We start from the raw sequence: 57,671 nt of genomic DNA on the forward strand, positions 1-57,671 counted from the left end.
GTACACGTCGCTCGACCGTGTCGGCGAGAGCACCGAAAACCCGTTCGAGGGCAGCGCGAACGACGTGCCGATCACGCAGATGAGCCGCGACATCGAAGCCGACCTGCGCCAGATTCTCGGAGAGTCGAGCCTGCCCCCGGCGCCGCGCGCGGCGAACGATATCGCGTTGTGAGATGGAGCCCTCTCCCCCAGGCTTGCCTGGGGGAGAGGGTTGGGTGAGGGGGCGACGCCAGACTCTGCGTTGCTGCAAAGAGAAGTTATATACGTTTCACCCGCGCGCCGTGAACGCTCTCAGCCGCGCGCCGACAGCCGGTGCACGGCGTCGACGAGCGCCGCGACGCGTTCGGGTCTGACGTCCGGCGTGATGCCGTGGCCGAGGTTGAAAACGTGGCCCGGTCCGTCGCCGTAGCTCGCGAGCGCCGCGCCGACTTCGGCTTCGATCGCTTCGGGCGACGCGTGCAGCGCGGCCGGGTCGAGATTGCCCTGCAGCGCCACCTTGCCGCCGACGCGCGCGCGCGCGTCGCCGAGCGAGATCGTCCAGTCGACGCCGAGCGCGTCGCAGCCGGTGGCGGCCAGCGCTTCGAGATGGCCGTTCGCGCCCTTCGAGAACAGGATCAGCGGCACGTCGCGCGTCGCGGCGTCGGCCTTGAGCGTCGCGGCGATCTGCGCGAGATAGCGCAGCGAAAATTCGCGGAACTGCGCCGGCGCGAGCAGGCCGCCCCAGGTGTCGAACACCATCAGCGCCTGCGCCCCCGCCGCGGCTTGCGCGGCGAGGTACGTCGATACCGACCGCGCGACGGTGTCGAGCAGGCGGTGCATCAGGGCCGGCTCGTTCCACAGCATCGACTTGGGCCGCGCGAAGTTCGACGAGCCTTCGCCTTCGACCATGTAGCACGCGAGCGTCCACGGGCTGCCGGAAAAGCCGATCAGCGGCACGCGACCGCCGAGCGCGGCGCGGATCGTGCGCACAGCATCCATGACGTAGCGCAGCTCGCCTTCGGGATCGGGCACGCCGAGCCTCGCGACGTCGGCCTCGCTGCGCACCGGGTTGCGAAACTTCGGACCTTCGCCGTCGGCGAAATGCAGGCCGAGGCCCATCGCGTCGGGTATCGTGAGAATGTCGGAAAACAGGATCGCCGCGTCGAGCGCAAATCGTTCCAAAGGCTGCAAAGTGACTTCGCACGCCAATTCGGGATTGGTACAAAGCGCCATGAAGCTGCCGGCCTTGGCGCGCGTCGCGCGGTATTCGGGCAGGTAGCGGCCGGCCTGGCGCATCAGCCATACCGGTGTGGCGTCGACGGGTTCGCGCCGGAGCGCGCGGAGAAAGCGATCGTTCTGCATGAGGGTTTCCGATGGGCGCGCCGGCGCGAGCCGGCGCGTGACACGGCCGGTCAGCGGACCAGCTTCAATTCCTGTTTGAGCGGTCCGACGCGGCGCGGCCAGCCGACATCGGCGATGCCGGATGCGAGCGCTTCGCCGCGCGCGGCGCGCGCCGAGTCGATCGAGTCGAAGTCGCCCCACAGCGCGACGTACCAGCTCGCGCCGTCGCGCGTAAGCGCCAGCAGATAGACCTCGCCGCGCGGCAGCGTCGCCTGCGCCGCGGCCGCTTCGACCGCGGAGCGGTCGGCGCCGCGTGCGAGTTCGAGCACGTAGCGCGAATCGGCGAGCGTGCGGAACGCGTCGGCGTGGCGCAGCGACGGCGCTGCCGTGCGCACCGGTTCGCTCGGCGGCGCGGCTTGCGGCGTCGCCTCGGCGGCTTTCGGTGCGACGACCGGCTCGGACGACACCTCGGTGGCGACCGGTGCGGCGATCGCTGCCGGCGGTTCGGTCGGCGCTGCGACGGCGGCCGGCGGCTCCGGCGTGCGCGGCTTCGGTGCGGTCGTGGGCGGTTCGGGCGCCGCGGGTTTCGCCTGCGTCACGACGCGCTCGGGTTCGGGTTCCGGTGCCGGCGGCTTCGCCTCGGTGACGACCGGGGCCGCCGTTTCGAGCGGCGGCGGCGCGGCCGGCTTCGTGTCGACCGGCGGCGGTTCGGCGGCCTTGACCTCGACGGGCGCCGCGGCGACGGGTTTTGCCTCGACCGGTGCGGCCGGCGGCGGCTCGGATTTCGGCGCGGGCGGCGGCGCGCTCGACGCCACCGGCGCCGACGCGGCCTCGGGCGCGAGCAGGTAGCTCGGCACGGTGCGGCCCGAAGCGCTGCCGGACGACGACGGCGATGCGATCGCCGCCGGCGGTTCGCTCGGCGCGGCGGCCGGTTCCATCGCCGCCGCGGCGGCGGCGCGTTCGCTGTCGGACAGGTCGGTCGCGCGCGCGCTGCGCAGCGCCGGACCGTCCGCCTTCGGCGTCGCGGCCGGCGGGTTGTCGGCGCTGCCGCAGTTCCAGCTCTTGCGGTCGGCCGCCGGCACGCAGACGTGCTTCTTGCCGGGCTCGAAGATGTGTTCGTCCTGCTGGGCGCAGGCCACGTACGGCATCAGCGCTAGCGCGAAGCCGATGCCGGCGGCGCGCAGGGAATGTCGGACGTCAACGGACATGCGGCGCCTCCAGGCCCTGGCTGAATACGACCAGAAAACCGCGTTTCACCTGCGCGTCGCGCGCCTGCGTGAACGCGGCGATCGCATCGTCGCGCTCGAGGTAGATCTCGCGCTTGCTGCTCGTGCGACCGCCCTGCTGGCCCCATTCGCGGTACAGCGTCCAGCCGCCGAGCAGGTCCTGCTGGAGCACGATTTCGTAGTAGCGCGGCGACTCGGCGGCCACCGGCTTGGTTTGCATGTAGATGCGCATGAAACGGGATTGTAGCCGCGAACGCCCGCGGTTCGGTCAGCGCAGCACGTTGCCGATCGCGCCTTCGTCGACGTCCGGCACGATCTGCGCGTCGCCGATGCCGCGCCACAGGATCAGGCGCAGGCGTCCGCTGACGTTCTTCTTGTCGAGCCGCATCAGTGCGAGAAGGTGCTGCGCATCGTGCCCGGGCGGCAGCGCCGTCGGCAGGCCGAGCGCGGCGAGCAGGCGCTCCAGGCGCTGCGTATCGGCCGCCGGCGCGCGGCCGAGTTCGGCCGACAGCCGTGCCGCCAGCACCATGCCGATCGCCACCGCCTCGCCGTGCAGCAGCGTGCCGTAGCCGGCCGACGTTTCGAGCGCATGGCCGAACGTGTGGCCGAAATTAAGCAGCGCGCGTTCGCCGTCTTCGCGCTCGTCGCGCGCGACGACGCCGGCCTTGTGCGCGCAGCTCCTCGCGATGGCCTCGCCGACGGCCGCGTCGTCGCGCGCGGCGAGCGCGGCGGCGTTCTCTTCGAGCCAGGCGAAGAATTCCGCGTTGCCGATCGCGCCGTACTTGACGACTTCGGCGAGGCCCGAGCGGTACTCGCGCGGCGGCAGCGTCGCCAGCGTGCCCGTGTCGATCACGACCGCGCGCGGCTGGTGGAACGCGCCGACGAGGTTTTTGCCGGCCGCGAGATTCACGCCGGTCTTGCCGCCGACCGACGAGTCGACCTGGGCGAGCAGCGTCGTGGGAATCTGGATGAAGTCGACGCCGCGCATCCACGTCGCGGCGGCGAAGCCGGCGAGGTCGCCGATCACGCCGCCGCCGAGTGCGACGAGGCAGGCGTCGCGGTTCGCCTTGAGCGCGGCGAGCGCGTCGAACACCTGCGCGCAATGGTCGAGGGTCTTGTACGCCTCGCCGTCGGGCAGCACGAGCGACGCGACCGCGAGGCCGTCGAGCGCGGCCAGCGTGCGATCGAGATACAGCGGTGCGACGGTCGCGTTCGTCACCACGAGCGCGTGGCGTCCCCGGATCGCTGCGCGCCAGCGCGCGTGGTCGTCGAGAATGCCGGGGCCGATCCAGATCGGGTACGCGCGCTCGCCGAGCGCGACGTTCAACGTATGCCGCACGCTCATGCCGCCGCCGTCGTGTCGGTGCGGCGCCAGATGCGTTCGAGCTCGTGCAGCAGTTCGACCGTCACCTGCGGTACGTGTTCGCTCGACGCGACGAGGCGCAGGTCGGCGATTTCGCGGTACAGCGGATTGCGCACGAGCGCCATCGCTTCGAGCCGCTCGCGCCGGTCCGGCGCCGCGAGCAGCGGTCGCTTGCGGTCGCGCGCGAGGCGCGCCAGCTGCTGTTCGACCGTGGTTTCGAGGTAGACGACGAAGCCGCGCGCGGCGAGCAGCGCGCGGTTGCCGGCGTCGAGCACGGCGCCGCCGCCGGTCGCCAGCACGATGCCGTCGAGCGCGACCATGTCGGCGAGGCAGGCGCGTTCGCGCCGGCGAAAGCCCGCTTCGCCCTCGACTTCGAAGATCAGCGGGATCGTCGCGCCGGTGTGTTCCTCGATCACATGGTCGAGATCGTGGAACGGCAGCGACAGATGTTCGGCGACGCGGCGACCGATCGTGGTCTTGCCGGCGCCCATCGGTCCGATGAGAAAAAGGTTCGGCGCGGGATTCATGGACCGATGCTAGCACGCAGGCGCGGCGCGGCTTCCGGCGTTTTCGTCATTTGCCGGCGAGGGCGCCGGCGCGCCGAAAGCGCTACCATGGCGGCCTGTATCGCAGGTTCGCCGTCATGTTTCGATTTCTCGCCATCTTCATCGTCTGCCTGCTCGTCCTGTTCACGCTCGACGTGCTGCAACCGGTCAACGACCTCGTGATCGATCCGTTCAACGGCGTGCTCGCGTGGATCTCGGCGCACGTGATCGATCTCTTCGGCGGCGACGCGATCTCGCAGGGCAAGGCGCTGATCAGCCCGACCACGGGCATGGCCGTGACGATCGAGCGCGTCTGCAACGGCATCGAGGCGGTGATCGTGCTGGTATCGGCGATGCTCGCGTTCCCGGCACCGTGGAAATACAAGCTCCTCGGCGTGCTCGCCGGCACGCTCGCGATCCAGGCGCTCAACGTCGTGCGCATCATCAGCCTGTACTACCTGCACCAGTGGGATCGCACCGCGTTCGACTGGTTTCACGAATACATCTGGCAGGCGCTGATCGTGCTCGACGCGCTCGCCGCGTATCTGATCTGGCTGCGGCTGCTGCCGCGTCCGGTCGCGCCGGCCACCGACGCGGACGACGCGCCGCCGCAGGCGCAGGCGCCGGCATGACGCGCGACGGCGCCTGCCTGATCGCCGGCTGCGGCGACGTGGGCACGCGCCTGGGCGTTCTGCTCGCCGCGCGGGGCGAAAAAGTGTACGGACTGCGGCGCAGCGACGCGCCGCTGCCGGCCGGCATGACGCCGCTCGTCGCCGACCTGACCGACCCCGCGACGTTGCGCGAACTGCCCGACGACGTGACGCGCGTCGTCTTCCTGCCCGCGCCCGGCGCGCGCGACGCCGCGGCGTACCGCGGCCTTTTCGTCGACGGCATCGGGCATCTGCTCGACGCGCTCGTCGCACGCATGCGCGTCGCGCGGTTCGTGTTCGTCTCGTCGAGCGCCGTCTACGGCGAACACGACGGCGCCTGGGTCGACGAGTCGACGCCTTGCGCGCCGCTCGCGTTCAACGGCGAATTGCTGCTCGACGCCGAAGCGCGCCTGCGTTCGAGCGGCCTGTCCGCGATCGTCGCGCGCTGCTCGGGCCTGTACGGACCGGGACGTACGCGCCTGATCGATCAGATCGCGAACGGTACGGCACGCCTGCCTGCCGGCGCCGGGGACTACACGAACCGCATCCATGTCGACGACGCGGCGGCCGCGCTCGCGCATCTGCTCGCGCGCGAAAACGCCGACGACTGCTACCTCCTGACCGACGATCATCCGGCGACGCTGGCCGAAGTCTACGGCTTCATCGCCGACCGGCTCGGCCTGCCCGGGCCGCCGCCGGAACCGGCGCCGGCCGCGCGCGCCGTCGGCAACAAGCGGTTGTCGAATCGCCGCCTGCGCGCCACCGGTTTCGATTTTCGCTACCCGGATTTCCGTGCCGGCTACGCGAGCGTCTTGACGCCGCCGACACATGCCGCGCGGCCATAGTGGAACCGCAACAAAAAGAAAGATCCGGTAACGAATTGTGCACTGCGGTAGAGAAAGGCGCTTCCCGGGCTAGCGGCCCGGCTATGCCTTGCTGCTACACTGCCTGTGAAAAAACGTTGCAATGCGAGGGCGCGGATCTGGCGCGCGTGCCGAAAAAGCAGGTCCGGCGCGGCATTCCAGGGAAGATTGCAACGCGACCGCCGTTGAAAGTCGGGCGGTCACCGGAAAGCGTGCGTCGCCGTACCCGCGGTGACATGCGTTGAGGTTTGGAGGCCGGAGGCCGCAACGCAGGGGTATCCCTCAAGGAGACGCCATGACGATTGCCAAGGTCATCGAAATCAGTTCGTCCTCGACCAAGGGTATCGAGGATGCCGTGCAGCACGGCCTGTCGAAGGTCGCGACGACGGTGAAGAACATCAAGGGAGCCTGGGTCAACGACATCAAGGTCGTGACTTCGGATGACGGTACAATCGAGGAATGGCGCGTCAATCTGCGCGTTAATTTCATCGTCGAATGAGGAACCTGCCGGATGCGTCCGAGGCTTGTGCAGGAAGGAGTCGCATGAGCAAACACGAAGTGGTCATCGGTTTTCTGGAAGACGATGCCGACCAGGCCGAACTGATTTCCCTTTGGCTCGAACGGGCCGGCTACTCGCCTCGCGTATTTCGCAGCGCCAGCGAGTTTCGCCGCCGTCTTGGCAATGAGGCCGTCGATCTTCTGTTGCTCGACTGGATGCTGCCCGACTCGACCGGGCTCGACGTGATCGCGTGGATACGCTCATCGGCCAACTCCGAGTTGCCGGTGATCTTCCTGACCGCGCGTTCGCTCGACGAAGACATCGTGCGCGGCCTGGAAAGCGGCGGCGACGACTACGTCATCAAGCCGCCGAAACAGGCCGAACTGCTCGCGCGCGTCGCCGCGGTACTGCGCCGCCGCGGCGTCGACACCGAAGGGTCGACCGAAATTTCGCTGCCGCCGTACATGGTCGACCTGCAGCGCCGCCGCATCTCGATCGACAGCCGCGAAATCGAACTGACGCAGCGCGAGTTCGACCTTGCGACGTATCTGTTCCGGCGCCAGGGCCGCATCGTCAGCCGCGACGCGCTGCTCGAAAACGTCTGGAACATGAGCTCGCAGGTGTCGACGCGCACGGTCGACACGCATGTCAGCCGCCTGCGCAAGAAGCTCGAACTCTCGGGCGAGCACGGCTGGCGCCTGACGGCCGTCTATCAGCACGGGTATCGCCTCGAGCAGACCTGAGACGTACCCGCGCGCTGAACGATTCGCCGCGGACGCGCATTGCGCGTCGGCGGCGTTCGCGTATAACGCTTGCAAGGGCTTCGACGAGGTTCCGCCATGCCGGTCGGGCGCAAATCGAACACCAGGGACAAGCGCGGCAAGCCGGCCGTCGCGCGCGGCAAGGCGGGCGCGAAGAAGCGTAGCCATGTGGAAAAGACTATGAGCGACAAAAAGAACTCCGCGCCGCCGGACGCCGGCGCCGACCGCAACGTCGACCAGATTCGCGACATCCTGTTCGGCGGCCAGATGCGCGACTACGAGCGCCGCTTCCTCGAACTCAACGAGCGCCTCGAAGCCGACTTCAAGGCGTTGCGGCTGGACCTCGACAAGCGCGTCGCCGCGCTCGACAAGCGCCTGGACGAAGCGCTCGACAAGCTCGCCAAGGGCCTGCGCCAGGAAGTGGCCGACCGCAACAAGGCGGTCGAAGACCTCGAATCGCGTCTGCTGCAGAGCGCGCGCACGCAGCGCGGCGAGCTCACCAACGCGATCGAAGCCGTGAGCCACGAGTTGTCGACGACCGACGAGCGCCTGCGCCGCGCGATCGCCGAACTCGAAGCCGCGCTGCAGGAAGAAGCCTCGCGCGCGAGCGCGGCGCTGAACCGCTCGCAGGATTCGGTGCGCGCCGAGAAGGTCGGCCGCGAAGATCTCGCCGCGCTCCTGACCGAGGTTGCGCTGCGGCTCAAAGGCGATTTCGACCTGCCCGGCGGCAACTGAGCGTCGCCCCGAGCCTCGTGGGCGACTACCAGCGCTTAAAGGAACTCCTGCTCGGCGACGAACGCGCCGAACTCGACCGGCAGCGCGAACGGCTCGCCGAACTCGCGCGCGACGTCGAGCACGACCGCGCGGGACTGCCGCGAGAACTGCCGCGGCTCTTGCGCGAAGCCCAGCGCGGCGACGGCCGCGACAAACTGGTCGACGCGCTGAGCGCGCCGGTCGCCAGCGCGCTCGGCACGGCCGTGCGCGAGCAGCGCCAGACGATCGTCGACGCGCTGTTTCCGATCATCGGTCCCGCGATTCGCAAGGCGATCGTCGAGGCGCTGCGCGACTTTTCCGACGGTTTCAACCGCGCGCTCGAATCGAGCCTCACGCCGCGCGGGCTCAAGTGGCGTTTCGAAGCGTGGCGCACCGGCGTGCCGTACGCGCAGGTCGTATTGAAGAACACGCTGAGTTTTCGACTGGATCATCTCTTTCTGATCGAGCGCGACAGCGGCCTCGTGATCGCGCGCGAGTCGGCGCCGGAAGTCGCCGACCTCGACGCCGACGCGATCTCCGGCATGCTCACCGCGATCGGCGACTTCGTACGCGATTCGGTCGGCGGCGACGCGCCGGGCTCGCTCGCGTCGGCGACGGTCGGCGAACACCTCTTGTGGGTGGTCGAAGGCCCGCGCGCGAATCTCGCCGTGTTTCTGCGCGGCGTGCCGCCGGCGCAGCTGCGGCTCGTGCTGCAGGAACGGCTCGAACAGATCCACGCCTTGTTGCCCGAGGCGCCGGCGGACGGCGCCGTGACGCTGCCGGGGCTGCGCGAAGCGCTCGATCTGGATCGCCTGCGCCACGCCGCGGCGCTCGATCCGCACGCGCCGCCGAAGAAGACGCGGCCCTGGCCGCTCGTGCTCGTCGCGCTCGCGATCGGCGGCGCGCTCGCGTGGTGGCTCGTCAACGACTGGCTCTGGGCGAGGCATCTGCACGACGCGGAAAAAGCGTTGCGCGCGTGGCCCGGCGTACACGTCGACGGCATCGACGGTTCGCGGCGCGGCGCCGTCGTCGTGCGCGGTCTGATCGATCCGCTCGCCGAATCGCCGCGTGCGGCGCTCGCGCAGCTGCTGCCGCCCGATACGTCGCTCGCGTTCGAGTGGCGCGGCTACGTGTCGACCGATCCCGCGCTGGTCGCGCGCCGCGCGCGGCAGCTGCTCGCGCCGCCCGAGGGCGTGCGCGTCGCGTTCGCCGACGGGCGCCTCGCGCTGCGCGGCGTCGCGCCCGCCGCGTGGGTCGCCGCGGCGCGCGAACGCGCGGCATGGATACCGGGCGTCGCCGTGCTCGACCTCGACGCGCTGCATGCCGCCGAAGATCCGTCGGCCGCGCAGGAGGCCGAACTCGACGCCGTCGGCGAGGCGCTGCGCGAGCTGAAGGTCGAATTCGTGCGCGAAACCGAAGCGGCCGATCCGGCACCGCTCGAAGCGATGCGGGCGCAGGCGCTGCGCGCGCTCGAACTCGCGGCAATGCTCGGGTACGACGTGCGCTTCACGTGCCACGGCTACAACGACGCCCCGGGCGGCGACGTGCTCAATCGCGCCCTGCGCGAACGCCGCGCCGAATGGCTGTGCGCGGAGCTCGCGCGCCGCGGCGTGCCGGCCGACCGGCTCTCGCGCGGCGATTCCGTCGCGGATGCCGCCGAAGCCCCTACAATCGCGCTTCGGGCCGCGTCGCTGCGGCTGGAGCGCGCAAGGAGCGCCGACGGAAAATGACCGAACTCGCTCGCAAGGTGTGCATGCTCGGCGACTTCGGCGTCGGCAAGACCAGCCTCGTGTCGCGCTTCGTGCGCAACACGTTTTCGGACAAGTACCTCACCACGGTCGGCGTCAAGGTCGACAGCAAGCACGTGGCGCTGCCCGACGCGCGCACCGTCAAGCTCGTCGTGTGGGACATCGCCGGCAAGAGCGCGCTCGATGCGCTCAATCTCAACTACCTGCGCGGCGCGACGGGCCTGATGCTCGTCGCCGACGGCACGCGCGAGGCCAGCCTGCGCGCGACGCTGAATCTCCTGATGCAGGCGCGCGACGTGCTCGACGATCCTGCCGTCGTGCTCGTGGTCAACAAGCTCGACCTGGTCGAGCGCTGGCAGGTGGCGCCCGCCACGATCGCCGAATTGCGCCGCACGCTGCCGGTCGTCGAAACGAGCGCGCAGAGCGGCGACGGCGTCGAAGCCGCGTTCGCCGAACTCGCACGGAAACTCGCGGCATGAACGGTTTTCCCGCCTCGGTCGAGCGCTATCTCGAACGCGTGCTGATCGAGCGGGCGCGCCCGCTGCTGCTGACCTTCGACGGGCCGTGGCAGCTGCGCGCAATGGTCGGCGACGCCGCGCGCTTCGGCTTCGACGCGGCGGCGCCCGACGTCGTCGTCGAGCGTCTGCAGGATCTTTTCCTCGGCCTGCCGACCGGGCAGATGCAGGATTTTCCGTTCGTCGAACTCGCCGGCGGCGGGAATGCGCACGTACACCTCGTGCCCGACGGCGAACTGTTTCACGTGCTGCTGCTCGACGCCGGCGAAGAGCACGAGCGCACGCGCGCGCAGCAGCAGCTCGGCAACGAGGCCGAGCTTGCGAGCCTCGAAAAATCGCGCGCGCTCGCGCGGCTCAAGGAGATCAGGAGCGAACTCGAACGCCAGCGCGCGGGGCTGGAAGAAGCGCACGCGCTCAAGAACGCGCTGATCGCGACGCTGAGCCACGACTTCCGCACGCCGCTGACGTCGATCTTCGGCTATCTGCATCTGCTCGAGCGCCGTGCCGGCGGCGACGCGGCCGAGATCGACGCGCTGCACGCGATCCGGCGCAATGCGACGTACCTGTTCGCACTCGCCGAAAACCTGCTCGAATACGGCCGCAGCGAAGCCGGCGCGCCGAACGAGCGCGCCGCGTCGCTGATCAACGCCGAGCGCCTCGATGCGCCGCGCCTCGGCGCCGATCTCGACGCGATGTTCCGGCCGCTGGCCCAGGACAAAGGGATCGAATTCCATCTCGAGCCGATCGTCGCGCCGCCGGCGGAGGCGCTGTTCGACGAAGTGAAACTGCGTCAGGTGCTGATCAACCTGCTGTCGAACGCGGTGCGCTACACCCACCACGGCGAGGTGCGCGCGCGCATCGCGTGGCGCGAGCAGCATCTCGAACTCGAGGTGCGCGACACCGGCATCGGCATCTCGCCCGAATATCGCGAGCGCGTGTTCAAGGCGTTCAACCGCGGCGCGCAGAGCGGCAGCCGCGGCGCCGGGCTCGGTCTGTCGATCGTCAAGCGCCTCGTCGAGCAGATGCACGGCACGCTTGATCTCGAATCGACGCCCGGCGCCGGCTCGTGCTTCCGCGTGCGCGTGCCGGCGCTCGAACGGCCCGGCGCGAACCTGCCCGCGGCGCCGGCGGGCGACTACGAAAACGTGCGCCGCGCGGCGCCGAGCGCTGTCGTCGTCGACGACGATCCCGACATCGCCGGCCTCCTCGAAGTGCTGCTCGCCGACCTCGGCTGCCGCGTGCGCGCGTTCGACGACGCGAACGCCGCGATCGAACACGTGCGCGCCGAACCGCCGGACGTGCTGCTGATCGACGTCGAGCTGCCGGGCCTGTCCGGCAACGCGGCGGTGTACCGGCTGCGTTCGCAAGGCTACAAGGGCCGCATCGTCACCTTGTCGGCGACCGCGACCGACGATGCGCGCCGGGCGGCCATCGCGGCCGGCGCCGATCACTATCTGACCAAACCGCTCAACATCGAGCAGTTCCTGCGCACGATGCGCGCGACCATCGCCTGAATCGACCACCATGTCCCTGCCTGAAGAAGCGCTCGCCGAATTCCGTCTGCTGCTGGCCGAGGCGCAAGCCTCGACCGACCCCGAACCGACCGCGATGAACCTCTCGACCGTCGACGCCGCCGGGCGCGTGCATGCGCGCATCGTGCTGCTCAAGGCCGTCGACGAGCACGGTTTCCGTTTTTATACGAATTACGAAAGCGCCAAAGGCGACGAGCTGGCGCAGCACGCCGGCGTCGCGCTGAGCCTGCACTGGAAACACGTGCGCGAAGGCATCCAGGTGCGCATCGAGGGCGCCGTCGAGCGCACGTCGGCGGCCGATTCCGACGCGTACTTCGCGACGCGGCCGCGCGGCAGCCAGATCGGCGCGTGGGCGTCGCTGCAGTCGCAGACCTTGCCCGACCGCGCCGACTTCGAAGCGCGCATCGCACGGTACGAGGCGCAGTTCGACGGCAAGGACGTGCCGCGTCCGCCGCACTGGGGCGGCTACCTCGTCGTGCCCGACCTCGTCGAATTCTGGTACGGCGCGAAGTTCCGCCTGCACGAGCGGCAGCGCTACGAGCGCGCGGGCGGGACGTGGACGAAGCGAATGCTCTACCCGTGAGCTACCCGCAGCGCATCGTCTGCCTCACCGAAGAGCCGACCGAAACGCTGTACGCGATCGGCGAGGAGCATCGCATCGTCGGCATCTCGGGCTTCACCGTGCGGCCGCCGCGCGCGCGCAAGGAAAAGCCGAAGGTGTCGGCGTTCACGAGCGCGAAGATCGGCGAGATCCTGAAGCTCGAACCCGACCTCGTGATCGGGTTCTCCGACATCCAGGCCGACATCGCGCGCGATCTCATCAAGGCCGGCGTCGAGGTGTGGATCAGCAACCACCGCTCGGTCGAGGGCATCCTCGGCTACATCCGCCGGCTGGCCGGCATGGTCGGCAACGCCGCCGCGGGCGAAGCGCTCGCGCAGCGCGCCGAGGCGCATATCGCGAGCGTGCGCGCCGCCGCCGCGGCGCTGCCGCGTCGTCCCAAAGTGTATTTCGAGGAATGGGACGAGCCGCCGATCACCGGCATCCGCTGGGTGACCGAACTGATCCGCATCGCCGGCGGCGACGACGCGTTTCCCGAACTCGCCGAAAAATCGCTCGCGCGCGATCGCATCCTCGCCGACGCAGGAGAGGTGATACGCCGCGCGCCCGACGTGATCCTCGGCTCGTGGTGCGGCAAGCGCTTCCGGCCCGAAGCGGTCGCAAGACGCCCCGGCTGGGACGCGATACCGGCCGTGCGCGACGGCGAACTGCACGAGATCAAGTCGCCGATCATCCTGCAGCCGGGACCCGCCGCGCTGTTCGACGGGCTCGACGCGCTGCATGCGCGCATCGCGGCCTGGGCGGGGCGCTAGACGTCAGGCGCTAGGCACTTTTCTTCTCGTCGCCGTCCACGACGGCGAACGACGCCATCATGCCCTGGTCTTCGTGTTCCAGGTTGTGACAGTGCAACATGTACACCTGTTTGCCGGTGAAGGGCTGCGCGAAGTCGATGAGGATGCGCACGCGCTCGCCGGGCCAGACGACGACGGTATCGGAGAGGCCCAGATCCTGCGCGCCGATGCCGCCGTCGGCGACCGCGCGTTCGACGATCTGCGGCGGACTGCCTTCGCGCGAAATCACGCGGAACTGCACGCCGTGCACGTGGATCGGGTGCGGCATGCTGCGCATGTCGTTGGCGATCTCCCAGATCTCGCGCGCGCCGCGGCGCACTTCGAATGCCGGCGCGTGGCCGGTCAGGTGCATGTTCCAGTCGTTGATCAGCCAGCGGCCGTGCTCGCCGACGTACAGGCGAAACTTGCGCAGCGTCGCACCGTCGGCGTTCGGCGCGGCGAGCGTCGACAGTCGTGCCGGCAGCGCCGGACTCTTTACGGTCTTGCCGGCGATGCGGATCTGCATCAGTTCCAGCGCCTGTCCCATGGGCGTCGCGCCCGGGTGTTCGAGCATCGGATCTTCGGGCGCCGCGCCAGCGTCGTTCTCCATCGGCTCGTAGGCGAGGCTGGCGAGCATCACGCGCTCGCCGTCGGGCAGGCCCGCGAAATCGACCAGCACGTCGAGCCGCGACGCCGGCGCGAAGTAGGCGTCGGCGAGGCGCCACGGCCGCTCGAGCAGTCCGCCGTCGGTACCGATCAGGCGCATCGGCAGCGGCTTTCCCTGGTGCAGAAACGCGAGCCGGAACATGCGCGCATTCGATACGTTGAGCAGGCGGAAGCGGTACAGGCCCGGCACGGCGTCGAGATACGGCTCGGCGGCCCAGTTCACGATCATGCGATTGCCGATCCAGTCGTCGGCGCCCATCTTGTACTTGATCGTGTTGAGCCGGCCGACCTGCTTGTCGGCGATGACGAGCGGCAGATCGCGTTCGCCCCAGGGCAGACCGAGCCGCTTGCGCAGCGCGAGTTCTTCGTCGTCCTCGACCAGCAGCGGGCCGTACAGGCCCTGGTGAATCTGCTCGCCCGTGCGAAAGTGCGGATGCGCGTGATACCAGTACAGGCCCGCGCGGTTGTGCACGCGCAGCCGGTAGCGCCGCCGTGCGTCGTGCGCGACCGGATGCAGGCCGCTGCCGTCATTCGCCTCGTCGACGACGAGGCCGTGCCAGTGGATCGTCGTGTCGGCGCCCAGGCGATTGACGAGCGTGACGTCGATGTCCTGGCCGCGCCGGGCGATCAGCAGCGGATTGGCCACGGCGCGGCCGTCGACGCTGCCGGAATAGTTCCAGATGTCGCTGTTGTAGCCTTCGATCAAGGGATACTTTTCTACGCGCGCGGTCAGGGTCAGCGGGCCGGCCAGCCGCGTCTGCGCCATGATGCCGGCGTCGGTCAGGCGCGGCAGCGGGCGGGTGAATTTCTGGCCGACCGGCGGGTCGGCCGCGAGCGGGCGCGAGCCGAACGGCTGTGCCGACGCCTGCGCGCCGGCGCGCGGGGCGAACGGCGCGAATGCCGCGGCGATCAGGCCGGCAAGATGGCGGCGACGCGCACGATCGACGGGTTGCGCCACGACGAACTCCGAAACGATGAGGGCAGGGCGGCCGATTGTAGTGCGGTGTGCCGGGGCTTCGACCGTGCGCCAACCGGTGTCATGTGACGGCGATCTCATTTCATCGCGTTTTCACATAAGTGAACGAAAGAACTTCCGTACGCATCCGTTGCCAACCGCTGAAACATTTCCCTAAGATTCATTCTGTATTTTCCTGCAGATCGGTTCCGGGGGCGCCGATCGAGCATCGTTGGGGGATGGCGAACCTGCGAACCGCCGCGCGGCCGAGATGCCGTGCGCGCGGCTCCGTGCGCTCGCGCCCCCTTGGGGGTCACGAGGAATCGTCATGGTTCGCGCATTGCTACGCGTCGTCCTGTTCGTATCGCTGTGGGCGGCGTTCGCCGCGCCCGCCCAGTCGCCGCCGCCCGAGGTGGCGCACGGCCTGGCGTGGCTGCGCGGACAGGTGCAGGCCGACGGGTCGATCACGGGCGACGCCGCGTCGCTCGCGCAGGCCGACCAGGTTCGCGGCGAGGCCGCGCTGACCCTTGCGCTGCTCGACACCGCGCCGCCGGCGCTCGTCGCGCGCGTGGTCGCGAGCGACCCGCGCGTCGCCGAATTCGTCGCGCGCCGCGTGATGGTGCAGGCCGCGTCCGGCGGCGCGCCGGCAAGCGGCGATCTCGCCGCGTTCCGCAACGCCGACGGCGGTTTCGGCGGCGCCGCGGGTCGCGCGAGCTTCGCGCTCGATACGGCGCACGCGCTGCAGGCTTATGCCGCGGCGGCGGCGTTCGACGGTGCGATCGGCAACGCGGCTGTCGCACGACTGCGCGGCCTGCGCCGCGCCGACGGCGGCTGGGGCGTCGACGACGCGTCGAGCGTGTACTTCACCGCGCAGGTGCTCGCCGCGGCGCAGGCCTGGTCGCAGCGGCTGTCGGTCGCCGACCTTTCGGCGTGGTCGCGCGATTTCCTGCTCGCCCGCCGCGGCGCCGACGCGACGTTCGGCAACGTCGCCGACAACGCCGTCGCGCTGTACGCCCTGGCGCGTGCGACGAACGACGCGCAGGTGCTCAATCCGCTCGCCGCCGCGCTGCGCGGCGCGCAGCTCGCCAACGGCAGCTGGGCCGACGATCCGTGGCAGACCGCGCTCGCGCTGCGTGCGCTCGCCTACGTCGGACAGGGTCCGCCGACGCCGACGCGCGGCAGCCTGATCGGCCGCGTCGTCGACCAGGCCGGCGGCGCGGCGCTCGCCGAAGTCACTTTGCAACTCGTGGAAGATTCGAGCTTTGCGACGTCGAGCGACGCCGAAGGCCGCTTCACGCTGTCCGGCGTCAATCCGGGCAGCTACACGCTGCGCGCCTCAAAGCTCGGCTACCAGCCGCGCGACATCGCGGTCGCGGTCGCCGCGGGCGACACGCTGCAGCTCGGCGACATCCCGCTCGTCGCCGCGCCATTGACCGCCGGCGTATTCGGCACGGTGCGCGACCAGGCCGGCAATCCGCTGCGCGACGTGCTCGTCGCAGCCGGCACGCTGTCGGCGCTGACCGACACCGCGGGCGCGTTCCAGTTGAACGGCCTGTCGCCGGGTCCGACGCTGCTCAAGGCGACCAAGGCGAACTACCGCGACGTGTCCGCGACGGTCGATTTCCAGGCGGGCTACCGCTACAACTTCTCGCCGACGATGTACCCGACGAACGTGACGCCGCCGGCGACGGCGACGCTGCGCGGCCGCCTGATCGATCAGGACACGTCGCAGCCGATCGTCGGCGCGAGCGCGAAACTCGGCAGCGCGACCGTCACGACGCCGGCGACCGGCAAGTTCGAATTCGCCGGCCAGGCGCCGGGCGCCTTCACGCTGACCCTGTCGGCCAACGGCTACCAGGGCGTTACCGCGAGCGGCACGCTGTCCAACGGCGTCAACGAACTCGGCGACATCCGTCTGCGCAAGCTGCCGTCCACGAGCACGCTGTCGGGCGTCGTGCGCGACGTCGCGACGCTCTCGCCGATCGTCGGCGCGAGCGTCGTCGTCGAAGGCCAGAGCGCGAGCGCGGTCAGCGGCCCCGACGGCCGCTACACGCTCTCGGGCATCACGGGCTTGCGCTTCAACGTCATCGCGAGCGCGCAGGGCTATCTCTCGAGCCGCATCGAGCTGTCGCTGACGCAGCCCGGCGCGACGCAGTTCGACATCGACCTCACCGCGCTCGCCGCGTCCGGCCTCGTGTTCGAAGAGGTCAAGACGAGCCGGCCCGTGTACGGGCCGAGCGACGAGATCGAACTCGAAGTCGAAGTGAAGAACACGACCGCGAACGCGGCCGAAATGATCGTCGACGCCGATGTCGTCGATCCGACCGGCAGCGTCGTACACGTGTTCAAGGCGAACCTGCGCGGCGCCGGCCAGTTCCCGCCGAACCTGCCGTTGTCGTTCGCGCCGAACAGCACGACCGAAGTCGAAATGGAATGGATCGCGCATCGCCTCGCGGCCGGCAACTACACGGTGCGCGCGCGCGGCATGGACACGAGCGGCCGCGTGGTCGCCGAAGGCGCGACCGGCTTCACCGTGCGCTCCGAGCCGGTGCTGCGCGGCGCCGCGCTGGTCGATCCGCCGCTCGCGCAGGCCGGCACGTCGACGCCGGTCGCCCTCGCGGCCGACGTCATGAACATCGGCAACCTCGCGCTGCCGGCCGGCACGCTCGACCTGACGATCACCGTCGAGAACCCCGACACGCAGAGCGCGACGCAGCCGCGCGCGAGCGAACGCCGCATCGCGGTGATCGCCGCGCTGAACAATCCGGTCGGCTTCGCGCGCGATGCGGACGCCAACCTCTATCTCGTGCGCGCAACCGAACGCAAGCTGCTCAAGATCGATCCGCAGGGCGTCGTCAGCGAACTGGCGACGCTGCCGCTGACGCCCGCGGCGCTCGCGCTCACGGCCGACCGCGTCGCGTGGATCGCGAGCACCGGCAAGCGCGTCTACAACGTGACGCCGGCCGGCGTCGTGACGTTCTTCGACCTCGTGCGCCTCACCGCGATCGCGACGGTCGCCGTCGCGCCGGACGGCAGCGCGTACTTCTCGGGTCAGTTCAGCGGCGTCGAAAACGGCCGCTCGATCACCGAGCAGCGCCTCGTGCGGCGCGCGCCCGCGGGCGACGAAACCGTGCTGTGGCGCAACGGTCTGGCGCAGCCCGCGGCCGTCGTCGCGGCCGACAACGGCGATCTCATCGTCGCCAACTACGGCGACGACACGCTCGCGCGCGTCACGGCGCAAGGCGCGGTCGCGCCGTTCGCGTCGGGCCTGAACCGTCCGCAGGGCCTCACGCGCGGACCCGACGGCGCGTACTACGTCAGCAACTCGGGCAACGGCACGATCGCGCGCGTGAGCGTCGACGGCGCCACGGTCACGACCTACGCGACCGGCCTCAACCAGCCGTACGACCTCAAGTTCGGCGACGACGGCACGCTCTACGTCGCCAACAACGCCGACGACAGCGTCGTGGCGATCGACGCCGCCGGCACGCGCCGCACGTTCGCCAAGGGCATCGCGAACCGGCCGACCGGCATGCGCTACGACGCGGCCGGCGACCTGTACATCGTCGGCGAAGACAACACGCTGCGCCGCAAGCGTCCCGACGGCACGGCACAGGTGCTCGCGACCGGTCTTGCCAGTCCGCAGGGCTTCGATTTCGCGGCGCCCGGCGTCGCGCTCGTCGCGAACTATTCCGACGGCACCGTCGCGAAGGTCGAGGGCGGCACGCGCACGGCGTTCGCCACGGGCCTGCGCAATCCGCGCGGCGTCGCGGTCAACGCCGACGGCGAGGTCTACGTCACCGAAGGCGGTGCGAACCGCATCGCGCGATTCGACGCGGCAGGCACCTCGCTCGGGCCGGTCGACAGCGTGCTGGTCACGCCGACCGACCTGCGCGTCGACGGCGCGGGCCGCGTGTTCGTGCGCAACACCACGCACGTCTCGGTGCTCGAAAACGGCGCGGCGCGCATCTTCGTGCGCGACTTCCCGGCGACGAGCCTCGCGATCGACCCGGCGCAGCCGGGCGTGGTCGCGCTGCGCGGCGCGGACCTCTACCGCATCGGCCTCGACGGCGTCGCGGTGAAGATCCGCACGCTGCCGGCCTCGTACCGCGGCATCGCCGTCGACGCCGGCGGCTTCGTCATCATCAACGACTACAGCAACCGGCGCCTGCAGCGCCTCAACGCCGACGGCACGCAGACCGTCATCGCGACGCTGACCGACCTGCCCGACACGCTCGTGTCGACGCCGGCCGGTACGCTGTACGTCAAGACGAACACGCGCAAGATCCTGCGCGTCGAGGCCGACGGCACGACCACGCAGATCGCGTACGCGGTCGGCACCGAGTCGCTGTCGGACATCTCGCCCGGCGCCGACGGCAAGCTGCTCGCGTGGACCGGCAACCGCCTGTACGAGATCGATCCGGCGGCCGGTACGACCGTGCGCATCAAGGACGTCGTGCCGAGCGGCGCGACGCGCCTGCCCGACGGCCGCGTCGTCGCGTCGTTCTCCGGCGACCTCGAACTCGCGACCTACGACGCCGCGACCTACGCGCTCGTCTCGCGCATCGACGGCTTCGTCGCGCCGTGGGACATCCTCTGGAACGGCACCGACTATCGCTTCATCGACAACGGCGGGCGCTTCTACCAGCTCGCGCGCGGCGGCTATCCGGTCAAGCTCGGCCTGTTCAACGGCCGCTTCCTCACGCGCGCCGGCAGCGAATACCTCATGACCACCGCGTCGAACGTGCAGCGCTGGACCGGCACGGGCGCCGCGGTGTACGTGACGCCGACGGGCAACAGCAGCGACCTGCAGGGCGTCGCCGGCCGGCCCGACGGCAGCTTCGCGGTGGCCGACCGCGGCTACAGCCGCGTCATCGAGTACAACGCATCGCGCGTCGTCGTCGCCGACCACGCCGGCATCGTGCGTCCGGTGGGCCTCGCGTTCGACGCGCAGGGCCGCCTGCACGTCGCGAACAATTCGTCCGGCACGGTCGCGCGCCTGTCGGCCGACGGCGCGGTCACGACGACGGTGACGCGCGTGTCGGCGCCGCGCTATCTCGCGTTCGACGCGCAGGGCCGCCTGTGGATCAGCAACGCGAGCGCGATCACGCGCATCGGCACCGACGGCGTCGCCACGACCGTGGGCGACTCGACGGCCGCCCAGGGCCTCTACGTCGACGCCACGCGCAGCGTCGTCGTCGACCAGTCGGCCGCGGTGCTGCGCCGCCTCGACGCGAACGTGTGGAAGCCGTTCGCCGCGGGCCTCGTGCAGCCCAAGGCCATGGCGCTGCGCGCCGACGGCCGCGTGCTCGTCGCCGACAACCGCAACGGCAGCGTGCTCGAATACGCGAACGGCGAACTGGCCACGATCGTCGTCGGCATGAGCGCGCCGGGCGCGCTCGCCCTCGACGCCGAAGACCGCGTGCTGATCGGCCGCGGCAACGGCTTCCTGAGCCGCTTCGACGGCACGCTGCTCGCCGACCTGCGCACGTCGTCGCTGCTCAACGACCATCCGTTCGCCGGCATCGTCGCCGCGCCGCAGGGCAAGATCCTCACGCTCAACTACGGCTACAACTCGGCCGCCGGGCGCTATGAAACCGTCGCGCACGAGATCACGATCGTGCAGGCGGCGCAGCCGCCGGCGCCGGGTTCGGTCGTGCACACGGCGAGCCTGCCGATGAACGCGCTCGACCCGAGCGACGACTTCACGCACTTCGACTTCGGCAGCTGGATGCCGCCCTACGGCGGCGACTTCAAGGTCAGCGTGCGCCGCGCCGACATCGGCACGGACGAAGCCGTGAACTTCGTGCACGTCGGCCCGCACGCGGTCGGCGAACTCACCGCCGCGCGCGAGGAGCTGCCGCCGGGCGACCGCGAACTGCCGATGTGCCTGCGCCTGACCGGCGCCGACTTCACGTCGCTGTCGCGCGTCGAGGTGAGCCAGGCGCGCCTGCTCGCCAACATCGTGCGGCCCAACGGCATGGCCGCCGACCGCGCGGGCAACCTCTACTTCACCGACGAGACGAAGCTCTACCGCACGAGCCTGACCGGCCAGACCACGACCGTCGTCGACGGCCTGTCGACCGCGTTCGGCCTCGCGATCGACGACGACGAAAACCTGTACCTGCCGAACGACAACGCGACCACGCGCCGCGTCGATCTCGTGCGCGTCGACCCCAACGGCGTCAAGAGCGTCGTCGCCGACCTCGGCGTCGCGCGCGCGAACGGCGTCGTCGTCAACAGCCGCGACGAAATCCTCGTCGGCTCGCCGGGCAAGCTGATCAAGGTGACGCGCGACGGCACGGTCGCGCCGCAGACGGTGTCGGGCATGCCCGATCCGCGCGGCATCACGATCGACGGCCAGGACAACGTCTACGTGCAGAACGAGCAGCACCTCGTGGCGATGATCAAGCCCGACGGCAGCGCGTTCCAGCTGTACTCGTACAACGTCGACAACACCGACCCGTACTTCGAGGGCGACGGCTATCCGAACATCGCTGCCGACTGCGCCGACAACATGTACATCGCGCCGTACAACTGGGCGCGCATCGGCCAGAACAACACCGAAGAGCACTCGCTCGCGCAGATCGTCGCGCGCACGGGCCAGGTGGGCCTGCTGTTCGACACGCTGCGCATCCACCCGACGCTGACCGACATCGACTATCTCGCATACGACCGCTTCGGCGACCGCCTGCTGTTCTGGCAGGACTACTCGAACCAGATCTGGCAGGTGCCGGTCACCTGCGGTGCGATCGGCGTCAACGCGCATCTCGTCACGCGGCCGGGCCAGCGCCTGTCCGGCATGACGCGCGCGCCGGCGGCGGTCGTGCCCAAGCCCGACGGCAGCACCGAGTACGTGTGGAACCTGCGCGACGTCACCGCGCAGGGCGACAGCGTCTGCTTCGACGCCGAGCAGGAAGGCCTCGTGCTCGGCGAGCGACGCAAGACGCTGGCCGATGCGTTCGTGACGTTCCAGAACAGCTTCTCGGCCGACGACATCCGCGCGCCGGTCGACGTGCCGTACGTGCGCGTCGGCAACCTCACGGACATCGCGGTCTCGACCGACGCGGCCGAGTACCGCGCCGATGAAACCGCGCTCGTCACGACGACGCTCGCCACGCGCGACGACGAGCCGGTCGCCGGCCGCCTCGTCGTCGACGTGTACGACGCGGCCGGCGTGCGCGTCGGCGGCGTCGTCGAGCAGATGGTCACGGTGCCGCCGCTCGCGCCGCTGCCGCTCGCCGGCAACTTCGGCATCGGCCGCATCCTGCCCGGCGAGTACGTCGTCAAGGCGACGCTCGTGCAGGACGACGCGCAGATGGCGACCGCGCAGACGAGCTTCGTCGTGCTGCCGGACGACGCGCAGGGCACCGCGACGTCGACGCTCGCGACCGACAAGTTCGAGTATCTGCCCGACGACGTCGTCGCGATCAGCTCGCGCGTCACCAGCCTGTCGCAGAACGTGATTCTCGAAGCGCTGAGCCTGACGGTGCGCGTGTTCGACGCGTCCGGCACGCAGGTTTTCGGTTACGGCCATCCGATCGAGATCCTGCTGCCCGGCGCGACGCGCGAATTCGTCGCAAGCCAGCGCCTCGCCAACGCGCCGGCCGGTTCGTACCGCGTCGAGCAGGTGCTGACCGACGCCGCGGGCCACGTGTTCGACACGCGCGAGACGACCTACATCGTCTCGTCGTCGGCCGGCAACGGCCACGGCCTGCGCGGCACCGTCGTCGCGACGCCGGCGCAGGTGGAACAAGGCAACGATGTCGCGATTGCCGCCAATGCGGAAAACCGCGGCAACGCCGATCTCGCCGGCGTCGTGCTGAAACTGACGGTGATCGATCCGGACAACCAGGCCGTGATCGCGAGCTGGCAGGCGCCGCCGGTCGCGATCGCGCGCAACGCGTCCGCGCCGATGACCGCGACTTGGCCGACGACCGGCATTCCGGCCGGCGACTACGTGGTCGTGTTCGGCGCCGACGTCGCCGGCGGCAGCGTGACGCTCGCGCACCAGACCGTGCGCGTCGTCGTACCGAGCGTGCAGCTCGCCGCGCAGATCGACCTCGTCGCGCAGCCGCGCCAGCGCGCGCTGGCGCTGATCGACGCGGCCGCGCCGCAGGCGCAGCGCGCGTTCGTGCTCACGGCGGCCAGCGCCGTGGGCTACGAGCTCGAGTTCGTCACGAACCCAGGCGACTTCGACACGGGCCTGCGCTCGGGCGTGTACCAGCTGTACCTGCTGCTCGGCGCTGACGCCGCGCTCGACGCGACGACGCAGCGCCTGCTGCGCGAAGCGGTGCATCGCGGCGAAGGGCTGATCGTCGCGAGCGGGGCGGGCGTCGTGTCCGACGCGCTCGCGCAGACGCTCGGCATCGCGCCGCGCACGCGGGCGGAACCGGCCAAGGCCGAAACGCTGCGCGTCGTGCCCGGCGCGCCGCTGCCGCCGGCGAGCATGGCGCTCGCGCCGCCGCTCGCCGTGCAGACCACGCGCCTGACCGCGGCGACGCCTTACGCCGAAGTCGACGCGCGCATGCCGGCCACGCCGGAACTGCGCACGCTGGCCGAGGCGGTCGCGCTGAACGGCCGCGTGGAGCTGGCGTATTCGGGCAGCGACGGCGGCATCAACGGCACCGGCCTGCGCCTGGAAGCGCTCGGCCGCCTGCGCAACGCCGACGGCACCGACCGCTACACGATCTGGCGCGTCCGCAACGGCGGCACGACGCTGCGCAGCGCGAAGCTCGCGAGCGTCGACGGTACGTGGAGCCGCGATCTCGACCTGCCGGGCAAGACCGAAACGTGGCTCGCGAGCCCCGTCGTTGCGGGCGACGCGTCGCATCGCCTGACGCTCGGCGCGCAGACGCTCGCCACCGTCGCGGCGACGAGCGGCGCATTCACCGATGCGCGCATCGTCGACGCGGGCACGTATCCCGGCGCGATCGCGCTGTGGGCGAACGCCACGAGCGGCGACGGCATCGAGTGGAGCGGCAGCCAGAACATCGCGTGGGGCGCGGTGCATTCGAACGCGTCGTTCCGCCTCAACGGTGCGCAGAACGTCATGCACGGGCCGGTGCGCTACGTGCAGACGCTGCAGAACGCCGGCGCGAGCAACACGTTCGACGTGCCGCCGCGCCGCGTCGCGCCGCACGATCTGCCGCTGCTGCTCGACCTCAACGACTATCGCCCGGGCGGTCGCGTCGCCGCGGCGGCCGGCGCGAAATACGTCGACGGCACGAGCGAGTGCGCGAAGAAGGGCGCGTGGCGCCGCAGCGGCGCGAACTTCCCGCTGCCGGCAGGCGTGTACTGGATTCCGTGCGACGTCGAGATGTCCGGCGCGTCGCTGTCGGGCAACGCGACGATCGTCGCGACCGGCACGATCCAGCTCTCGGGCGCGAGCGCGAACTTCAGTCCGTATTTCGAAGGCCTGCAGTTCGGCACGCTGCGCCAGGGCGGCGACGGCTTCAAGGTGGCCGCGGCGAGCGCGAAGATCGCCGGTCTCGTCTACTCGCCGTATGCGGGCGTCGAGCTGTCGGGTGCGCGCGGCGAATATCGCTGCGCCGTCGTCGGCGACCGCATCCGCATCAGCGGCGCGGCCGTGACGTTCGATCCGCGTGCCTGCGCACTGGCGACGGTGCAGGAGCGCATGCCCGCGATCGTCGCGCACGGCTTCGGCCAGGGCCGCGCGGCATACGCGAGCTTCGACTGGACCGCCGCGCTCGCGACGTACGACGCGAACGCGACCGGCTTCCTGTCGCACCTGTTCGACGCGGCGATCGGCGAATCGGCGCCGGCGCAGCCGCTCCTGCGCACCGGCGCGGCGCTGCCCGTCGACCTGCGCGTGCGCAGCCTGCGCGACGGTTTCCGCGGCAGCCTGCGGCTCGCCGCCGCCGGCGACGCGACGATCGCGCTGCCGGTGCCGCCGCAATGGCTCGTCGACCTGACGCAGACGAACGCGTTCGAGACGCAGGCGCTGGTCCTGCTCGGCAGCGGCACGCACACGGCGCTGACCGCGACGGTCGCCGCCACCGCGCCGATCGCCGTCGATCCGCTCGCGACGCAGACGCTCGACGTCGGCCACGCGGCCGGCGAATCGATCGCCGACGTGATCGCCGCGGTGACCGCGCTCGGCAATCGCGACGCGCCGCTCGACGCGTCGCTCGCCGCGCTCGTGCGCGCACGCGATGCGCAGGCCCCGGCCGAAAAACGCGCCGCGCTGCTCGACGCCGCCGAGGCGGCCGGACGCTCGGCGCACGCGAACGCATCGTCGCTGCGTACGCGCATCGACTGGCTGATCTGGGGGGCGCCGCGATGAGAAGCGACGGCCTGCGGACGAACGGAAACTCTTGCAAAGTGAACAACGAAGCGCCAGGCGCGCGGGGCGACGGCATGAAGCACAGCGGCACGAAGCGTAGCGGCAACCGCGCACAGCGCATCCTCGGGCGCGGCTACGCGCCGCTCGTCGCCCTCGCCGCGATGCTGTGGACCGCGGCGGCCGGTTTCGCCGCGCCGTCGCCGGCCATCGTCGCGAACGTCGTCGCGCACGGCATCGCCGCGCAGGTCGAGGCGCCGGCCGCGGCGCCGCGCGAGGTCGAACTCGACGAGGCCTACGGCGCGCTCGAACGGCTCGCGCAGTCGCTGCGCGTGATCGAAACGGGCAAGGGCGACCTGCCGCGCCTGCGCACCGGCGTCGACGTGTCGCAGCTCGCCGTCGACCTGCTCGCGTCCGGCGCCGAACTCGCCGACCGCGACGCGCTGACCCGGCTCGCGCAGACGAAAGACGCCGGTCCGCCCGACGGCCGCCGCGCGGTGCTCGGCGAGCTCGCCGCGCGCCACGGCGAATTCGCGGCGATCCTCGAACGCCTGCGCGCGGCCGAAATCGCGCGCGACGACGCGGCGCGGTTCCGCGCGGTCGTCGACCTGGCGCGCCTGCTCGACACGCGCCCTGCCGCGTCGACCGCGACGCGTTTCGATCCGGCGAGCGCACGCGGCTTCTCGGCCGACAAGAAGAAACTGCCGAAGCCCGGCGCCGGCGACGAGCGCGTGCCGGCCAAGAACGCCGCCGCGGCGAAGCTCGATCCGCCCGGCGCGGCCGACCTCGCCGAAACCGACGAGATCGTGCTGACCGCGCAGATTCGCGCGAAGGCCGAAGAACTGGGCCGCAACCCGGTCGCGATCCGCAACTGGGTGTACAACAACATCGACTACTCGCCGGGCTACGGCTCGACGCAGAATGCGCAGAAAACCCTTTTTGCAAAACGCGGCAACGCGTGGGATATCCACTCGCTGCTGATCGCGCTGCTGCGCGCGTCGAACATTCCGGCGCGCTACGTCTCCGGCGCGGTCGAGCTGCCGATCGAACGCATCCAGGAATGGCTGCCGGTCGCGAACGCGAACGTCGCGGCCGACCTTTTCAGCGCGGCCGGCGTGCCGACGACGCTGCTCACCGCGGGCGGCTCGATCCGCGCGCTGCGTTTCGAGCACGTCTGGGTCGAGGCGTGGGTCGACTTCGTGCCGTCGCGCGGCGCGCGCAACGCGACGCCCGACAGCTGGGTGCCGATGGACGCGGCGATCAAGGCGTACGCGACGACGCCGCCGGTCGCATACCTGCAGCACGTCGGCTTCGACGCGCAGGCCGCGCAGACGGAAATTCTCGCCGGTTCGCAGCAGGGACCGGGCTGGATCACCGGCATCGACGTCAACAAGATCGGCGCGGTGTACGACCGCCTCGGCCGGCAGGCGCTCGACTACGTCAATGCGAATCCCGCAGCCGACCCGGCCGCGACGTTCGGCGCGCGCAAGATCGTCGCGCTCGACCTGCCGGTGCTCGAAGGCACGCTGCCGTACAACGTCTACACGCCGCAGCCGCGCCGCGCCGCCGCGCTGCCGGCGAGCGCGCAGCATGCGATCAGCGTGCAGCTGTACGCGAGCCCCGGCGACATCGGCCTCGAATCGCCGCAGTTCGTCGTGCAGATGCCGCTCGCGCGCATGGGCCTCTCCGCGTTCCAGGTCGAGTACCGCGGCGCGAGCGCCGCGGATGTCGCGACGCTCAGGCAGTACGCCGCGGGCAATACCGAAACGCTGTCGGCGAGCAGCCTGCGCGTGGCCGCGGCGCTCAAGCTCGGCGGCCAGGTCGTGCAGCAGGGCGGCGCGGTCACCTACGGCACCGACCAGTACTGGCAGGTGCAGCTGCGCGATCCGCTCGGCGCGTTCACGCAGCAGTCCGAGCCGTACAAGTTCCCGGCTGGCACGTCGATCGCGTTCGTCACCGACACCAACGGCGTGACGCCCGAACTCGCCGAGGCGATGACGGCCGGCTACGGTTCGCGCCAGAACCTGCCGATCGGCGACGCGCTGGCGATGGGCGGCCTGCAGTTCTGGCTGATGCACGACCTGTTCGACGGCTGGGTCGCGCAGGCGCGCGGCGCGACCGGCGTGCGCATGCCGAGCGTCGGCGCGTTCGCGACGTCGATGCGCGTGGGCTTCTTCTTCGGCGTGCCGCGCAACGCGAGCACGCGCGGCTTCACCAGCGACGTCAAGACCGTGCGCTACGCGCTCGTCGGCGCCGACGCCGAGGCCACGCGCCGCGCCGCGACGCAGATGGGCGCGATGGGCTCGTTCGCCGAAGGCGCGACGTGGGATCTGCTCACCGGCGGCGCCGTCGGCAGCGGCCTCACCGCGAGCACGCTGCTCTTGCGCGCGAACGAGGCGAAGATTCCGATCTACCGCATCGACGCGTCGAACGTCGATCAGTACCTGCCGCAGCTCGCGCTCGCGGCCGACGACAAGGCCGACATCCGCGCCGCGGTCAACGCGGGCCTGTCGGTGCTCGCGCCGGCCGCGGAGACGACGATCGGCGGCTGGAGCGGCACGGGCTATCTGATCCAGGACCCGGTCAGCGGCGGCGGCATCTGGCGCGTGTCGGGCGGTCTGAACGGCGCGATCAACGTCGGCTGCGTGGCGAAAGCCGTGCTGCTCAACGTGCTGTGCAAGCTGATGTTCAACAAGCTCGTGCGCTTCTTCCTCGGCCTCACGAGCCCGGGCGCGATGGCGGCGATGCTGCTCGAACGCCTGATCATCAGCGCGATTCCGGTGGTCGGTCCGATCATCGCGATCGTGCAGGTGGCGATCGCCGTCGCGCAGGCGACGGCGATGGTCATACGCTGGGTGCGCAGCGTCGAGGCGATGATCGAGGAATTGACGCCCGAGCAGCTCGGCATCCTCGGCATCGCCGACCTCAACGAGGCGCTGTGCTCGCTCGGCAGTCCGTGCTTCGACTCGAACTTCTTCGACGACATCGGCGACAACTTCACCTCGGAAGGCTTCTCCAACGACTTCTGGGGCAACTTCATGGGCGGCGCGTTCGCCGGCGCCGGCGGCCCCGCGGAAGGCAATCCGGTGTCGGTCGGCAACGGCATCAAGTGGCAGTGGGAGCAGGACTACGCCGGCGACGGCGCCTACCCGCTGTCGTTCGTGCGCACCTATTCGAGCTACGTGCCGAACGGCAGTTCGACCGGCAACAAGTGGTCGCACAATTACCAAAGTGCCATCCGCGTCGCGCCGGCGCCGCTCGACGAAGACGGCGAGCCGCTCGGCAACGCGCCCGCCGCGCTGGTCGTACACGGCGACGGCACGTACTTCCAGTTCACGCGGCGCAACGCGGACTGGATCGGCGAGGGCAACCTGCCGGAGAAACTCGTGCGCTTCGCCGACGCGAACGACGCGACGACCGGCTGGGAAGTCACGCGCCTGACCGACGAGCTCGAGCACTACGACGCGAGCGGCCGTCTCGCGTGGATACGCAATCCCGCGGGCCTCAAGCACACGCTCGCCTACGACGCGAACGGCCGGCTCGAATCGGTCAGCGACGATTTCGGCCGCGCGCTGCGCTTCGCGTACGACCCGGCGACCGGCGAACTCGCCTCGATGACCGATCCGGCGAACCGCGTGACGCGCTACGAATACGCGCCGAACGGCAACGCCGTGAAAGTGACGTATCCCGACGATTCGACGCGGCAGTACCACTACGAAGACCTGAGCCTGCAGAGCCACCTGACCGGCCTGACCGACGAGCGCGGCGTGCGCTACGCGACGTGGGCGTACGACTACCGCGGCCGCGCGGTGCTGTCGATGCACGCGGGCGGTGCGGACAAGTACACCTTCAGCTATCTGGACAATGCGACCGTGGTGACCGATCCGCTCGGCACCGTGCGCACGTACAAGTACCAGCGTTTCAACGAGCGGCCGTACCTGACCGAAGTGACGCAGGCGTGCTCGGGCTGCTCGGCCGGCGGCGTCGCGAAGCTGCACTACGACGGCCGCGGCCTCGTCGACCGCGCGACCGACTTCAACGACAACGCGACGACGTTCACGCGCAACGCGCGCGGCCTCGAGGAATCGCGCACCGAGGCGTCGGGCACGCCGCAGGCGCGCACGATCGCGACGCAGTGGCACGCGACGTGGCGCAAGCCGACGCGCCAGACCGTACCGACCGCGACCGGCAACCGCGTCACGACGTGGACGTACGACGCCGCCGGCAACCTGCGCACGCAGGCGGTGACCGCGGGCGCCGAGACGCGCACGTGGACGTTCACGCCGAACGCGCGCGGCCAGATCGAAACGATCGACGGTCCGCGCACGGACGTCGCCGACGTGGCGCAACTGCGCTACGACGCGGCGACCGGCAATCTCCTGACGAGCACGAGCGCGACCGGCCAGGTTACGCGCTACACGGGCTACGACGCGCACGGTCGCCTCACCGAAGAGCGCGACGCGAACGGGCTCGTCACGCAGTACCGCTACGACCTGCGCGGACGCGTGACGCACGAGATCGTGAAGGTCTCCGACGCCGACGCCGGCGAAACGACGCGTTTCGACTACTGGCCGACCGGCGTCGTTCGTCGCGTGACGTTGCCGGACGGCAGTTTCCTTGACTACGCGTACGACGACGCGATGCGCCTGACCGACGTCGTCGACAGCACCGGCAACACGGTTCACTACACGCTCGACGGCGCCGGAAACCGCACGCAGGAGGTGTCGCGCGACGCGCAGGGCAATCTTGCGATGTCGATGGGGCGCGTGATCGACGCGCTCGGTCGCGTCGAAGCGGTGCTCGGCGCCGCACCGGGCGAGGTCGCGCGTTTCACGTACGACGGCAACGGCAACGAAAAGTCGACCACCAGCGCGCTCTCGCACGTGACGCGGCGCACCTACGACGCGCGCGACCGGCTCGTCGGCGCCGAGGCGCTGGACGCGGCCGATCCGGCGCGCGGCGCGGTCGTCTACGGCTACGACGCCGCCGACAACGTCACGTCGTTCACCGATCCGCGCAACCTCGTCACGAGCTACGCCTACACCGGCTTCAACCAGCTCGCCACGTCGACGAGTCCCGACGCGGGCACCGTGCGGTACACGTACGACGCGGCAGGCAACGTCGCGACGCGCACCGACGCGCGCAACCAGCGCATCGTCTACGCGTACGACGCGGGCAATCGTCCGCTGCAGTACCGCTTCGGCGCCGCCGACGCGGCGGCGCCGTCGAATCCGGCGGCGCTCGCGAGCGTCGAGGAAACGATCGACTTCACGTACGACGCGGCCGGCGGCGACGGCGCCCAGGGCCGGCTGACCGGATTCGTCGACGGCAGCGGCGCGACGCGCTACGTCTACGATCGCGAAGGCCGCGTCGTCGAGCGCACGCAGTCTCAGGGCAACGCTTCGGCGGCGCTGACGAAGACGACGCAATATCGCTACGACGCTGGCGGCCGCGTCGAATCGGCGACGCTGCCGAGCGGCGCGGTGATCGGCTACGCGTACGACGCGAACGGCCGCGTTCTGACGATCACCGTGAACGGCGTGGTCGTCGTCAAGGACGTCGAATACTTTCCGTTCGGCGATCCGGCGTCGTGGAGCGAAGGCGGCGACGCCGGCGCGTTCCGCTACGTACGAACCTACGATGCGAACGGCCGGGTCGGCGCCTACACCGCTGCCGGTTCGCAGCGTACGCTCGGCTACGATCCCGCGGGTCGCGTCGTCTCGCTCGCCGGGAACGCGCCGGACGATGCGTCGTGGACGTTCTCGTACGACGGCCGCGACCGCCTGAGCGGTGCGGCGAACGCCGCGGCGCAGGGCGCGGACGCCGGTGTCGCCTTGTCGTGGACGCTCGATGCGACCGGCAACCGCACGGCGACGTCGCGCGTACAGGGTTCGCAAACGACGAACGCCGCGTATGCGATCGACGCCGCGAGCAATCGCATCGCCGCGATCGACGGCGTCGCGCGCACGTACGACGCCGCGGGCAACACGGCCAGCGACGGCGTGCGCCGCTTCAGCAACAACGCGCACAACCGCCTGTCGGTGACGCGTGCGCAGAACACGGGCGTCGTCCTGGCGCGCTATGCATACAACGCCTGGGGCGAGCGCGTCTGCAAGGCGCGCGGCGACAGCGATTGTCCGCGCGGCGCCGGTGCGGGCGGGCCGCCCGACGCCGGCAGGGGCAGCTTCACGCAGTACGTGTACGACGAGCAGGGACGCCTGCGCGGCGAGTACGGCGCCGACGGCGCGCCGATCGCCGAGCACGTGTGGCTCGAGAACACGCCGGTCGCGGTGATCAGGCCGGCGGCGTTCGCGGCGAGCCACGGCGGACTGAACGTCGGCGGGGCCACGGTATTCTGGGTCGAACCCGATCACCTCGAAGCGCCGCGCGCCGTCGTCAACGCATCGCACGTCGCGATCTGGCGCTGGGACTCCGATCCGTTCGGCAACGCGGTCGCGAACGAAACCGCCGCCGCGCCGGCGATCGCCGCGTCGTTCACGTACGACCTGCGCTTCCCGGGGCAGCAGTTCGACGCGGAAACCGCGACGCACTACAACTACTTCCGCGATTACGATCCGGCACTCGGCCGCTATCTGCAAGCCGATCCGGCCGGCATTGCCGGCGGCATCAATCCGTATCTCTACGTCGACGCCGCGCCGCTCGCGGCAACCGATCCGTTCGGCCTGGGGCCGCGCCGCCCGCCCCACAACGCGAACGCGAACCTGTCGCGCGGCGGGGTCGTTCTGTGCGGACGTTCGTTCACCAGCGGCGGGGCGGCCGGGCGGTCGTGGAATCATCAGGCCGACTCGCACACCGAAGCGAAGGCGTGCAATTTCTTCCGGCCGATGTGCCAGGCGGGCGACGTACTGACGATCGTCGGCGACTACGCGCCGTGCTCGCGCTGCAAGGGACGCATGAACGATCTGCACCGCGACTGCGGCGTGACGTGCGTCTACCAATGGGGAGACAATACCTGGACTTCGACGGACAAGCCGAGACGGCGCAGAAGGTGACGCATGGCGCAGACGCCGTTTGGTCAGATCGCAGCGCGATTCTTCAAGGAGCATTTTCGACCGCCGACGCCGTGCCTGCCTGCCGACTATCCGAAGTGTCCCGAGCTCGCCGGCACGCGGCTCGGCGAGCTGCTGAAGTCGTTCCGGCCCGATTCGCCGCTGGTTGACGGGCACAACCGACTGCTCGGGCCGGACCGGCTCGAAGCCGAAGGCGGCGTCGTCGTGTTCGCCGAGGAAAACCAGAACGTCAGCTACTGGGGCGTCGCGGTCGCGGATCTCGCGGCCGCGGTCCCGCCCGTGCTGCGTTCGGAAAACGTCGCGCCGGTGACATGGCAGCGCGAATTCGACAGCCTCGACGCTTTCCTGTCGGTGTTCTGCCTGTGGCAGGCGCTGAACGGCGCGTGGCCGCGACACGGCCTGGCGACGCGCAAGGCGGCAATGTCCAAAAAGCTGCAAAGTCATCTCGAGCCGATCGACGTCGGCGCGAACGGCTCGGGGCTGTCGTTCTTCGCGCGCGGCACCGACCTCATCGTCGCGACGGCCGGCAAGGAGCTTTTCGCCGCGGCGAACGGCGACGCCGCGTGGAACGCGTTTCTCGCCGTCTCGCCGGCGATGCGCGAACTGCACGACGAGTAGCCGGCGACGTGCGGCGGCAACCGCCGCACGACATCAAACAAGTGTTTGAAATCTGCGTTTGACCGGTGTAGATTGCCGATGCCGCGCGCACCTCGCGCGCGCGGCACACCATTCACCGTTCGTCATGCTGGGAAACCTCGCGAGAGGCAAGCGTTCGGCAGAACGAAGTCGCCGAGATGGGATCACCCGCCGGCAGGAGCACCACGCACAAGGGACAAGCCGCAACGCGCGCCTGTCGAGGCTTCCCTTCGGGAGAGGGAAGTATGATGCGGTCATTCCTCGCGCGCCTCGCGGGCGCGCTGCTCGTCGTTTCGTTCGCGTTCCCTGTCGCGGCGCAGTCCGACTACACCAAAACGCGCTATCCGATCGTGCTGGTGCACGGCCTTCTCGGCTTCGACAGCCTGCTCGGCGTCTACGACTACTGGTACGGCATTCCGTCGGAACTGCGCGCCGGCGGCGCGAAGGTGTTCGTCGCGAGCGTGTCGCAGAACAACTACACCGCCGTGCGCGGCGAGCAGCTGATCGACGAGCTGGAACATCTGCGCGCCGTATACGGGTATACGAAGTTCAATCTGATCGGCCACAGCCACGGCGGCCCGACGATTCGCTACGCGGCGTCCGTGCGGCCCGATCTCGTCGCGTCGGCGACGTCGGTCGCCGGCCCGCACAAGGGCAGCAAGGTGGCCGACGCGCTCGGCGCCGCGCTGCCGCCCGGCTCGCCGCTGCGACCGCTCGTCGCCGGTTTCGTCGACGCGCTCGGCACGTTCATCGGCTGGCTCTCGGGCAGCGCCAACCCCCAGGACGCCATCGGCGCGCTGACGTCGCTGTCGAGCGCCGGCGCCGCGCAGTTCAACGCGCTGCATCCGCAGGGTCTGCCGACGACGTCGTGCGGGCAGGGCGCGAGCGTCGTCAACGGCGTGCGCTACTACTCGTTCAGCGGCACGAGTCCGGTGACCAATATCTTCGATCCGTCCGACGCGCTGATGGGCGCCGGCAGCCTGTTCTTCGGCGAGGCGAACGACGGCCTCGTCGGGCGTTGTTCGAGCCACCTCGGCGTCGTGATCCGCGACGACTACGACTGGAACCATCTCGACGAGGTGAACCAGGTGTTCGGCGTGCGCGGCCTGTTCGCGTCGAACCCGGCGAGCGTCTATCGCAGCCAGGCGAACCGTCTGAAGAACGCCGGGCTGTGAAGCGCGTGCCGTCATGAAGCACTCCCGCACCGTCGCGTTCGCGGCGCTCGTCGCGCTCGCGCTCGGCGCCGCGTGGGTCTGGCGGGTCCAACGTCCCGCCGCTGCGACGCCCGCCGCCGCCCCACCGGCGGCGGGCGCCGGCAGCAACGCCGCGCCGTCGTCGGAACGGCTTTCGGGCACCGCGGCGACGCGCGTGCCCGAAGCGCCGCCGCGCGATTCGCTGCGCGGCACCGACGTCGACGGCGCGATACGTCTCGACGCGAACGGCGACCCGATCGCGGACCGCGAACTGCGCCGCGTGTTCGACTATTTTCTCGAGCGACTCGGCGAGCGTTCGCCCGACGCGATACGCGCGAGCCTCGTCGCGTGGCTCGCGCAGGCGTCGGGCCTGCCGGCGCGCGCCCAGACGCGCGTGCTCGAACTGTTCGACGCCTATGTCGACGCCGAGCGCGAGGCGGTCGCGCTCGCGGCGAGCGGCGATCTGCAGAACGATCTTGCCCGCCGCGCGGCGCTGCGGCGCGAACGGCTAGGCGCGGCCGTCGCCGATGCGTGGTTCGGCGCGGACGAGCGCTATGCCGACTTCACGCTGCGGCGCCTGGCGCTGGAGCGCGACACGTCGCTCGACATGGCCGAACGGCTGGCGCGACGCGAGGTGCTGGAAAGCGATCTCGATCCCGCGCATGCGGAGTCGCTGCGCGAAAGTACCGAATTTCAACACGCGACCGCGCAGACCGCGCGGCTCGACGCGCTCGACGCCGATGCGGCGCAGCGCCATGCCGAACGCGCGGCCGAGTGGGGCGAAGACGCCGCGCAGCGGCTCGCGCAGCTCGATACGCAGCGCGCGCAATGGCGGCAGCGGCTGCAGGACTATGCGCACGAACGCGCGGCGATCGCGAACGACGCCTCGCTGACGGCGGCGGCGCGCGACGCGAGGATCGAGGCCCTGCTGGCGTCGCGGTTCGACGAGGCGGAGCGCCGACGCGTATTGGCGCTCGCGGAGGCGGGGCTTCTTTGAGCCCTCTCCCCCAAGCAAGCTTGGGGGAGAGGGTTGGGAGAGGGGGCGACGCATCGTCCGCCACAACGCGGGATTTTCGCGAAACGTATGTATCGCGAAGATCGAATGCATCGCGGCCTGACGCGGCGCCCCCTCACCCCGGCCCTCTCCCCCGCAAGCTCGCGGGGAAGAGGGAGCAGGTCGTCAGCGGCTCTGCGCCGCCCCGGCCCCCAGCTCCGCAATCGTCCGCGCCATCTTTCCGGCCGCGAGCGCCTGTTCGCTCGACGCATTGCCGTCGATCGCGCGCTTCATCACGCCCTGCGCGATCGCCGCGAGCCGGAAGAAATGGAACGCGAGATGGAACGGCCATTCGGCACGCGGATCGAGACCCGTGCGCGCAGCGAACGCGTCGAGCAGCGCCGCTTCGTCCGGAATGCCGAGCGCCGCCCGGTCGAGTCCCGCGAGCCCCGGCAGCACCGGGTTGCGCGGCAGGCGCAGCGCCATGCAGAAGTAGCCGAGGTCGGCGAGCGGATGTCCCAACGTGGACAATTCCCAGTCGACGACCGCGCCGACGCGATCGTCGATCCACATCAGATTGTCGATGCGGAAGTCGCCGTGCACGAGCGCGACCTTGCCGTCGTCGTCGGGCAGGTTCGCCGGCAGCCAGTCGATCAGCGCATCCATCGCCGCGATGGTTTCGGTTTCGCTCGCGCGGTACTGCGCCGTCCAGCGCGACACCTGCCGCGCGAAATAGCTGCCGGGCTTGCCGTAGTCGGCGAGGCCCGCCGCGTCGACGTCGAGCGTCGCGAGCGCGACGAGCGTGTCGAGCACCCTGCCGTACATCGCGCCGCGCGTCGCGGCGTCGACGTCGGGCAGCGCCGGATCCCACTGCACGCGGCCCGGCACGTAGGCCATCACGTAGAACATGCTGCCGATCACCGCGTCGTCGCGGCACAGCGCGAGCGGACGCGCGACCGGTATGGCGCCGCCGTGCAGCGCCTGCAGCACGCGAAACTCGCGGTCGACCGCGTGCGCCGATGCGAGCAGCGCGCCGGGCGGCTTGCGCCGCAGCACGCAGCGGCCCGACGCGGCCTCGATCAGATAGGTCGGATTCGACTGCCCGCCCTTGAACTTCGTCGCCGATTCGATGCCGTCGAAACCGGCGACGTGTTCGCGCAGCCATGTGCCGAGCGCCGCGAGCGGCAGGTCCGCGGCGCTCATGCGTGCGCTCCGCGCAGCATCGATTTCGCCAATGCGGCCATGTGTACTTCGTCGGGTCCGTCGGCGAGGCGCAGCGCGCGCGCGCCGGCATACGCGTGCGCGAGGAAGAAGTCGTCCGAGAGACCGGCGCCGCCGTGCACCTGGATCGCGCGGTCGATTACCTCGCACGCCATGCGCGGCGCGACGATCTTGATCATGCCGATGGCGTCCTTCGCGGCCTTGTTGCCGTGCCGGTCGAGCGCGTCGGCCGCCGCGAGCGTGAGCAGGCGCGCCTGTTCGATGTCGCAGCGCGACTGCGCGATCGCCTGCTGCACCGTGCCCTGCGCCGCGAGCGGCTTGCCGAACGCCACGCGCGACTGCGCGCGCGCGACCATCGCTTCGAGCGCGCGCTGGGCGAGGCCGATCAGGCGCATGCAATGGTGGATGCGGCCGGGACCGAGCCGGCCCTGCGCGATTTCGAACCCGCGGCCTTCGCCGAGAATCAGGTTCGCCGCCGGCACGCGCACGCCGTCGAAGCGCACCTCGGCGTGACCGTGCGGCGCGTCGTCGTAGCCGAACACCGGCAGCGGCCGCACGATCTCGACGCCCGGCGTGTCGCGCGGCACCAGGATCATGCCGTGGCGCCGGTGCGGCTCGGCGTCGGGATTCGTCACGCCCATCACGATGAACACGGCGCAGCGCGGGTCCGTCGCGCCGGTCGTCCACCATTTGCGGCCCGTGACGACATAGTCGCCGTTGTCGCGGACGATGCGCGTGGCGATGTTCGTCGCGTCGCTCGACGCGACGTCGGGCTCGGTCATCGCGAATGCCGAGCGGATTCGTCCGTCGAGCAGCGGCGCGAGCCAGCGCGCCTTGTGTTCGTCCGAACCGTAGTGCAGCAGCACTTCCATGTTGCCGGTGTCGGGCGCGTTGCAGTTGAACACTTCCGGTGCGATCAGCGAGCGGCCGGTCGCTTCGGCGAGCGGCGCGTAGTCGAGGTTCGAGAGGCCCGCGCCGAGTTCGGCGTGCGGCAGGAACAGATTCCACAATCCCGCCTCGCGCGCTTCGCGCTTCAGGCGCTCCATCACCGGCGGAATCGTCCAGCGCTGCCCGGCTTGCGCGACGTGCGCGTGGTACTGCGCCTCCGCCGGCAGCACGCGTTCGTCGACGAAGGCGGCAAGGCGCGCGAGCAATGCGGCGGCGCGGTCGGACGGCGCAAAGAGATTCATCAGTAGTAGCTCTTCAGATGCGAGTGTTCCGGCGGGTCCAGATGCGGCACGTGGCTCCAGCGCGCGAGCGTCCACTTTTCGCCTTCGCGCAGGAATTCCACGATGCCGGAATTGTGCAGGGCGAGGTTGAGTTCGATCGTGCGCGCCTCGTCGTAGCCGAACGTCGCCTGCGCGCAGCGCGCGATCGCGCCGCCGGAGCTGACCACGAGCGTCGTCGAAACGGCCTCGGCGCGCCGCCGCGCGCGTTCGACGCGCGTGCGGAACGCGGCGAGCGTCTCGGGCATCGCGGCATCGAGCGCGCCTTCGTGCCAGGCGAGAAACGCGCGGCCGAGCAGGGCGCGCACGCGCGCCGGCTCGCGGCCGTGCAGGTAGTCGAGATCGGGATCGTGCGGCGCATGCGCGATGTAGCCGCGCAAGAGGCTTTCGTGGTCGAACTCGTTCCAGTCGGCGTCGACCGACTCGGCCGGCAGCGTGCGGCCCGCATCGGCCGCCGCCGCGCGGATCGCCGCGAGCGTCTGCGCGTGGCGGCGATGCTCGCCGATGCGCACCGCGTCGAAGCGAAGATCGGGCTGGGCGGCGAACCAGTGCGCGAGCAGTTCGGCCTGGCGCAGGCCGCGCTCGGACAGGCGGTCGTAGTCGTCGGTGCCGTAGCTCGCCTGGGCGTGGCGCACCAGGACGAGGCGCTGCGGGCGGTTCATTCAGTCGGTCACGTAGTTCTTGCTGAACTTCAGCGTGTGGGCGCGCGTCGCGCCGTCGGGTTTCACGTCGATCTGGAAGCGGTAAGTATCGGTGCCGCTGCCGACCGGGAATTCGCCGAGGTAGTACACCGCGCCGTCTTCCTTGATCTCGCGCAGCGCGAGCGTCGTGCGCTGGCCCGAGAGGTTGGTCGCCGATCCGGTGATCGTCGCCGCGACCGGCGTCGGTTCGGCCGTGCCGTTGTCCTTCTGCACCGCGATGTTGACGAGGCCGCGATGGCCTGAGCGCTGCAGCTTGTAGGCCTGCGCGACTTCCGGCGCGAGCTGGTCGGCCGACAGCGCGTTGTAGTGCACGATGTAGCCGTCGAATTTTTCGAGCTGTTCGGCGCGACCGCGCGCGGGCATCAGCAGCATCAGCATCGCCGCGCCGGCGACGAGGCCGATCTTGTAAGCCGTTTTCATGGCCGATCTCCTGCGCTGTCGATTGCCCGAATCTTACCGCTCAGACGAGCGGCAGCGCGAACGCGCCGAGCGCGCTGGCAAGCTTGCCGACGAAGATCATCGCAATGCGGATCGCGAGACCTGCGTACAGCGGCGCCAGGCTGACCGGCCACGAATGCGGCGGAATCCGATAGAACGGCCGCAGGATCGGGTCGGTGATGCCGTAGACGACTTCCACCGCCGGATTGCCGTGCGCCGGCGAGAAGAAGCTCATCAGCGCGAAAATGACGATCAGCCAGAACGCCCCGGTCAGCAAATAGAACAACAGCCCGATGAAGCCGTCGGTGAGAAGCCGCACGGGATCGATCGGCAGGCCGACGATCAGCGCGATCGTCGCGATTTCGGCGATCAGGATCAGCCAGGCGACGAAGACCGCCGCCAGACTCAGCTTGCGATAGGGCGGCAGCACCCGCATCAGCGGCCCGATCACCGGATTGGTGAACTTGTAGACGAACTGGCAGATCGGGTTGGAAAAGCGCGTCGTCGACAGCGGCAGCGCGATGCGCAGCGCGACGATCAGCATCAGCGTGCCGAACACGAGTTGCACCAGCAGGATCAGAATTTCAGTCAGCGCCGACATGGTTCAGCCTCCCGAACCGGCCGACAGCTCGCGCCCTCGCCGCGTCGCCGCGTCGACCGCGTTCGCGACGAGGTCGCGAAAACCGCCGGCCGCGAACGCGTCGAGCGCGGCCTGCGTCGTGCCGTTCGGCGACGTCACGCGCTCGCGCAGGCGTGCCGGCGTCTCGCCGTCTTCGCGCAGCATGCGGCCGGCGCCGAGCGCGGTCTGCGTCGCGAGCGCGCGTGCGGCATCGGCAGGCAGGCCGTGCGCGACGGCCGCGGCTTCGAGCGCTTCGACGAGCAGGAAGAAATATGCCGGTGCGGAACCGGAAATCGCGGTGACGACATCCATCAGGTCTTCGCGCTCGACCCACACGGTGAGCCCGGCCGCGCCGAGGATGCGTTCGGCCGCTGCGCGTTCGGCGTCGCCGACGCGCGCGTTCGCGCAGAGGCCGGTGGCGCCGGCGCCGATTAGCGCGGGCGTGTTCGGCATCGCGCGGACGACGGCCAAACCGCCGCCGCACCATGCGTCGATCTGGTCGATGCGCACGCCCGCCGCGATCGAGATCACGAGCGGCTTGTGCGCGAGCGTCGGCGCGAGCGCGGTGCAGACGGGCTGCATGACCTGCGGCTTGACCGCGAGCAGCACGACGCCGGCGCCGCACGCGGCCTCACCGTTGTCGGCGTGGACGGACAGGCCGAAGTCGCGCGCGAGCGCGTCGCGCAGATCGGCGTTGGGTTCGGCGACCGCGAGCGCGGCCGGATCGGCGCCGTGGCGCACGAGTCCGCCGATCAGGCTGCGCGCCATGTTGCCGCCGCCGACGAAGGCGATGCGTTGTGGATTTGTGGTCATGCGATCCTCGGTCCAAAAAGTGCGACTCCCTCTCCCCCAACGAACGTTGGGGGAGAGGGATGGGGTGAGGGGGCGACGCTGCGCACTTCGTCGAGTTCGCGGAGGAACGCAGCGTCGCCCCCTCACCCAACCCTCTCCCCCAAGCTTGCTTGGGGGAGAGGGCTTAAGCAACAAGACGAGCTCAGCGCGCGCCGAACAGCGCCGAACCGACGCGCACCATCGTCGCGCCGCATTCGATGGCCAGTTCGAAATCGTCGCTCATGCCCATCGACAGCGTATCGACGCCGGTATGGTCGCGCGCCAGCGCGTCGTACAGCGCGCGCATGCGCTCGAACGCGGCGCGGCGCAGCGCGAGGTCGGCGTGCGGCGCCGGTATCGCCATCAGTCCGCGCAGCGCGAGCGACGGCTGCGCGGCGACGGCGGCGGCGAGCGCCGCGACGTCGCCCGGCGCGCAGCCCGACTTGCTGCCCTCGTCGTCGATGTTCACCTGCACGAGCACGTTGAGCGGCGGCGCGCCGGCCGGCCGCCAGCGCGCGAGCGGTTCGACGAGCTTGGCGCGGTCGAGGCTCTGCAGCCAGTCGAACCGCTCGGCGACGTCGCGGCACTTGTTCGACTGCAGCGGCCCGATCATGTGCCATTCGAGCGGCAGGTCGGCGAGTTCGGCGCGCTTGGCGGCGCCTTCCTGCACGTAGTTTTCGCCGAACGCGCGCTGGCCGAGCGCGGCGAGCGCACGCACCGCGCCGGCCGGCTTGGTCTTGCTGACGGCGAGGAGGCGCGCCGGGCTGCGCTGCTGCGCCGCAGCAAGCTCGATTCGCCGCATGACCGTTGTGAAGGCTGTTTCCGAGGAATTCATCGCAATCGCTCGCGCGGGCGGAAAAACGTCGAGCTATACTCGGGTCATTCGCACATGGGAAGGGTCTTACGCGCACAGCGGCGGGACCATCGACCGCGACCGTACAGACACATCGGGAGACGCGTATGGATATCGCCGAGCTGCTTGCCTTTTCCGTCAAGAATAAAGCGTCCGACCTGCATCTGTCCGCAGGCCTGCCGCCGATGATCCGCGTCGACGGCGACGTGCGCCGCATCAATATTCCGGCGCTCGACCACAAGCAGATCCATTCGCTGATCTACGACATCATGTCGGACAAGCAGCGCCGCGACTACGAAGAATTCCTCGAGTGCGACTTCTCGTTCGAGATTCCCGGCCTCGCGCGCTTCCGCGTCAACGCGTTCAACCAGAACCGCGGCGCCGGCGCGGTGTTTCGTACCATTCCGTCCGAAGTGCTCACGCTCGAAGACCTCGCCTGCCCGAAGATCTTCAAGGAGCTGATCGAGCAGCCGCAGGGCCTGATTCTCGTGACCGGTCCGACCGGTTCGGGCAAGTCGACCACGCTCGCGGCGATGATCGACCACGTCAACAAGAACGAATACGCGCACATCCTGACGGTCGAAGACCCGATCGAGTTCGTGCACACGTCGCAGAAGTGCCTGATCAACCAGCGCGAAATCCACCGCGACACGCACGGCTTCAACGAAGCGCTGCGCGCGGCGCTGCGCGAAGACCCCGACTACATCCTCGTCGGCGAAATGCGCGACATCGAAACGATCCGCCTCGCGCTCACGGCGGCGGAAACGGGCCATCTCGTGTTCGCGACGCTGCACACCTCGTCGGCCGCCAAGACCGTCGACCGCATCATCGACGTGTTCCCGGCCGGCGAAAAGCCGATGGTGCGCTCGATGCTGTCCGAATCGCTGCGCGCGGTGATCTCGCAGTCGCTGATGAAGAAGGTCGGCGGCGGGCGCATCGCGGCGCACGAAATCATGATCGGCATTCCGGCGATCCGAAACCTGATTCGCGAAGACAAGGTCGCGCAGATGTACTCGTCGATCCAGACCGGCGCGCAGTACGGCATGCAGACGCTCGACCAGTGCCTGCAGGATCTCGTGAAGCGTGGACTGGTTACGAGACAGCAGGCCATCGGCTATGCGAAGAACAAGGAAATCTTCAAGTAACCACTGACTCCCTCTCCCCGGGCTCGCCCGGGGAGAGGGCTGGGGTGAGGGGGCGGCGCCGGGCAGTACCTCGATCTCGACGAAGGGCGGCGCGTCACCCCCTCACCCCGACCCTCTCCCCCGGCGCAGCCGGGGGAGAGGGAGGAAAGAAACGCGGGAGCCAACGATGAGCAGCGTAGATTTCACCTCCTTCCTCAAGCTGATGACGCACAAGAAGGCGTCCGACCTTTTCATCACGGCCGGCGTGCCGCCGTCGATGAAGGTGCACGGCCGCATCAGCCCGATCACGCAGAATCCGCTGACGCCGCAGCAGTCGCGCGACATGGTGCTCAACGTCATGACGCCGTCGCAGCGCGAAGAATTCGAAAAGACGCACGAGTGCCAGTTCGCGATCAGCGTGACCGGCGTCGGCCGCTTCCGCGTGTCGTGCTTCTACCAGCGCAACTGCGTCGGCATGGTGCTGCGCCGTATCGAAACGAAGATTCCGACGGTTGACGAGCTGTCGCTGCCGGCGGTCATCAAGACGCTCGCGATGACCAAGCGCGGCATCATCATCTTCGTCGGCGCGACCGGCACCGGCAAGTCGACGTCGCTCGCGGCGATGATCGGCTATCGCAACCAGAATTCGACGGGCCACATCATCACGATCGAAGACCCGATCGAATACGTGCACAAGCACGAGGGCTGCATCATCACGCAGCGCGAGCTCGGCATCGACACCGAAAGCTGGGAAAACGCGCTCAAGAACACGCTGCGCCAGGCGCCCGACGTCATCATGATCGGCGAAGTGCGTACGCGCGAGACGATGGAGCACGCGATCAACTTCTCCGAAACGGGCCATCTGTGCCTGTGCACGCTGCACGCGAACAACGCGAACCAGGCGCTCGACCGCATCATCCACTTCTTCGCCGAAGACCGCCGCGAACAGCTGTTCATGGACCTGTCGCTGAATCTGAAGGGCGTCGTCGCGCAGCAGCTGATTCCGACGCCGGACGGCAAGGCGCGCCGCGTCGCGATGGAGGTCATGCTCGGTACGCCGCTCGTGCAGGACTACATCCGCAAGGGCGAGATCCACAAGCTCAAGGACGTGATGAAGGAGTCGACCAACCTCGGCATGCGCACGTTCGACCAGAGCCTGTTCGAGCTGTACCAGTCCGGCGAAATCTCGTACGAAGACGCGCTGCGCCACGCCGACTCGGCCAACGAAGTGCGCCTGCGCATCAAGCTCGCGCAGGGCGGCGACGCGCACACGCTGAGCCAGGGTCTCGACGGCGTCGAGCTCGTGGAAACCTGACGAAAGTACCTTGCGCCTCTCCCGCGCGCGGCGCGGGAGAGGCGCGTCCGGATGCGGCTTCAGTTCGCCTCGAACCGCTCGAACAGCTCGACGCCGTTCGCCTTGGCCGTCAGCTTGATGTCGACGCCGCGAATCCACTTCTGGTACAGCGCGAACATCGCGCGCTGGTCTTCGACGTCCTTGCGCTGCGCGTCCGGCAGCATCGCCGCGAGCGTTTGCGTCCACTCGCCGAACTGGCCGTACAGCGCGCCGCTGAAATACATGCGGAAGAACACCGGCTCGGCGGCAGGGGCGGCGGTCAGGTAGGCGCCGAGCGTCGCGTCTTCGCCGGCACCGGCCGACAGCGCGATCGCCTTGTCGTTCATCGCGGCGAAGAGCGGCGGCACCTGTCCGGGCACGAGGCCCGCCGGCAGCGCGACTGGCTTGCCGTCCGGCGCGATCTTGAGGTCCTTCAACGCCGGCGACGCGAGCTGGCCCATCGCGAGCGCGGACATCGGATTGGTCAGCGCCACGAGCAGCTTGCCGGCGTATTCCGGCTTGCCGGCGCCGCCGTCGAGCGCGAACTTCGTCAGCGTCATGCGCAGGCCGGTGAGGTCGCTCGCCGGCGGCGGAATCGTGGTGGCGAGCTTGCCGTTCATCTCGGCGAAACTCTGATTGAGTTCGGCCAGATGCTTGCACGCGTACGGCTTGTCGACGACGGCCTTCGACTGCTTGACGAAAAAGTCCTTGAGCTTGAGCACCGGCAGCGACATCGCGATGTCCATCTGCCCTTCGGGCGCGCCGGCCGAACCGGGCGCGGCGCCTACCGCGGCGGCGAAGTCCCTGGCGAGGGCAGGCTCGAGCTCGAGGCGGCCGACCATGTCCATCTTCTTGGGCGCAAGCTCGGTGTAGCCGAAAACGAGGCGCGGGAACTTCTTGGCAATGTCCAGAAATTCCTGGCGGCAGGTGGCGTCGACCGGCTCGTGGGTCTTGCCGTCGATCGCCTTGAACTCGTTGAGCACGGGGTCGGTTTCGCCGGTGCCGACGTCGACGATGCGCACGCTGTCGACGAGCATCGTGCCGTACGGCAGAAACTTGTTGTCGGCGTTGATCTTCGCGAGCAGGCCCGCGTCGCCGAGATTCTTTTCGGGACGCGTAAGGCCGAGCAGGCGCTTTTTCGCATCGTCGCTCGCCTTCGGCGGCGCGATCGTGGCGACGAGATGCTTGTCGACGACCGCGAAGATCGCGACGATCTTGTCGTTGCCGACGAACCAGTAGTCCTGATCGCCGAGCTTGCCGGTCGAGAGCTTCGCGCCGGCTTTTTCCTCGACGCGCGCGACGGTCGCGCGCAGCTTGGCGGGGTCGGCCAGTTCCCAGCGCACGACGGGCACGAGGCCGATGCCGTACATCGCGAAGCGCGCGCTGCCGGTGAAGCCGGCGTCTTCGGCCGAACCCTTCTCGGCGAGCGCGCGGGTTTCGTCGAGAATCGCGCGCACGATCTTGCGCTGCTCGTCGGTGAGCTCTTTCGCCTCGTTGACGAGGCGGTCGTACGTGCCGAACACCAGCGGCCACATCTGCTTCATCATGCCGACGTATTCGTCGCGCACGGCCTGCGGCACGGGCTCGATGTTCGCGAAGACGTAGGCCGTGTCGGCCGGTACGAACGCGAGCGGCACGGACGCGTCCTGTTTTTTTCCACAAGCCGAAAGTGCGGCAATCAGCGCGAACGGCAGCGCGCGGCGCAGTAGCATCGACATCGCAGTTCCCTCTTCAGTCGTGAGTTTAGCCCTCTCCCCCAAGCTCGCTTGGGGGAGAGGGTTGGGTGAGGGGGTGACGCCAGGGCCTTAATCGATCTCGACGCAGTGCGAAGCGCCTGCCCCCTCACCCCAGCCCTCTCCCCCGACGGTCGTCGGGGGAGAGGGAGTTTTTGCGTGGCGCCTCGGCGCCGACTCAAACCCCGAGCAACTCGGCCAGCACGGCCATGCGCACGAAGACGCCGTTGCCGACCTGTTCCAGTATGCGCGATTGCGCGCCGTCGGCAACCGCCGAGGCGATTTCCACGTCGCGGTTGATCGGGCCGGGGTGCATCACGAGGCAGTCGGGCCGCGCCAGGCGCAGGCGGCGCGCGTCGAGGCCGTAGCGCGCGTAGTACGCCTGCTCGGACGGCACCAGCGCGAGGCTCATGCGTTCCTTCTGCAGGCGCAGCATGATCACCGCGTCGACGCCGGCGATCGCCTCGTCGAAATCCTCGATGACGCGGCAGCCCGGCAGCTCGCTCTCCGGCGGCAGGAGGTTCGCCGGGCCGCACACGCGCAGTTCGCCGACGCCGAGCGTGCGCAGCGCGTGGATGTCCGAGCGTGCGACGCGCGAATGCAGGATGTCGCCGCAGACGAGCACCGTGAGCGCGGAAAGATCGGGGCGATGCCGGCGGATCGTGTAGACGTCGAGCAGGCCCTGCGTCGGATGCGCGTTGTTGCCGTCGCCGGCGTTGACGACCGTGGCCTTCGAGCGCGTGTTGCGCGCGAGGAATTCGGCGGTGCCGTTCTCCTTGTGGCGCACGACGAACGCGTCGCAGCGCATCGCCTCGAGCGTGTGCAGCGTGTCGACGAGCGATTCGCCCTTGACGGTTGACGAGCTCGCGATGTCGAAGTTGATGACGTCGGCGCCGAGCCGTTTCGCCGCGAGGTCGAACGACGTGCGCGTGCGCGTCGACGGTTCGAAGAAGAGGTTCACGACGGTGCGGCCGTGCAGCAGGTCGAGCTTGCGCGTACCGGCGTCGAAGCCGGCCTGCAGCGCGTCGGCGCGGTCCAGCAGTTTGACGAGCAGCGCGGCGGGCAGCCGGTCGAGCGTGATCAGATGGCGCAGGCGCTGCTGCGAATCGAGTTGTACGTGGGTCATGGTTGGTGGCTGAGCCAGTTCTCTAGAATGACTTCGGCCGCGATGGCGTCGATCGTCGCGGCGTGCTTTTTCTTCGCCGCGCCCTGCGCGCGCCGCGCGGCGAAGCGTCGGCTCGCTTCGACCGAACTCATGCGCTCGTCGGCCAGGTGCAGCGGCAATGCATAACGTCGTTCGAGCTCGCGAGCGAACGCGCGCGCGGCGACGCTCGCTTTCTGTTCCTCGCCGTCCCTGGTCAGCGGCAGACCGACCACGAGCGCGTCGGGCGTCCATTCCCTGATCCACGTTTCGATGCGCGTCCAGTCGGGTCCGCGTTCGCCGTTCGTCGCGACGCCGAGCGGGCGCACGTTGCCGGTGATGCGATTGCCGAGCGCGACGCCGATCAGTTTCGAACCGTAGTCGAATCCCAGAACATTCATGCCACGCGGACGCGGACGGCGTTAAGCATGTCCGGCATAGTCGGTCAGCTGCGCCATGTTGCTGACGCCGAGCAGCGCGGCGGCGGCTTCCCAGCGCGTATCGAGCGGCGTGTCGAACAGCAGGCCTTCCTGCGCCGGCACGGTGAGCCACGCGTTGTCGCGCAGTTCCTGCTCGAGCTGTCCCGGGCTCCAGCCCGCGTACCCGAGCGCGACGACGGCGCGGTCGGGGCCGCGGCCTTCGGCCATCGCGATGAGGATGTCGCGCGAGGTGGTCACGCAGATGCGGTCGGAGATGCGGAACGACGATTCCCAGTTGCCGGCCGGCACGTGCAGCACGAAGCCGCGCTCGGGCTGTACCGGGCCGCCGATCAGCACCGGCGCGTCGTTGACCTCGGGCAGCTCCGTCGAGAGGTTCATCTGCGCGAGCACGTCGCCGAGGCGGTATTCGGACAGGCGGTTGACCATGAGGCCCATCGCGCCTTCTTCGTTGTGCTGGCACAGGAACGTGACGCCGCGCGCGAAATTCGGATCGCGCATCGCCGGCATGGCGATGAGTAGCTGGTTCGAGAGCGTCGCTAGCTGTCGCATGGGGCGATTGTAGCGGGGAATGCCGGCCTTGAGCCGGCCCGGCGAAGAATTCCCCGCCGCGTCCGGTCAGCGGCTGTCCAGAATGTCGCCGGGCCCGAAGATCCACGTGCGCGTGATGTGCAGCTCGTCGATCTCTTCGGCTGTCTTGGGAATCGGCGGAAACGGCACGGCGAGCTGAACGATGCGCTGCACGGCGTCGTCGAGCACCTTGTGACCCGATCCTTCGATGATGTCCATCCGTTGCACGCTGCCGTCCTTGTTCAGCGTGACGGTGAGGATGACGTTGCCGCGCAGCTGCTGCCGGCGCGCCTCGTCGGGATAGTTGAGGTTGCCCACGCGCGTGACGCGCGCCGCCCATGCCGCGAGGTACGACGCATATTCATATTCTTGCGTATTGGCAGAAATAAACTTTTTCTTCGGGCGCTTGGCGTACGCCTCGTTGCGGTTCTGCACTTCCTGCGCGAGCTTGGCCATTTCGATGCGGCGCTCGGCCAGTTCCTGCGCCTGCGGCAGGTCGGTCTCGCGCTGCTCGGGCGTTTCCTTCTCCGTGCTGACGGTGAAGTCGCCGTTGCGCTGCGTCAGCACTTCGGTGCGGCTGGGCGGCGTCGGCGTCGGCGCGCCGGCTTCGATCGGCTTGGGCGCGAGGCCCGGCGTCGGTTTCGGCAGGGGGCTCGACAGCTGCTGCGTCGGCCGTCTGGCCTGGTCGCTCTCGCCGCCGCCGGCGTTGTTCGCCTGCGCGAGGAAGTCGGCCTTCTCGGGCTTCTGCGCGTTCGCCGACTGCACGAGGATCACGTCGAGCGACGGCAGGCGCGCCGCCGGTGTCGCGAACGTGAAGCTCACCCCGAGGATGACGATCGCGTGCGCGATCAGCGAAAACAGCAGGGTGACGCCGAAACGGTCGGCGGTGGAAACTTGATTGCTCACGTGGCGCTCAGCGTCGCTTCGAGGCGGTCGAACAGGAGACCGGCGATATTAAGCCCGAACTGCCCGTCGAGTTCGCGGATGCACGTCGGAGATGTGACGTTGATCTCGGTCAGCCAGTCGCCGATCACGTCGAGGCCGACGAAGCGCATGCCGCGGCGCACGAGTTCGGGTCCGACCTGCGCTGCGATCCAGCGGTCGCGGTCGGACAGCGGCACGCCGACGCCGCGGCCGCCGGCCGCGAGATTGCCGCGAAAATCGTCGCCCTGCGGAATCCGCGCGAGCGCGTACGGCACGGGTTCGCCGTCGACGAGCAGGATGCGCTTGTCGCCGGCGGTGATCTCGGGAATGAACTTCTGCGCGAGCGCGAAACGGCGGCCGTTGACCGTCAGCGTTTCGAGGATCGAATTGAGGTTCGGATCGCCGCGATGCGAGACGAAGATGCCGCGGCCGCCCATGCCGTCGAGCGGCTTCAACACCGTGCGGTCGTGTTCGGCGACGAACCGGCGCAGTTCGCCGGCGTCGCGCGCGACGAGCGTCGGCGCGCAGCATTGGGGAAAATGCAGCGTGTAGAGCTTTTCGTTCGCGTCGCGCAGGCCCTGCGGGTCGTTCGCCACGAGCGTGCCGGCGCGCTGCGCCAGTTCCAGCACCATCGTGTCGTAGATGAACTGCTCGTCGACCGGCGGGTCCTTGCGCGCGAGCACGAGCTGCGCCGATTCGGCGAGGTCGACCCACTGCGCGTCGCCGAGCGTGAACCAGTCGTACGGATCGTCGCGCACGACGAGCGGCGCGAGGCGTGCCCAGGCGCGACCGCCCCGGATCGCCAGGTCGCCCTGGGTCATGTACTTGAGCGCCCAGCCGCGCCGCTGCGCTTCGAGCAGCATCGCGAACGTGGAGTCTTTCTTGGTCTTGATCGCGGCGATGGGGTCCATCAGCACGGCTAGCGCGCGGGACATGCGGGTTCCTTGCGAAGGTTCGGCGGCATCGGCGACGCCTCATCGTCAATTCCGAGGCGTGTCCAACGTTCTATACTAGCCCCGGATACTAGCATCGTCGCCCGGCAGGGCGGTCGCGACGGGGTGGTGGCATCGGCAGGCTAACGCAATGGCCGCAGCCACTTACGCGACTAACTTGACAGCTTTGGTAACGATTGGTTAAACAGCCGCAAGGCTTACGCTCAAGGTCGCGTCACTGCGCCGGAGCCGAGGCGAACCGGCGTCGCAGCAAGTCGAGATGGCAAGACTCGTGCATGGGGTTCGACCCGTGCCGTAGATCAGGTGGCTGGAGGGTACGTGGAAGACGCGACGAAACAGGGCAGCCTCACCGGCATGAAGGTCATGGTCATCGACGATTCGAAGACCATACGCCGCACTGCCGAAACGCTGCTCAAAAAGGAAGGCGCCGATGTCGTCACCGCAACGGACGGCTTTGAAGCGTTGGCGAAGATCTCCGATCACCAGCCGCACATCATCTTCGTCGACATCATGATGCCGCGTCTGGACGGCTATCAGACCTGCGCGCTGATCAAGAACAACCAGATGTTCAAGTCGACGCCGGTCATCATGCTGTCGTCGAAGGACGGGCTGTTCGACAAGGCGCGGGGCCGCATCGTCGGCTCCGAACAGTATTTGACCAAACCGTTTACCCGCGAAGAGCTGCTTGGCGCAATCCGGCGTCACGTGGACCTCAAGGCGTGACGTAGTTGCAAGGTTTGCGGCAAAGGCCATGGCGCTCAACAGGGGGAAGCGATGGCGCATATTTTGATAGTTGACGATTCGCCCACCGATGTCCGCGTCTTCACGACGCTGCTCGAGAAGGCGGGTCACCGCGTAAGCAGTGCGGGAAATGCCGAGGAAGGCATCGCCGCGGTGAAGCGCGAGCGTCCGGACCTCGTCATCATGGACGTGATCATGCCCGGGATGAACGGCTTTCAGGCGACGCGCACGTTGAGCCGCGACGACGCCACGGCCCACATCCCGATACTGATCATCACGACCAAGTCGATGGAGACGGACCGGGTCTGGGGGTTGCGCCAGGGCGCGAAGGACTTCCTGACCAAGCCGGTGGGCGAGAAAGAACTGCTCGCCCGTATACAGAATCTGCTGCCGAGTTGAGCGTTATCTAATGTCCGCAACGACCGACACGCTCCAGCTGACGCCGTTCGAAGTGCTCGCCGACTACGAGCGCCGTAGTCTTGCGCATATCGCCGGCATGCCGGAGGAGGTCGAGGCGTCGGGCCTGTGGCGCGGCATCGGCTTTCGCGTCGGTACGCGCTATCTCGTGTCGAGCATCGCGGAAGTCAACGAAATCCTGACCTTCCCGCAGCTGACGGTCGTACCGGGAACGCGGCCCTGGCTGCTCGGCGTCGCCAACGTGCGCGGCAACCTCGTGCCGGTGGTCGACCTGCGCAACTTCGTCGAAGGCGATCGCAGCCAGATCACCGATTCGACGCGCGTGCTGATCATCCGCCAGCACGGCGGCAGCGTCGGCCTGATGGTCGACGAGGTGTTGGGCCAGCGCAATTTCTCGGACGAGCAGCGCGCCGACGCCGAGGACGAATCCGACCAGCGTTACGGCCGGTTCGTGCCCGAGCGCTACCAGCTCGGCGAAGTGTTGTGGGGGTTGTTCAGCATGGCGGCGTTGGTGAGGACGCCGGAATTTCTGCAGGCGGCAGCGTGATCCCGCGCGGGCGGGCCGATCTCAAACAATCGCGGGACGACTTCAAATTGGGCGGGTGAGGTGAAGGCATGAGCACAACATCAGGGGCGGCCAAGGAGCGTGCGTCAGGCACGAACACCTTGTTGATCATTCTTCTGCTGCTGGCCATCGCGCTCGCGGCGGTGGATTTCTTCTGGCTGAACAGGAAGAACAACGACGACCGCAATGCCGTCGCACTGACCACGCAGATCCAGGTGCTGTCGCAGTCGATCGCGAAATACGCCTCGGAATCGGCAGGCGGCAACATCGAAGCGTTCAAGGAACTGGAGGCGACGCGCAACGTCATCGACCAGAACATCCAGAAGCTCAACCGCGGCGACGAAGCCGGCGGCATGCCGGGCTACCAGGACGAAGCCGTCGTATCCAAGCAGCTGACCGAACTCGGTCGCGCCTGGGCGACGCTCAACACGAACGCGACCAAGATTCTCGGCAACAAGGAACTGGTACTGAGCTCGGCGGCGACCGCGGTCGACTTCTCGGGCCAGATTCCGATCCTCAACTCGCGCATGGACGAGGTCGTCAATCTCCTGACGAACCGCGGCGGCTCGGCGCAGCAGGTGCAGATCGCCTCGCGCCAGATGCTGCTCGCCGACCGCATGATCCGCCGCGTGCAGGAAATTCTGCAGGGCGGCCAGGGCGCGCAATCGGCGGCCGACGGCTTCTCGCGCGACGCGCGCCTGTACGGCGCGGTGCTCTCGGGTCTCATCAACGGCAGCCCCGATTTCAACATCAAGGCGCTCGACAACCCGAACGGCAAGGAAATCCTCACCGACGTGTACGCGCGCTGGTCGGGCATGGGCGAGATCGTCACCAAGATCACCGATTCGGCGCTCGGCCTGCAGGAAGTCAAAGAGGCCGCCGACAACATCTTCCCCGATTCGCAGACCGTGCTGCTGCGCGCCAACGACGTCGCGACGAAGATCGGCGAACTGCCGCAGAAGCGCATCTTCCCGAACGTGTGGTGGGGCATCGCCTCGGCGCTCGCCGCCGGTATCCTGGCCCTGTTGCTCGTCGTCGCCCAGGTGCGCGACCAGCGCCGCCGCTACCAGATCACCGCCGAGCTGAACCAGCGCAACCAGGAAGCCATTCTGCGCCTGCTCGACGAAATGGGATCGCTCGCGGAAGGCGACCTCACGGTGAAGGCGACGGTGACCGAAGACATCACCGGCGCGATCGCCGACTCGGTCAACTTCGCGGTCGAAGCGCTGCGCTCTCTCGTCACGACCATCAACGAAACGGCCGTGCAGGTGTCGGCCGCCGCGCAGGAAACGCAGGCGACCGCGATGCACCTCGCGGAAGCGGCGGAACATCAGGCGCAGCAGATCACGTCGGCGTCGGCGGCGATCAACGAAATCGCCGTGTCGATCGACGAGGTGTCGAAGAACTCCGCCGAATCGGCGGACGTCGCGCAGCGCTCGGTGCAGATCGCGTCCAAGGGCGCGGCCATCGTGCGCCAGACGATTCAGGGCATGGACTCGATTCGCGACCAGATTCAGGAAACGTCCAAGCGAATCAAGCGCCTGGGCGAGTCGTCGCAGGAAATCGGATCGATCGTCGAACTCATCAACGACATCGCCGAACAGACGAACATCCTCGCGTTGAACGCGGCCATCCAGGCGGCCTCGGCCGGCGAAGCGGGCCGCGGCTTCGCGGTCGTCGCGGACGAAGTGCAGCGCCTCGCGGAACGCGCGTCGAACGCGACGAAGCGAATCGAAACGCTGGTGCAGACGATTCAGTCGGACACGAACGAAGCGGTCAGCTCGATGGAGCAGACGACCGCGGAAGTGGTGGCCGGCGCCCGACTCGCCGAAGACGCGGGCCTGGCCCTGGGCGAGATCGAAAAGGTGTCGAACGACCTTGCGGACCTGATTCAGAACATCTCCGAGGCCGCGCGCCAGCAGTCCGCTGCGGCGACGAACATCTCGGCGACGATGAACGTGATTCAGGAAATTACGACGCAGACCTCGCTCGGTGCGAGCCAGACGGCCGAGTCGATCGGCAACCTGGCGCAGCTCGCTGCGGACCTGCGCCGTTCGGTCGCGGACTTCAAGCTGCCGACCTGACGGTCGGCAAGCTCACTGACGACGAGGTGATCCCGAGCGCATGGCCCTGGCGATTGGCAACTGGTCGGCGCTCAACGCCATGCCCGGCATGGACGAGGCCGAATTCGCACGTTGGGCCGAGCTGCTCGAACGGCGTACGGGCGTGGTCGTGCCGCCGGCGCGCAAGCCGTTCCTGGTCACCGCGGTGCGCGGACGCATGCGCGAAACCGGGCATACCCGTTTCGACGACTACTACCGCGACCTGCACAAGATGCCCGAGGGCGCGATCGAGTGGACGACGCTCGTCGATCGTCTCACCGTGCACGAAACGCACTTCTTCCGGCATCAGCCGTCGTTCGACCTGATCGCCAACGAATGGCTGCCGCGCGTCGCGCAGAGCGGCAGCCAGACCGCGCTGCACGCGTGGAGCGTCGGCTGCTCGACCGGCGAGGAGGCGTTCACGCTCGCGATGGTGCTCGACAAGCACGTCAGCGCGATCCGCGACGCGCGCATCTATTTCGGCGTCACGGCGACCGACGTGAGCCATCCGGCGCTCGCGGTCGGGCGCGGCGCGCTGTATCCGCGCAGCAAGCTCAACGAGATTCCGGCCGAATACCGCGAGCGCTACGTCGACGAACTCGACGCCGACAGCTTCTCGATCCGTGAAAGCCTGCGCAAGCGCGTGGGTTTCGCGCAGTTCAACCTGCTCGACGTCGCGCGCGCGCCGCTCAAGCGGCTTGATTTGATTTTTTGCCAAAATGTACTGATTTACTTTGCAAGGGACCGCCGGCGCGAACTGCTCGATTCGCTGGCGGGGCTCTTGAAGCCGGGCGGCATGCTGGTGCTCGGGGCTGGAGAGGTCATCAGCTTCGCGCATCCGCAGCTGTCGCGCGTGCCGCACCGGCAGGCGCTCGCCTTCCTGCGCAACCGTTGAGAGAAAAGCGCATGAGACTGCAAGACGATATCGACTTCACCACCCTCAACTGGGTCAAGCAGGAACTCGACGAGACCTTGAAGCAGGCGCGCCAGGCGCTCGAGGCCTACGTCGACGATCCGGCCGATTCCAGCCTGATGCGATTCTGCGCGACGTACCTGCACCAGGTGCAGGGCACCTTGCGCATGGTCGAGCTGTACGGCGCATCGATGGTGGTCGAGGAGATGGAGCGTCTGGCGCAGGCGCTGCTCGACGGCGAAGTCCGCCAGAAGGACGACGCGTATTCCGTGCTGATGCGCGGCATCGTGCAGCTGCCGGACTATCTCGAGCGCCTGCAAAGCGGCCACAAGGACATTCCGATCGTCCTTCTGCCGCTGCTCAACGACCTGCGCGCGAGTCGCGGCGAGGAGCTGTTCTCCGAAAGCGCGCTGTTCTCGCCGGACCTGTCGCTGCCGCTGCCGCCGTCCGCCGACGGCGCGGCCAGGCCGCTCGCCGACGCCGACCTCAAGCTCGCGCTCGGCAAGCTGCGTACGATCTACCAGGTGTGCCTGCTCAAGTTCCTGCGCGCGACCGATCCGCGCACCGAAACCGCCAGGCTCGGCGAGGCGCTCAACCGCGTGCAGGGCATGACGCATGCGATCGACGCGCGCCGCGTGTGGTGGATCGGCGACGCCGTGCTCGAAGGCATCGCGAACGGCGCGATCGAGGCGAGCCCGGCCGTCAAGATGCTGTTCGGCAAGGCCGACCGCGAAATCAAGCGCCTGGTCGACGCCGGCGAGCGCGCGTACGAACAGTCGCCGCCGCGCGAGCTGCTCAAGAATCTCCTGTACTACGTCGCGCATGCGAGCGGCGACGGCCCGAAGCTCGCGCAGGTGCGCGCGGCGTTCAAGCTGCAGTCGCTGATGCCGAGCGAGAAGGAACTCGAACACGCGAAGGGTTCGATCTCCGGCCACAACCGCGCGCTGCTCGACACCGTGTCGCTCGCGATCAAGGACGACCTCCTGCGCGTCAAGGAAGCGCTCGACATCTTCCTGCGCGCGCAGGGCAACGATCCGGGCGAACTGATGTCGCAGGTCGACGTGCTCGACCGCGTCGGCGACACGCTCGGCATGCTCGGCCTCGGCGTGCCGCGGCGCGTCGTGCTCGAACAGCGCGGCATCGTCGAGGAAATCGCCAACAAGTCGCGTCCGCCCGACGAGAGCACGCTGCTCGACGTCGCCGGCGCGCTGCTCTACGTCGAAGCCTCGCTCGACGACCATATCGAGCGCCTGGGCGCCGATACGCCGGAAGACACCGGCGGGCCCGCGTCGGGCATGGAGCTGCCGAAGGCCGAAGTGCGCAAGATTCTCGACGCCCTGATGAAAGAGGCGACCGCCAATCTTGCGCAGGCGAAGAACGACATCGTCGCGTTCATCGAATCGCCGTGGGATCACGCCAAGGTCGAACAGATTCCGCGCCTGCTCGAAGAAGTGTCGGGCGCGCTGCGCATGCTCGACCTGAATCGTCCGGCCGAGCTGATGCACGGCCTGATCCGCTTCATCGAGGTCGAACTCCTGCGCTGGCGCCGCGTGCCGACCGCCGAGCAGATGGACAAGCTCGCCGACACGATCGCGTCGATCGAGTACTACCTCGAAGCCACGCGCGATCAGCGCGCCGGCCGCGAAAAGATTCTCGACGTCACGCGCGAAAGTCTCGAGGCGCTCGGCTACTGGCCGGTGCCGGAAGACGACGGACTCGCGCCCGAACCGCCGCCGGGCGGTGCACGCCTGGACCTATCGTCGCCGGCGCCCGCAACGACGGCGCCGGCGGCGGGTTTCGCTAGCCAGCCGCCGGCCGGTCCCATCGGCGCGCCCGAGGCGCGCGCGGCCGAATTGTCGATCGGCGAATTCGTCTCGTTCGCCGAAACGCTGCCGGGCAGCCGCAGCGAAACGATGAAGGACGAGGCCGACCAGGTGTTCGGCGACATGTCGCTGGCCGACTTCGCCGGCGAGACGCTGCGCGTCGACGTCGTGCCCGACGAGAACATCGACGAATTCGTCGCGCGCCTGGGCCTGCCCGACGTCGCCCCGGCCGCGAGTACGTTCGATGCGCCGGCCGAACCGGAAGCGCCGCGCGATCTGAAGTTCGCGGTCGAGATCGCGCCGGGCGAGGGCCTCGACGCGCTCGTCGTCGGCGACCAGACCCAGCACTCCCCGACGCCGCACGACCTGACCGGCCTGCGCCTGACCGAAACCGAAGCGACGCCGATCTCTTCCGGCAGCGCGCCGGTCGCCAAGCGCGAGCCGCAGGTGCGCTACGTCGAGGTCGAAGAGGAAATCGAAGAGGAAGTCGAAGACGCCGCGCCGGCCAGCACGCTCGGCGACGCGAGCTTCCAGGCGGTCGCGTCCGACGACATCGACGAGGAAATCCGCGAAGTCTTCGTCGAGGAAGTGCAGGAAGAAATCGACAACCTCAATCACCACCTGCCGGCCTGGAAGGCCGACGTGCACGACTTCGAACGCCTGAAGCCCGTGCGCCGTTCGTTCCACACGCTCAAGGGTTCGGGCCGCCTCGTCGGCGCGCTCGCGCTCGGCGAGTTCGCGTGGAAGATCGAGAACATGCTCAACCGCGTTCTCGACAAGTCGATCGCCGCGAACGCGCCGGTGACGACGATCGTCGACCAGGCGGTCGCGGCACTGCCGGAACTGCTGGCCGGTCTGCGCGGCGAAGGCGCGCCGAAGTCCGACGTCGCCGGCATCATGGCGGTCGCCGACAAGCTGGCCGCGGGCGAGGAAGCCTGGCTCGCGCCGGCGCGTCCGCGTACGCGCACGGTCAAGCGCATCGTCAAGCGCATGGTCGCGGTGCCGGTCGAGGAAGAGATCGAACCGGCCGCGCTCGAGATGCCCGCCGCGCCCGAACTGACGCGCGCTGTCGACATCGGCCAGGAATTTACAACGCCCGCGTCCGCGTTCGACGACGTCGGCGCGCAACTGCCGAGCGCCGGTCCGCTGCCGAACATCGACCCGGTGCTGTTCGACATCCTGAAGAGCGAAGTCGGCCAGCACCTGTCGGTCGTCGACGCGTTCGTCGACGATTCGCGACGCCAGCCGCAGCCGGCGACCGACGTGCTGCTGCGCGCGGTGCACACGCTGCACGGCGCGATCGCGATGGTCGACATTCCGGTGATCGGCCACGTGCTGGCGCCGCTCGAAGGCTACGTCAAGCGCCTGCGCGCGCGCGACGAGATTCCGGGCGCCGTGGGTCTCGCCGCGCTGACCGACGCGAGCGCGCTCGTGCGCGACGTGATGACCGCGCTCGAAAACGGCAATACCGCGATGCCCGATTCGGACCTGCTCGTCGAGCGCATCGTCGCGCTGCGCGACGACCTGCCGGAGCCCGAACTCGCGCACACGCTGTACACGGCCGACGACGACGCGCCCATGGCGGTCGAAATCGCCGAGCCCGAAATCGTCGAACCCGAGCCCGTGGCGGAGGCGTTTGCCGAACCGATCGACTTCGGCGCGCCGAGCGAACTGGAACGCGCCGCCGCCGAGCTGACGCTCGAAACCCGTGCGCTCCCGATCGAGGCCGCGCCGCTCGACGAAGAGTTGTCGCTCGAATCGATTCCCGCGGCCGACACGAGCGCCGACGAAGAGCTCACGCTCGAACTCGACGACTTCGGTCGCGAACCGGAGCTGACGCTTTCCGCCGACCCGGAGCTCGCCCTCGTGAGCGAGACGGTCGAAGCCGCACCGGCCGCCGAAGAAGTGTCGTTCGACGACATCGCGCCGCCGACGCAGGACGAACTGGCCGAGCTCGCGGCCGGCGTCGAATCGATCAGCCTGTCCGACGACCCCGCGCCTTCCGAAGAACTCGTCTTGTCCGACGGCATCGCATCGTCCGAAGAACTCGTCCTGTCCGACGAG

General features: G+C 69.2%; 43 protein-coding genes (2 of these 43 only partly in view). 24 read left to right on the forward strand and 19 right to left on the reverse strand.

Annotation, left to right across the window (positions count from 1 at the left end; genetic code table 11):
* A protein-coding gene (locus OD750_RS02130; protein ID WP_263543641.1) for a bestrophin family protein crosses the window boundary here: on the forward strand, positions 1–172 show its end. The gene continues 836 nt to the left of window position 1, outside the view; only the last 172 of its 1,008 coding nucleotides appear in the window; its start codon lies off the left edge, out of view; its stop codon occupies positions 170–172.
* Positions 173–291: 119 nt separating this feature from the next.
* Here OD750_RS02130 and hemE read toward each other — a convergent pair whose 3' ends face one another.
* Genes hemE through aroK form a run of 5 tightly spaced genes read right to left on the reverse strand, consistent with a single transcriptional unit; the run spans position 292 to position 4,436 of the window.
* Entirely contained in the window at positions 292–1,341 is a 1,050-nt protein-coding gene (hemE, locus tag OD750_RS02135; protein WP_263543640.1) for a uroporphyrinogen decarboxylase, read from the reverse strand.
* A 50-nt stretch (positions 1,342–1,391) separates the two neighbouring features.
* Positions 1,392–2,528, reverse strand: a complete 1,137-nt coding sequence (locus tag OD750_RS02140) for a hypothetical protein (RefSeq protein WP_263543639.1) — start codon at positions 2,526–2,528, stop codon at positions 1,392–1,394.
* Positions 2,518–2,778, reverse strand: a complete 261-nt coding sequence (locus OD750_RS02145; RefSeq protein WP_263543638.1) for a WGR domain-containing protein — start codon at positions 2,776–2,778, stop codon at positions 2,518–2,520. The genes OD750_RS02140 and OD750_RS02145 overlap by 11 nt, the downstream gene beginning before the upstream one ends.
* 36 nt (positions 2,779–2,814) lie before the next feature.
* Positions 2,815–3,891, reverse strand: coding sequence for a 3-dehydroquinate synthase (aroB, locus tag OD750_RS02150; RefSeq protein ID WP_263543637.1), 1,077 nt, complete (start codon positions 3,889–3,891; stop codon positions 2,815–2,817).
* On the reverse strand, positions 3,888–4,436 hold the full coding sequence (aroK, locus tag OD750_RS02155) for a shikimate kinase AroK (RefSeq protein WP_263543636.1): 549 nt from the start codon (positions 4,434–4,436) through the stop codon (positions 3,888–3,890). The genes aroB and aroK overlap by 4 nt, the downstream gene beginning before the upstream one ends.
* 116 nt (positions 4,437–4,552) lie before the next feature.
* Here aroK and xrtH point away from each other — a divergent pair, with 116 nt between their 5' ends.
* From xrtH to OD750_RS02205, 10 genes are all read left to right on the forward strand, one after another.
* A complete protein-coding gene (xrtH, locus tag OD750_RS02160) occupies positions 4,553–5,086 on the forward strand; it encodes an exosortase H (protein WP_263543635.1) in 534 nt (177 codons plus the stop codon).
* The gene (locus OD750_RS02165) at positions 5,083–5,949 is read left to right on the forward strand and encodes an SDR family oxidoreductase (protein ID WP_263543634.1); all 867 of its coding nucleotides are present in this window, start codon (positions 5,083–5,085) and stop codon (positions 5,947–5,949) included. Before xrtH ends, OD750_RS02165 begins: the two co-directional genes overlap by 4 nt.
* A gap of 313 nt (positions 5,950–6,262) precedes the next feature.
* A complete protein-coding gene (locus tag OD750_RS02170) occupies positions 6,263–6,466 on the forward strand; it encodes a dodecin family protein (RefSeq protein WP_263543633.1) in 204 nt (67 codons plus the stop codon).
* Positions 6,467–6,510: 44 nt separating this feature from the next.
* Entirely contained in the window at positions 6,511–7,209 is a 699-nt protein-coding gene (locus tag OD750_RS02175) for a response regulator transcription factor (protein WP_263543632.1), read from the forward strand.
* Positions 7,210–7,407: 198 nt separating this feature from the next.
* Entirely contained in the window at positions 7,408–7,962 is a 555-nt protein-coding gene (locus tag OD750_RS02180; RefSeq protein ID WP_263543631.1) for a hypothetical protein, read from the forward strand.
* 17 nt (positions 7,963–7,979) lie between these two features.
* Positions 7,980–9,710, forward strand: coding sequence for an OmpA family protein (locus OD750_RS02185; RefSeq protein ID WP_263543630.1), 1,731 nt, complete (start codon positions 7,980–7,982; stop codon positions 9,708–9,710).
* On the forward strand, positions 9,707–10,207 hold the full coding sequence (locus tag OD750_RS02190) for a Rab family GTPase (RefSeq protein WP_263543629.1): 501 nt from the start codon (positions 9,707–9,709) through the stop codon (positions 10,205–10,207). Before OD750_RS02185 ends, OD750_RS02190 begins: the two co-directional genes overlap by 4 nt.
* Entirely contained in the window at positions 10,204–11,757 is a 1,554-nt protein-coding gene (locus tag OD750_RS02195; protein ID WP_263543628.1) for a hybrid sensor histidine kinase/response regulator, read from the forward strand. Before OD750_RS02190 ends, OD750_RS02195 begins: the two co-directional genes overlap by 4 nt.
* A 10-nt stretch (positions 11,758–11,767) precedes the next feature.
* Positions 11,768–12,358: a pyridoxamine 5'-phosphate oxidase gene (gene pdxH / locus OD750_RS02200; protein ID WP_263543627.1), complete on the forward strand. Its 591-nt coding sequence runs from the start codon at positions 11,768–11,770 to the stop codon at positions 12,356–12,358.
* A complete protein-coding gene (locus tag OD750_RS02205; protein ID WP_263543626.1) occupies positions 12,355–13,146 on the forward strand; it encodes a cobalamin-binding protein in 792 nt (263 codons plus the stop codon). The genes pdxH and OD750_RS02205 overlap by 4 nt, the downstream gene beginning before the upstream one ends.
* Before the next feature lie 10 nt (positions 13,147–13,156).
* Here OD750_RS02205 and OD750_RS02210 read toward each other — a convergent pair whose 3' ends face one another.
* Positions 13,157–14,788 carry a multicopper oxidase family protein gene (locus tag OD750_RS02210; protein ID WP_263543625.1) on the reverse strand — a complete coding sequence of 544 codons (1,632 nt, stop codon included), beginning with the start codon at positions 14,786–14,788 and terminating at the stop codon, positions 13,157–13,159.
* Between the two features lie 325 nt (positions 14,789–15,113).
* On the opposite strand from OD750_RS02210, the gene OD750_RS02215 reads away from it, so the two are divergent.
* From OD750_RS02215 to OD750_RS02235, 5 genes are all read left to right on the forward strand, one after another.
* Positions 15,114–25,091: a carboxypeptidase regulatory-like domain-containing protein gene (locus OD750_RS02215; RefSeq protein WP_263543624.1), complete on the forward strand. Its 9,978-nt coding sequence runs from the start codon at positions 15,114–15,116 to the stop codon at positions 25,089–25,091.
* 38 nt (positions 25,092–25,129) lie between these two features.
* A complete protein-coding gene (locus tag OD750_RS02220; protein ID WP_263543623.1) occupies positions 25,130–32,101 on the forward strand; it encodes an RHS repeat-associated core domain-containing protein in 6,972 nt (2,323 codons plus the stop codon).
* Positions 32,102–32,104: 3 nt separating this feature from the next.
* A complete protein-coding gene (locus OD750_RS02225) occupies positions 32,105–32,737 on the forward strand; it encodes a hypothetical protein (protein WP_263543622.1) in 633 nt (210 codons plus the stop codon).
* Positions 32,738–33,000: 263 nt separating this feature from the next.
* The gene (locus tag OD750_RS02230; RefSeq protein WP_272841753.1) at positions 33,001–33,930 is read left to right on the forward strand and encodes a lipase family alpha/beta hydrolase; all 930 of its coding nucleotides are present in this window, start codon (positions 33,001–33,003) and stop codon (positions 33,928–33,930) included.
* 13 nt (positions 33,931–33,943) lie between these two features.
* Positions 33,944–34,945 (forward strand): lipase secretion chaperone, encoded by a 1,002-nt coding sequence (locus tag OD750_RS02235; RefSeq protein ID WP_263543621.1) that lies wholly within the window; start codon positions 33,944–33,946, stop codon positions 34,943–34,945.
* A gap of 183 nt (positions 34,946–35,128) precedes the next feature.
* Here the strand turns inward: OD750_RS02235 and OD750_RS02240 are convergent, their stop codons facing one another.
* The 7 genes from OD750_RS02240 to OD750_RS02270 all read right to left on the reverse strand — a co-directional run bounded on the left by OD750_RS02240 (position 35,129) and on the right by OD750_RS02270 (position 40,813).
* Positions 35,129–36,145, reverse strand: coding sequence for a phosphotransferase family protein (locus OD750_RS02240; RefSeq protein ID WP_263543620.1), 1,017 nt, complete (start codon positions 36,143–36,145; stop codon positions 35,129–35,131).
* Positions 36,142–37,353 carry an acyl-CoA dehydrogenase family protein gene (locus tag OD750_RS02245; protein WP_263543619.1) on the reverse strand — a complete coding sequence of 404 codons (1,212 nt, stop codon included), beginning with the start codon at positions 37,351–37,353 and terminating at the stop codon, positions 36,142–36,144. Before OD750_RS02245 ends, OD750_RS02240 begins: the two co-directional genes overlap by 4 nt.
* Complete coding sequence (locus OD750_RS02250) at positions 37,353–38,051, reverse strand: histidine phosphatase family protein (RefSeq protein WP_263543618.1); 699 nt, start codon at positions 38,049–38,051, stop codon at positions 37,353–37,355. Before OD750_RS02250 ends, OD750_RS02245 begins: the two co-directional genes overlap by 1 nt.
* Positions 38,052–38,510 (reverse strand): DUF4426 domain-containing protein, encoded by a 459-nt coding sequence (locus OD750_RS02255; protein ID WP_263543617.1) that lies wholly within the window; start codon positions 38,508–38,510, stop codon positions 38,052–38,054.
* A gap of 40 nt (positions 38,511–38,550) precedes the next feature.
* Positions 38,551–39,129: a YggT family protein gene (locus tag OD750_RS02260; protein WP_263543616.1), complete on the reverse strand. Its 579-nt coding sequence runs from the start codon at positions 39,127–39,129 to the stop codon at positions 38,551–38,553.
* A gap of 3 nt (positions 39,130–39,132) precedes the next feature.
* Positions 39,133–39,960, reverse strand: coding sequence for a pyrroline-5-carboxylate reductase (gene proC / locus OD750_RS02265; protein WP_263543615.1), 828 nt, complete (start codon positions 39,958–39,960; stop codon positions 39,133–39,135).
* A 181-nt stretch (positions 39,961–40,141) separates the two neighbouring features.
* Positions 40,142–40,813 carry a YggS family pyridoxal phosphate-dependent enzyme gene (locus tag OD750_RS02270; protein WP_263543614.1) on the reverse strand — a complete coding sequence of 224 codons (672 nt, stop codon included), beginning with the start codon at positions 40,811–40,813 and terminating at the stop codon, positions 40,142–40,144.
* Between the two features lie 125 nt (positions 40,814–40,938).
* Here OD750_RS02270 and OD750_RS02275 point away from each other — a divergent pair, with 125 nt between their 5' ends.
* Together OD750_RS02275 and OD750_RS02280 are read left to right on the forward strand one after the other, a co-directional pair.
* The gene (locus tag OD750_RS02275) at positions 40,939–41,976 is read left to right on the forward strand and encodes a type IV pilus twitching motility protein PilT (protein ID WP_263543613.1); all 1,038 of its coding nucleotides are present in this window, start codon (positions 40,939–40,941) and stop codon (positions 41,974–41,976) included.
* A 166-nt stretch (positions 41,977–42,142) separates the two neighbouring features.
* On the forward strand, positions 42,143–43,270 hold the full coding sequence (locus OD750_RS02280) for a PilT/PilU family type 4a pilus ATPase (protein WP_263543612.1): 1,128 nt from the start codon (positions 42,143–42,145) through the stop codon (positions 43,268–43,270).
* A 59-nt stretch (positions 43,271–43,329) separates the two neighbouring features.
* On the opposite strand, the gene OD750_RS02285 is transcribed toward OD750_RS02280, so the two are convergent.
* From OD750_RS02285 to gshB, 6 genes are all read right to left on the reverse strand, one after another.
* The gene (locus OD750_RS02285) at positions 43,330–45,006 is read right to left on the reverse strand and encodes a hypothetical protein (RefSeq protein WP_263543611.1); all 1,677 of its coding nucleotides are present in this window, start codon (positions 45,004–45,006) and stop codon (positions 43,330–43,332) included.
* Positions 45,007–45,199: 193 nt separating this feature from the next.
* Positions 45,200–46,147: an aspartate carbamoyltransferase catalytic subunit gene (locus OD750_RS02290; RefSeq protein ID WP_263543610.1), complete on the reverse strand. Its 948-nt coding sequence runs from the start codon at positions 46,145–46,147 to the stop codon at positions 45,200–45,202.
* On the reverse strand, positions 46,144–46,563 hold the full coding sequence (gene ruvX / locus OD750_RS02295; protein ID WP_263543609.1) for a Holliday junction resolvase RuvX: 420 nt from the start codon (positions 46,561–46,563) through the stop codon (positions 46,144–46,146). Before ruvX ends, OD750_RS02290 begins: the two co-directional genes overlap by 4 nt.
* Positions 46,564–46,584: 21 nt before the next feature.
* The gene (locus OD750_RS02300) at positions 46,585–47,151 is read right to left on the reverse strand and encodes a YqgE/AlgH family protein (protein WP_263543608.1); all 567 of its coding nucleotides are present in this window, start codon (positions 47,149–47,151) and stop codon (positions 46,585–46,587) included.
* Between the two features lie 66 nt (positions 47,152–47,217).
* Positions 47,218–48,075, reverse strand: coding sequence for an energy transducer TonB (locus tag OD750_RS02305; protein ID WP_263543607.1), 858 nt, complete (start codon positions 48,073–48,075; stop codon positions 47,218–47,220).
* A complete protein-coding gene (gene gshB, locus OD750_RS02310; protein ID WP_263543606.1) occupies positions 48,072–49,028 on the reverse strand; it encodes a glutathione synthase in 957 nt (318 codons plus the stop codon). Before gshB ends, OD750_RS02305 begins: the two co-directional genes overlap by 4 nt.
* A gap of 372 nt (positions 49,029–49,400) precedes the next feature.
* Between gshB and pilG the strand changes: the two genes are divergently transcribed.
* From pilG to OD750_RS02340, 6 genes are all read left to right on the forward strand, one after another.
* A complete protein-coding gene (gene pilG / locus OD750_RS02315; RefSeq protein ID WP_263543771.1) occupies positions 49,401–49,769 on the forward strand; it encodes a twitching motility response regulator PilG in 369 nt (122 codons plus the stop codon).
* 51 nt (positions 49,770–49,820) lie between these two features.
* Positions 49,821–50,186, forward strand: coding sequence for a response regulator (locus OD750_RS02320; protein WP_263543605.1), 366 nt, complete (start codon positions 49,821–49,823; stop codon positions 50,184–50,186).
* A gap of 10 nt (positions 50,187–50,196) precedes the next feature.
* Complete coding sequence (locus tag OD750_RS02325) at positions 50,197–50,751, forward strand: chemotaxis protein CheW (RefSeq protein WP_263543604.1); 555 nt, start codon at positions 50,197–50,199, stop codon at positions 50,749–50,751.
* A gap of 68 nt (positions 50,752–50,819) precedes the next feature.
* Positions 50,820–52,853 carry a methyl-accepting chemotaxis protein gene (locus tag OD750_RS02330; RefSeq protein WP_263543603.1) on the forward strand — a complete coding sequence of 678 codons (2,034 nt, stop codon included), beginning with the start codon at positions 50,820–50,822 and terminating at the stop codon, positions 52,851–52,853.
* Between the two features lie 40 nt (positions 52,854–52,893).
* Complete coding sequence (locus OD750_RS02335; protein WP_263543602.1) at positions 52,894–53,766, forward strand: CheR family methyltransferase; 873 nt, start codon at positions 52,894–52,896, stop codon at positions 53,764–53,766.
* Positions 53,767–53,777: 11 nt separating this feature from the next.
* On the forward strand, positions 53,778–57,671 hold the 5' portion of the coding sequence (locus OD750_RS02340) for a FimL-related protein (RefSeq protein WP_263543601.1). It continues 3,162 nt past the right edge of the window; the window shows 3,894 of its 7,056 coding nt (coding positions 1–3,894); the start codon lies at positions 53,778–53,780; the stop codon falls past the right edge of the window.

The sequence above is a fragment of the Tahibacter soli genome (assembly GCF_025717065.2).
Classification (GTDB): domain Bacteria; phylum Pseudomonadota; class Gammaproteobacteria; order Xanthomonadales; family Rhodanobacteraceae; genus Tahibacter; species Tahibacter soli.

Bases quoted from the DNA above. Each gene is read 5' to 3' on its own strand.
- hemE (WP_263543640.1), bottom strand. From the start codon at position 1,341: ATGCAGAACGATCGCTTTCTCCGCGCGCTCCGGCGCGAACCCGTCGAC.
- OD750_RS02140 (WP_263543639.1), bottom strand. From the start codon at position 2,528: ATGTCCGTTGACGTCCGACATTCCCTGCGCGCCGCCGGCATCGGCTTC.
- OD750_RS02145 (WP_263543638.1), bottom strand. From the start codon at position 2,778: ATGCGCATCTACATGCAAACCAAGCCGGTGGCCGCCGAGTCGCCGCGC.
- aroB (WP_263543637.1), bottom strand. From the start codon at position 3,891: ATGAGCGTGCGGCATACGTTGAACGTCGCGCTCGGCGAGCGCGCGTAC.
- aroK (WP_263543636.1), bottom strand. From the start codon at position 4,436: ATGAATCCCGCGCCGAACCTTTTTCTCATCGGACCGATGGGCGCCGGC.
- xrtH (WP_263543635.1), top strand. From the start codon at position 4,553: ATGTTTCGATTTCTCGCCATCTTCATCGTCTGCCTGCTCGTCCTGTTC.
- OD750_RS02165 (WP_263543634.1), top strand. From the start codon at position 5,083: ATGACGCGCGACGGCGCCTGCCTGATCGCCGGCTGCGGCGACGTGGGC.
- OD750_RS02170 (WP_263543633.1), top strand. From the start codon at position 6,263: ATGACGATTGCCAAGGTCATCGAAATCAGTTCGTCCTCGACCAAGGGT.
- OD750_RS02175 (WP_263543632.1), top strand. From the start codon at position 6,511: ATGAGCAAACACGAAGTGGTCATCGGTTTTCTGGAAGACGATGCCGAC.
- OD750_RS02180 (WP_263543631.1), top strand. From the start codon at position 7,408: ATGAGCGACAAAAAGAACTCCGCGCCGCCGGACGCCGGCGCCGACCGC.
- OD750_RS02190 (WP_263543629.1), top strand. From the start codon at position 9,707: ATGACCGAACTCGCTCGCAAGGTGTGCATGCTCGGCGACTTCGGCGTC.
- OD750_RS02195 (WP_263543628.1), top strand. From the start codon at position 10,204: ATGAACGGTTTTCCCGCCTCGGTCGAGCGCTATCTCGAACGCGTGCTG.
- pdxH (WP_263543627.1), top strand. From the start codon at position 11,768: ATGTCCCTGCCTGAAGAAGCGCTCGCCGAATTCCGTCTGCTGCTGGCC.
- OD750_RS02215 (WP_263543624.1), top strand. From the start codon at position 15,114: ATGGTTCGCGCATTGCTACGCGTCGTCCTGTTCGTATCGCTGTGGGCG.
- OD750_RS02225 (WP_263543622.1), top strand. From the start codon at position 32,105: ATGGCGCAGACGCCGTTTGGTCAGATCGCAGCGCGATTCTTCAAGGAG.
- OD750_RS02230 (WP_272841753.1), top strand. From the start codon at position 33,001: ATGATGCGGTCATTCCTCGCGCGCCTCGCGGGCGCGCTGCTCGTCGTT.
- OD750_RS02235 (WP_263543621.1), top strand. From the start codon at position 33,944: ATGAAGCACTCCCGCACCGTCGCGTTCGCGGCGCTCGTCGCGCTCGCG.
- OD750_RS02240 (WP_263543620.1), bottom strand. From the start codon at position 36,145: ATGAGCGCCGCGGACCTGCCGCTCGCGGCGCTCGGCACATGGCTGCGC.
- OD750_RS02245 (WP_263543619.1), bottom strand. From the start codon at position 37,353: ATGAATCTCTTTGCGCCGTCCGACCGCGCCGCCGCATTGCTCGCGCGC.
- OD750_RS02250 (WP_263543618.1), bottom strand. From the start codon at position 38,051: ATGAACCGCCCGCAGCGCCTCGTCCTGGTGCGCCACGCCCAGGCGAGC.
- OD750_RS02255 (WP_263543617.1), bottom strand. From the start codon at position 38,510: ATGAAAACGGCTTACAAGATCGGCCTCGTCGCCGGCGCGGCGATGCTG.
- OD750_RS02260 (WP_263543616.1), bottom strand. From the start codon at position 39,129: ATGTCGGCGCTGACTGAAATTCTGATCCTGCTGGTGCAACTCGTGTTC.
- proC (WP_263543615.1), bottom strand. From the start codon at position 39,960: ATGACCACAAATCCACAACGCATCGCCTTCGTCGGCGGCGGCAACATG.
- OD750_RS02270 (WP_263543614.1), bottom strand. From the start codon at position 40,813: ATGAATTCCTCGGAAACAGCCTTCACAACGGTCATGCGGCGAATCGAG.
- OD750_RS02275 (WP_263543613.1), top strand. From the start codon at position 40,939: ATGGATATCGCCGAGCTGCTTGCCTTTTCCGTCAAGAATAAAGCGTCC.
- OD750_RS02280 (WP_263543612.1), top strand. From the start codon at position 42,143: ATGAGCAGCGTAGATTTCACCTCCTTCCTCAAGCTGATGACGCACAAG.
- OD750_RS02285 (WP_263543611.1), bottom strand. From the start codon at position 45,006: ATGTCGATGCTACTGCGCCGCGCGCTGCCGTTCGCGCTGATTGCCGCA.
- OD750_RS02290 (WP_263543610.1), bottom strand. From the start codon at position 46,147: ATGACCCACGTACAACTCGATTCGCAGCAGCGCCTGCGCCATCTGATC.
- ruvX (WP_263543609.1), bottom strand. From the start codon at position 46,563: ATGAATGTTCTGGGATTCGACTACGGTTCGAAACTGATCGGCGTCGCG.
- OD750_RS02300 (WP_263543608.1), bottom strand. From the start codon at position 47,151: ATGCGACAGCTAGCGACGCTCTCGAACCAGCTACTCATCGCCATGCCG.
- gshB (WP_263543606.1), bottom strand. From the start codon at position 49,028: ATGTCCCGCGCGCTAGCCGTGCTGATGGACCCCATCGCCGCGATCAAG.
- pilG (WP_263543771.1), top strand. From the start codon at position 49,401: ATGAAGGTCATGGTCATCGACGATTCGAAGACCATACGCCGCACTGCC.
- OD750_RS02320 (WP_263543605.1), top strand. From the start codon at position 49,821: ATGGCGCATATTTTGATAGTTGACGATTCGCCCACCGATGTCCGCGTC.
- OD750_RS02325 (WP_263543604.1), top strand. From the start codon at position 50,197: ATGTCCGCAACGACCGACACGCTCCAGCTGACGCCGTTCGAAGTGCTC.
- OD750_RS02330 (WP_263543603.1), top strand. From the start codon at position 50,820: ATGAGCACAACATCAGGGGCGGCCAAGGAGCGTGCGTCAGGCACGAAC.
- OD750_RS02335 (WP_263543602.1), top strand. From the start codon at position 52,894: ATGGCCCTGGCGATTGGCAACTGGTCGGCGCTCAACGCCATGCCCGGC.